At 55.8% G+C, this 57671-nt stretch carries 48 protein-coding genes (1 of these 48 running past the window's edge); 11 read left to right on the forward strand and 37 right to left on the reverse strand.

Features of this window, described 5'->3' with window-relative positions:
* From HOJ95_06630 to mdh, 7 genes are all read right to left on the reverse strand, one after another.
* On the reverse strand, positions 1-1535 hold a 1535-nt coding region (locus HOJ95_06630), incomplete at its 3' end, for an excinuclease ABC subunit A (GenBank protein MBT6394361.1).
* Between the two features lie 95 nt (positions 1536-1630).
* Positions 1631-2410: an SDR family oxidoreductase gene (locus HOJ95_06635; GenBank protein ID MBT6394362.1), complete on the reverse strand. Its 780-nt coding sequence runs from the start codon at positions 2408-2410 to the stop codon at positions 1631-1633.
* A gap of 57 nt (positions 2411-2467) precedes the next feature.
* The gene (locus tag HOJ95_06640; protein MBT6394363.1) at positions 2468-3241 is read right to left on the reverse strand and encodes an SDR family oxidoreductase; all 774 of its coding nucleotides are present in this window, start codon (positions 3239-3241) and stop codon (positions 2468-2470) included.
* A gap of 23 nt (positions 3242-3264) precedes the next feature.
* Positions 3265-3681: a nucleoside-diphosphate kinase gene (gene ndk / locus HOJ95_06645; protein ID MBT6394364.1), complete on the reverse strand. Its 417-nt coding sequence runs from the start codon at positions 3679-3681 to the stop codon at positions 3265-3267.
* Positions 3682-3733: 52 nt separating this feature from the next.
* A complete protein-coding gene (gene sucD, locus HOJ95_06650) occupies positions 3734-4630 on the reverse strand; it encodes a succinate--CoA ligase subunit alpha (protein ID MBT6394365.1) in 897 nt (298 codons plus the stop codon).
* Between the two features lie 12 nt (positions 4631-4642).
* The gene (gene sucC, locus HOJ95_06655) at positions 4643-5803 is read right to left on the reverse strand and encodes an ADP-forming succinate--CoA ligase subunit beta (protein MBT6394366.1); all 1161 of its coding nucleotides are present in this window, start codon (positions 5801-5803) and stop codon (positions 4643-4645) included.
* Between the two features lie 228 nt (positions 5804-6031).
* Positions 6032-6958, reverse strand: a complete 927-nt coding sequence (gene mdh, locus HOJ95_06660) for a malate dehydrogenase (GenBank protein MBT6394367.1) — start codon at positions 6956-6958, stop codon at positions 6032-6034.
* A gap of 549 nt (positions 6959-7507) precedes the next feature.
* On the opposite strand from mdh, the gene rsmA reads away from it, so the two are divergent.
* Positions 7508-8302, forward strand: coding sequence for a ribosomal RNA small subunit methyltransferase A (rsmA, locus tag HOJ95_06665; protein MBT6394368.1), 795 nt, complete (start codon positions 7508-7510; stop codon positions 8300-8302).
* Between the two features lie 4 nt (positions 8303-8306).
* A complete protein-coding gene (locus tag HOJ95_06670; protein MBT6394369.1) occupies positions 8307-9392 on the forward strand; it encodes a hypothetical protein in 1086 nt (361 codons plus the stop codon).
* Positions 9393-9526: 134 nt separating this feature from the next.
* Here the strand turns inward: HOJ95_06670 and HOJ95_06675 are convergent, their stop codons facing one another.
* Positions 9527-12895 (reverse strand): AAA family ATPase, encoded by a 3369-nt coding sequence (locus tag HOJ95_06675; GenBank protein ID MBT6394370.1) that lies wholly within the window; start codon positions 12893-12895, stop codon positions 9527-9529.
* 326 nt (positions 12896-13221) lie between these two features.
* Between HOJ95_06675 and HOJ95_06680 the strand changes: the two genes are divergently transcribed.
* Positions 13222-14592, forward strand: coding sequence for a hypothetical protein (locus HOJ95_06680; protein ID MBT6394371.1), 1371 nt, complete (start codon positions 13222-13224; stop codon positions 14590-14592).
* 495 nt (positions 14593-15087) lie between these two features.
* Complete coding sequence (locus tag HOJ95_06685; GenBank protein ID MBT6394372.1) at positions 15088-15576, forward strand: cyclic nucleotide-binding domain-containing protein; 489 nt, start codon at positions 15088-15090, stop codon at positions 15574-15576.
* Positions 15577-16026: 450 nt separating this feature from the next.
* Here HOJ95_06685 and HOJ95_06690 read toward each other — a convergent pair whose 3' ends face one another.
* The 3 genes from HOJ95_06690 to HOJ95_06700 are packed head-to-tail and all read right to left on the reverse strand — an operon-like array spanning position 16027 to position 20231.
* Positions 16027-17241: a M48 family metalloprotease gene (locus tag HOJ95_06690; GenBank protein ID MBT6394373.1), complete on the reverse strand. Its 1215-nt coding sequence runs from the start codon at positions 17239-17241 to the stop codon at positions 16027-16029.
* Positions 17234-18511 (reverse strand): hypothetical protein, encoded by a 1278-nt coding sequence (locus tag HOJ95_06695; protein MBT6394374.1) that lies wholly within the window; start codon positions 18509-18511, stop codon positions 17234-17236. Before HOJ95_06695 ends, HOJ95_06690 begins: the two co-directional genes overlap by 8 nt.
* Before the next feature lie 52 nt (positions 18512-18563).
* Positions 18564-20231: a PDZ domain-containing protein gene (locus HOJ95_06700; protein MBT6394375.1), complete on the reverse strand. Its 1668-nt coding sequence runs from the start codon at positions 20229-20231 to the stop codon at positions 18564-18566.
* Positions 20232-20790: 559 nt separating this feature from the next.
* Between HOJ95_06700 and HOJ95_06705 the strand changes: the two genes are divergently transcribed.
* The gene (locus HOJ95_06705; GenBank protein MBT6394376.1) at positions 20791-21849 is read left to right on the forward strand and encodes a 2-dehydropantoate 2-reductase; all 1059 of its coding nucleotides are present in this window, start codon (positions 20791-20793) and stop codon (positions 21847-21849) included.
* Between the two features lie 237 nt (positions 21850-22086).
* Positions 22087-23250, forward strand: a complete 1164-nt coding sequence (locus tag HOJ95_06710) for an aminopeptidase P family protein (protein MBT6394377.1) — start codon at positions 22087-22089, stop codon at positions 23248-23250.
* A 117-nt stretch (positions 23251-23367) separates the two neighbouring features.
* Here the strand turns inward: HOJ95_06710 and HOJ95_06715 are convergent, their stop codons facing one another.
* Positions 23368-23928: an MFS transporter gene (locus tag HOJ95_06715; GenBank protein MBT6394378.1), complete on the reverse strand. Its 561-nt coding sequence runs from the start codon at positions 23926-23928 to the stop codon at positions 23368-23370.
* Positions 23929-24049: 121 nt separating this feature from the next.
* Here HOJ95_06715 and HOJ95_06720 point away from each other — a divergent pair, with 121 nt between their 5' ends.
* Positions 24050-24877 (forward strand): maleylpyruvate isomerase family mycothiol-dependent enzyme, encoded by an 828-nt coding sequence (locus HOJ95_06720; GenBank protein MBT6394379.1) that lies wholly within the window; start codon positions 24050-24052, stop codon positions 24875-24877.
* Positions 24878-24959: 82 nt separating this feature from the next.
* Positions 24960-26612 carry a thiamine pyrophosphate-requiring protein gene (locus HOJ95_06725; GenBank protein ID MBT6394380.1) on the forward strand — a complete coding sequence of 551 codons (1653 nt, stop codon included), beginning with the start codon at positions 24960-24962 and terminating at the stop codon, positions 26610-26612.
* Positions 26613-26651: 39 nt separating this feature from the next.
* Here the strand turns inward: HOJ95_06725 and HOJ95_06730 are convergent, their stop codons facing one another.
* From HOJ95_06730 to lepA, 3 genes are all read right to left on the reverse strand, one after another.
* Complete coding sequence (locus tag HOJ95_06730) at positions 26652-27614, reverse strand: D-2-hydroxyacid dehydrogenase family protein (GenBank protein MBT6394381.1); 963 nt, start codon at positions 27612-27614, stop codon at positions 26652-26654.
* 98 nt (positions 27615-27712) lie between these two features.
* The gene (gene lepB, locus HOJ95_06735; GenBank protein MBT6394382.1) at positions 27713-28444 is read right to left on the reverse strand and encodes a signal peptidase I; all 732 of its coding nucleotides are present in this window, start codon (positions 28442-28444) and stop codon (positions 27713-27715) included.
* Complete coding sequence (lepA, locus tag HOJ95_06740) at positions 28441-30249, reverse strand: elongation factor 4 (protein MBT6394383.1); 1809 nt, start codon at positions 30247-30249, stop codon at positions 28441-28443. The genes lepB and lepA overlap by 4 nt, the downstream gene beginning before the upstream one ends.
* 287 nt (positions 30250-30536) lie before the next feature.
* Between lepA and HOJ95_06745 the strand changes: the two genes are divergently transcribed.
* Together HOJ95_06745 and HOJ95_06750 are read left to right on the forward strand one after the other, a co-directional pair.
* On the forward strand, positions 30537-31955 hold the full coding sequence (locus HOJ95_06745; protein ID MBT6394384.1) for a Do family serine endopeptidase: 1419 nt from the start codon (positions 30537-30539) through the stop codon (positions 31953-31955).
* Complete coding sequence (locus tag HOJ95_06750) at positions 31955-33382, forward strand: PDZ domain-containing protein (protein MBT6394385.1); 1428 nt, start codon at positions 31955-31957, stop codon at positions 33380-33382. The genes HOJ95_06745 and HOJ95_06750 overlap by 1 nt, the downstream gene beginning before the upstream one ends.
* Before the next feature lie 5 nt (positions 33383-33387).
* Here HOJ95_06750 and HOJ95_06755 read toward each other — a convergent pair whose 3' ends face one another.
* The 8 genes from HOJ95_06755 to HOJ95_06790 form a co-directional block, all read right to left on the reverse strand.
* Positions 33388-34530 carry a deoxyguanosinetriphosphate triphosphohydrolase gene (locus tag HOJ95_06755; GenBank protein ID MBT6394386.1) on the reverse strand — a complete coding sequence of 381 codons (1143 nt, stop codon included), beginning with the start codon at positions 34528-34530 and terminating at the stop codon, positions 33388-33390.
* Between the two features lie 41 nt (positions 34531-34571).
* Positions 34572-35522, reverse strand: a complete 951-nt coding sequence (locus HOJ95_06760; GenBank protein ID MBT6394387.1) for a DNA-3-methyladenine glycosylase 2 family protein — start codon at positions 35520-35522, stop codon at positions 34572-34574.
* Positions 35523-35526: 4 nt separating this feature from the next.
* Positions 35527-36303, reverse strand: coding sequence for an ABC transporter permease (locus tag HOJ95_06765; protein ID MBT6394388.1), 777 nt, complete (start codon positions 36301-36303; stop codon positions 35527-35529).
* A complete protein-coding gene (locus HOJ95_06770; GenBank protein ID MBT6394389.1) occupies positions 36300-37214 on the reverse strand; it encodes an ATP-binding cassette domain-containing protein in 915 nt (304 codons plus the stop codon). Before HOJ95_06770 ends, HOJ95_06765 begins: the two co-directional genes overlap by 4 nt.
* Positions 37215-37249: 35 nt before the next feature.
* On the reverse strand, positions 37250-38503 hold the full coding sequence (locus tag HOJ95_06775; protein MBT6394390.1) for a glutamate dehydrogenase: 1254 nt from the start codon (positions 38501-38503) through the stop codon (positions 37250-37252).
* Positions 38504-38593: 90 nt separating this feature from the next.
* Positions 38594-38830: a zinc ribbon domain-containing protein gene (locus HOJ95_06780; protein MBT6394391.1), complete on the reverse strand. Its 237-nt coding sequence runs from the start codon at positions 38828-38830 to the stop codon at positions 38594-38596.
* A gap of 59 nt (positions 38831-38889) precedes the next feature.
* Positions 38890-39540: a fructose-6-phosphate aldolase gene (gene fsa / locus HOJ95_06785; protein ID MBT6394392.1), complete on the reverse strand. Its 651-nt coding sequence runs from the start codon at positions 39538-39540 to the stop codon at positions 38890-38892.
* Between the two features lie 131 nt (positions 39541-39671).
* The gene (locus HOJ95_06790) at positions 39672-39947 is read right to left on the reverse strand and encodes a hypothetical protein (GenBank protein MBT6394393.1); all 276 of its coding nucleotides are present in this window, start codon (positions 39945-39947) and stop codon (positions 39672-39674) included.
* Between the two features lie 69 nt (positions 39948-40016).
* Between HOJ95_06790 and HOJ95_06795 the strand changes: the two genes are divergently transcribed.
* Positions 40017-40772 carry a class I SAM-dependent methyltransferase gene (locus tag HOJ95_06795; GenBank protein ID MBT6394394.1) on the forward strand — a complete coding sequence of 252 codons (756 nt, stop codon included), beginning with the start codon at positions 40017-40019 and terminating at the stop codon, positions 40770-40772.
* Here HOJ95_06795 and HOJ95_06800 read toward each other — a convergent pair.
* The 14 genes from HOJ95_06800 to mfd form a co-directional block, all read right to left on the reverse strand.
* On the reverse strand, positions 40769-41236 hold the full coding sequence (locus HOJ95_06800) for a DUF3465 domain-containing protein (GenBank protein MBT6394395.1): 468 nt from the start codon (positions 41234-41236) through the stop codon (positions 40769-40771). The two genes, HOJ95_06795 and HOJ95_06800, sit on opposite strands and share 4 nt — an antisense overlap.
* Positions 41217-44531: a carbamoyl-phosphate synthase large subunit gene (gene carB, locus HOJ95_06805; protein ID MBT6394396.1), complete on the reverse strand. Its 3315-nt coding sequence runs from the start codon at positions 44529-44531 to the stop codon at positions 41217-41219. The genes HOJ95_06800 and carB overlap by 20 nt, the downstream gene beginning before the upstream one ends.
* A gap of 82 nt (positions 44532-44613) precedes the next feature.
* A complete protein-coding gene (locus HOJ95_06810) occupies positions 44614-45879 on the reverse strand; it encodes an MFS transporter (GenBank protein MBT6394397.1) in 1266 nt (421 codons plus the stop codon).
* 72 nt (positions 45880-45951) lie between these two features.
* A complete protein-coding gene (locus HOJ95_06815) occupies positions 45952-46305 on the reverse strand; it encodes an endonuclease domain-containing protein (GenBank protein MBT6394398.1) in 354 nt (117 codons plus the stop codon).
* Positions 46306-46595: 290 nt separating this feature from the next.
* Positions 46596-46802 (reverse strand): hypothetical protein, encoded by a 207-nt coding sequence (locus HOJ95_06820; protein ID MBT6394399.1) that lies wholly within the window; start codon positions 46800-46802, stop codon positions 46596-46598.
* Positions 46803-46962: 160 nt separating this feature from the next.
* A complete protein-coding gene (locus HOJ95_06825) occupies positions 46963-47580 on the reverse strand; it encodes a hypothetical protein (protein ID MBT6394400.1) in 618 nt (205 codons plus the stop codon).
* 3 nt (positions 47581-47583) lie between these two features.
* Positions 47584-48741 carry a glutamine-hydrolyzing carbamoyl-phosphate synthase small subunit gene (carA, locus tag HOJ95_06830; protein ID MBT6394401.1) on the reverse strand — a complete coding sequence of 386 codons (1158 nt, stop codon included), beginning with the start codon at positions 48739-48741 and terminating at the stop codon, positions 47584-47586.
* 7 nt (positions 48742-48748) lie between these two features.
* The gene (locus HOJ95_06835) at positions 48749-50077 is read right to left on the reverse strand and encodes a dihydroorotase (GenBank protein ID MBT6394402.1); all 1329 of its coding nucleotides are present in this window, start codon (positions 50075-50077) and stop codon (positions 48749-48751) included.
* The gene (locus tag HOJ95_06840; protein ID MBT6394403.1) at positions 50061-51086 is read right to left on the reverse strand and encodes an aspartate carbamoyltransferase catalytic subunit; all 1026 of its coding nucleotides are present in this window, start codon (positions 51084-51086) and stop codon (positions 50061-50063) included. Before HOJ95_06840 ends, HOJ95_06835 begins: the two co-directional genes overlap by 17 nt.
* Entirely contained in the window at positions 51083-51682 is a 600-nt protein-coding gene (pyrR, locus tag HOJ95_06845) for a bifunctional pyr operon transcriptional regulator/uracil phosphoribosyltransferase PyrR (GenBank protein ID MBT6394404.1), read from the reverse strand. The genes HOJ95_06840 and pyrR overlap by 4 nt, the downstream gene beginning before the upstream one ends.
* A 258-nt stretch (positions 51683-51940) precedes the next feature.
* On the reverse strand, positions 51941-52264 hold the full coding sequence (locus tag HOJ95_06850; protein MBT6394405.1) for an RNA-binding S4 domain-containing protein: 324 nt from the start codon (positions 52262-52264) through the stop codon (positions 51941-51943).
* Between the two features lie 15 nt (positions 52265-52279).
* The gene (locus tag HOJ95_06855) at positions 52280-53749 is read right to left on the reverse strand and encodes a hypothetical protein (protein ID MBT6394406.1); all 1470 of its coding nucleotides are present in this window, start codon (positions 53747-53749) and stop codon (positions 52280-52282) included.
* A complete protein-coding gene (locus tag HOJ95_06860) occupies positions 53730-54695 on the reverse strand; it encodes a hypothetical protein (protein ID MBT6394407.1) in 966 nt (321 codons plus the stop codon). The genes HOJ95_06855 and HOJ95_06860 overlap by 20 nt, the downstream gene beginning before the upstream one ends.
* A protein-coding gene (gene mfd, locus HOJ95_06865) for a transcription-repair coupling factor (protein MBT6394408.1) crosses the window boundary here: on the reverse strand, positions 54692-57671 show its 3' portion. It continues 539 nt past the right edge of the window; only the last 2980 of its 3519 coding nucleotides appear in the window; the start codon falls outside the window, past its right edge; the stop codon is at positions 54692-54694. Before mfd ends, HOJ95_06860 begins: the two co-directional genes overlap by 4 nt.

The following is a 57671-nucleotide window of genomic DNA, read 5'->3' on the forward strand; positions in this document are numbered from 1 at the left end:
ACAAGCGCAGCACCAATCTGGCTGGCCAGACGAACCCGCTGGCCTTCTCCGCCACTCAGTGTGGCTGTCGGTCTATCCAACGACAAATAATCGAGCCCAACGCGGGAGAGAAATTCGAGCCGCTCGGTAATCTCCTTGAGCACACGCTCCGCTACCGGATCATTGGCATATCGTATCGTCATTTCAATAAAAAAAATGAGGCTCTTCCCGATGGACATAGCGCAAACTTCACCGATATTCTTGTCACCAAAAATAACGGCGAGACTCTCGGGCTTTAGACGGGCACCATCGCAACTACTGCAAGGCATGGCATTCATATATTGCTCCACCCCCGCCCGAACGTTATCGCTTGAGGAGCCCTCATATCGCTCGGCGAGAACTCCTAAAATCCCCTCGAAGGCACGCTCCCGGCGCAGGGTTCGTTTTGCTGTTTTGTGGCGAATTTTGAGTTTTTTCCCGTTTGTGCCTTCAAATAAAATACCCCGGTGCTTCTGGGAAAGCTTACGGAAAGGCTTGTCCCGCGGGATGCCATATTCTTCGATGACCGAATTTACTGCCGAGGAAAGAAAACTTTTCTTACCCGCAATCGGAGCTATCGCACCCTCATCGATGGAAAGAGTGGAATCGGGAACAACCCGGGCCGGATCTATTCGCCGAACAACCCCCAGCCCGCCACAATCCTCGCAGGCACCGTACGGGCTGTTAAATGAAAACATGCGGGGCGCAGATTCAGAGAGTGTGACATCGCATTTTACACAGGTGAAATCCCGACTAAAGAGGTACTCCGGCCCTGCTTCGTCCTGGAAGATGATCAAACCAGTGGAAAGCGATACGGCCGTCTCTATTGAATCGATGAGGCGCCGCTCAATGCCCGGCTTTACAACCAGGCGGTCCACCTGGACTTCGATATTGTGCTTCATGTGGCGCTTCAGAACGATCTCGGCATTGAGGTCCAAATAATGACCGTCGATTCGGACCCTGGTATATCCCTTTCGCTCAAGGCCTTCGAGCTCCTTGCGGTAAATTCCCTTTCGACCGCGAACGATAGGAGCGAGTATTTGAACACAGGTGCCCGGCATCATTTCCATGACCCGGGAAACCATTTGCTCCATCTTGAGGGCGTTCATCGGCTCCCCACAAGAGGGACAATGTGGAGAGCCCACTCGCGCATAGAGCAAGCGAATGTGATCATAAATTTCTGTGACAGTACCTACTGTTGAGCGTGGATTCTTACTTACGGTTTTCTGCTCAATCGCAATGGTGGGCGAGAGACCCTCAATAGAATCAATATCGGGTTTGTCGACTTGGTCCATGAACTGCCTGGCATAGGCCGAAAGAGATTCGACGTAACGACGCTGCCCCTCGGCGTAGAGCGTGTCGAAGGCAAGGCTACTCTTTCCCGAGCCGCTAAGACCTGTGACGACGACGAGTTTGTCCCTCGGAATTTCGAGGTTCAAATCTTTGAGATTATGCTCTCGGGCGCCACGCACAATGATTTTTCGCTCTCGGCGAGGGCGGCGATTCGAGGGGGACATCTAACTCTCCGGATATAACAAATGGGCGTAAACAAGAGCGCTCGATTAAACAGCCAAGCATCATAACACGGGCAGTGTATTTTCGCAGGAAATGGCTAATACCAGACAAGACCGCCTGAGACGTTGATATCCTGTCCAGTGACATTCGCCCCATCGTCCGAGGCGAGAAAAACACAGATGCCAGCATGATCCTCAGGAAGGACAAATCGTTTAAGAGCAGCAGGCGCCGTAAACGTGGTGGCGGCGTCCTCGATTGATATTTTCTCGGCGATAGCCATTTCCCGGCAGACACGATCAATGCGCGGACCCTCGGTCGAGCCGGGGCAAATCACGTTGGCCGTAATCCCGAAATCACCCACCTCGAAGGCAAGTGTTCGGGTAAATCCGACAAGGGCCATTTTTGCCGCTGCGTAGGGCATCCTACCGGGTAGCGGGCGCTTTCCCGTAACGGAGCCCACGTTAATAATTGTGCCAGAGCGATTCTTTTTCATGGCGGGAAGAGCCGCCTGGGTCAACAAAAAAACGCCGGTCATGTTGACAGACATACACTCATCCCACTCTTGGCGAGAAATCTCCTCGCACCGCTTTGTGGGGCCGATGATGCCAGAATTATTGACAAGAATGTCTATCGCGCCCCATTCGGCAAGCGTTTTTTCTATCAGATTCACCAAAGATTTTTTGTCAGCGAGGTCCGCAGGGATGACGAGGCTACTTCCGCCCGCCGCTGCAATTAATTTCGAGGTTTTCTGGAGGTTGGGTTCGTTTCGAGCGGTGAGAACCACCCGCGCTCCCTCGGCGGCCATGCGGCAGGCAATCACCCGACCGATTCCCTGGCTCGCCCCGGTGACGAGGGCGATCTTATCTTTCAGGCGCAATGGCAACTCCCCGCCCTATTCGAACTGGCGGCAAATCACGCCCCGCCCCAGAAAATACTAATACCAGCAAAGCCCCGCCGTTACGTTGATGTCCTGGCCGGTCATGTGGCGCCCCTCCTCGGAGCACAGGAAAACACACATATTGGCCGTATCCTCGGGAAGAACCAGCGTGTTGAGGGCGCCCGTGAAATTACTCTCGGCTTGTTCAAGGGAGATCCCCAGCGCCTTCGACTCATTAGCAATAACGCGGCGAATTCTTTCTCCCTCAGTGGCGCCCGGACATACCGTGTTCACGGTGACGCCGAACTCGCCCACCTCGAAGGCAAGGGTGCGCGTCAAGCCGATGACAGCCATCTTCGAGGCCGCGTAGGGAGAACGGTGGACCAGGGGCCGCTTCCCGGTCATCGAGCTGATGTTAACAATGCGCCCCGAGCGTTTTTCCTTCATGACAGGAATGGCGTGTTTGCAACAAAGAAACATTCCCGTCACATTCACCTCAAAGCACTCCTCCCACTCCTTGACGGAAATATCCTCAACCGCCTTCATAGGTCCGGCGACACCCGAATTATTGATCAGGATGTCGACCCCCCCGAAATGAGAGATGGTTTCTTTTATTAATTTTTCAACGGAAGCTTCATCCGTGATGTCGGTGGGAATCATATGAGAGATACCGCCTTCATCGGCAATCAGCTTCGCGGTTTCCTCAAGGTTGCTCTCGGAGCGGGCGGCGAGAACTGTCCTCGCCCCCTCGCGGGCCATTACCTGAGCAATGACCTGCCCAATACCCTGACTGGCGCCGGTGACAATAGCCACCTTACCTTTAAGTCGCATGACACCCTCTCCCATCGGGAAAACTATCCGCCCAGATCCACACCCGGAAACCAGTATCCAAGCTCGAAGGCCGCCGTATCCGGGGCATCAGAGCCATGCGTGGAGTTGCGCTCAATACTCTCGCCCAACTCTTTGCGTATAGTTCCCTCGGCGGCCTCCTCGGGGTTGGTCGCTCCCATCACATCGCGCCAATGTTTGATAGCGTTGTCCCGCTCAAGCGCCAGAACAACAGTCTGCCCTGAGGACATAAAACCTGTCAGGTCGCCAAAAAACGGGCGCTCCCGGTGAACATTGTAGAAACCCTCAGCCTGCGACTTCGTCATCGAGACCAGACGCATACCCAAAATACGAAATCCTTCCGCCTCAATCCGGGAGACAATTTTTCCGGCAATTCCACGCTCAGTGGCATCAGGCTTGATCATCGCGAATGTACGTTCCATTTTAAAAACTACCCCTCAAAAGATGTAAAAAAATTATAAACTTAAAAGCGCATTACGCCTTACCAAGCGCCCTGGCCATGGTGATGCCCATATCTCCAGGGCTCTTGGAAACGTGGATTCCGCACTCATCCATTACGCGCATTTTCTCGGCGGCCGTTCCCTCTCCACCAGAGATAATTGCGCCCGCATGTCCCATACGGCGGCCAGGAGGAGCCGTCTGCCCCGCGATAAAACCTACCATTGGCTTCGTAACATTCTCCTTGGCCCAACGCGCCGCATCCGATTCAGCAGACCCGCCTATCTCGCCGATCATGATAATAGCCTCGGTCTCTGGGTCCGCCTCAAAACGCTCAAGGAGTTCTATGTACATGGTCCCGATAATTGGATCCCCGCCAATACCCACGCAAGTAGTTTGCCCGAGTCCCTGCTCGGTCAACTGCGCCACAACTTCGTAGGTAAGCGTGCCACTTTTCGAAATAACGCCGATGGTTCCTTTTTTATGGATGTGCCCCGGCATAATTCCCATCTTGCACTCATCGGGAGAAATAATTCCCGGACAATTTGGGCCAATCAAAACATTGTCCTTACCCTGACGGTGCCGATGAACATTGACCATATCACGCACCGGAATCCCCTCAGTGACACAGACAACGATGGGAACGTCCGCATCCAGAGACTCTACAATCGCATCAGCAGCAAATGGCGGCGGCACAAAAATCAACGACGCATTCGCGCCCGTTTCCGCCACAGCCTCCACCACTGTATTAAATACCGGAATGCCGTCAGCCATTTGACCACCCTTACCGGGCGTCACACCAGCGACTACCGCCCCACCACCACCAGCAAATTCTTGGCTGTAATTTTGACATTGCCCTGCATGAAATCCGCCCTCTCGTCCGGTGATACCCTGAACGAGAACACGCGTGTCTTTGTTAATGAGAATGGTCAACGAATCTCTCCCTTACCGTTTAAGGGCCGCCACCACTTTTTCAGCGGAGTCGGCCATTCCATTACCTACAGTAAAGTCCAGACCAGAATTTTCAAGAATCTCCCGGCCCTTCTCGACGTTCGTTCCCTCCATCCGAATTACAATGGGAACATTGACATTCACCGTTTTCACTGCCTCGACCACGCCTTCGGCAAGCACATCACAGCGAAGAATACCGCCGAAGATGTTAATAAAAACGGCTTTCACATCATCGTCGTCCATCAAGATGCGAAAAGCATTCTCTACCATCTCCTTATTTGCACCACCGCCGACATCGAGGAAATTCGCGGGGGAAGAACCGCTCAGCTTGATAATGTCCATGGTCGCCATCGCGAGCCCCGCGCCATTAACCATGCATGCAACTTCCCCGTCGAGTTTGATGTAGTTGAGATTATATTTTGACGCCTCGACCTCAAGAGGGTCTTCCTCATCGGTGTCGCGCATTTCACCAACATCTTTGTGTCGATAAATGGCGTTGTCATCAAAGTTTACTTTTGCATCGAGAGCGAATACTCGACCGTCCTTCGTCTGAACAAGGGGATTAATCTCGACAAGAGAGCAGTCCATCTCATCGTAGAACTTATAAAGATTCGTCACGAATTTCGCGCCGTCTTTTGCCTGATCACCCTCAAGGCCAAGGCCGTAGGCAACGCGGCGAGCTGTCGAAGGCCATACTCCGATGGCCGGATCGATCTGAACCTTGAGAAGTTTATCGGGGGTATTGGCGGCTACCTCTTCGATATCCATGCCGCCCTCGGTGCTCGCCATTATCGTTGGTCGCCCCGTAGCGCGATCCAGAACAATGCTCACATAAAGCTCGTTGGCTATTTCGCTGGCCTCCTCGACAAGCACCTTTTTAACAAAGCGGCCCTCTGGCCCTGTTTGGTGCGTCACCAACGTCATCCCAAGTATTTCGGAAGCAACTTTTTTCGCCTCGGCCGGGTCTTTGGCAAGCTTGACGCCACCGCCCTTTCCACGCCCACCGGCATGAATTTGCGCCTTAACGATCACTGTTCCACCCAATTCCTTAGCAATGGCTTCGGCTTCCTCAGGCGTACTCGCCACCTTCCCGCCAGGAACCGTCACACCGTACTTTTTAAAAAGCTCTTTACCTTGATACTCGTGGATATTCATCCAGAATCTCCAATTCAGAGAATAGACTCAAAGATTCGACCCATTTTCACCGGTCATCACTCTTGGGGCCTGCCTCGAGAATACGAGGCGCTAAAATGTCCATTCGGCAGTTCGTAATCGGCCCAGCCCACCTCACAATTTATCGTTGCGGTGGTCTTGATACCGATTGACCGCGTCTACTAACCTCATTCAGAGGGGAAGGGATAAAATTCTGCCCCGCCATACTGGTTAGGACAGCGTTTTTATCAACTCACGTACATGGTCTGCTGAATTGTCAAATGCCGATTTTTCCTCGTCGGTCAGATCAAGCTCGATGACCTCTTCTACACCGCCTGAACCGAGTTTCACCGGTACACCCATGAAAATACCGTCCTGGCCATATTCGCCCTGAAGCAGAGCGGCGCAAGGAAGAATTCGTTTTTTGTCCTTCAAAATCGACTCAACCATTTGAACAACCGAGGCGCCAGGTGCATAAAAGGCGCTCCCCGTTTTAAGGAAATTTACTATCTCAGCACCACCGTCCCGGGTGCGCTGAACGAGCGCCTCGATTCGGTCGGGCTTCATCAATGCCGTGATTGGAATGCCTGAAACAGTACTGTACCGAGGCAGAGGAACCATGCTGTCCCCGTGCCCACCAAGAACCGTAGCACTAATATCCTCAACCGAGACGTTCAATTCCATCGAGATGAACGCACGGAAGCGCGCACTGTCCAGGACACCGGCCATCCCCACAATTCGCTCGCGCGGGAAATTGCACTGCATGTGCGCCTTCGTGACCATGACATCCAATGGATTTGAAACGATAACCAAGATGCAGTTCGGAGAGCGCTTGACGATTTCGTCAGTAACTGAACCAACGATTCCCGCGTTGGTGGAGATGAGATCATCCCGGCTCATCCCCGGCTTTCTGGCGATACCGGCTGTGACAACTACGATGTCGGAATCTTTCGTGTCATCGTAGTCGTTTGAACCAGTTACGCGGCAGTCAAATCCCTCGACAGGGGCCGCCTCGTAGAGGTCAAGCGCTTTGCCCTGAGGAACTCCCTCGACGATATCGAGAAGGATAATATCTCCAAGTTCACGCGCTGCAGCCCAATGGGCGGCGGTGGCACCTACGTTTCCGGCTCCGACTATAGTGATTTTTGGTCGGCCCATGATGCTCCTCCTTAAGGGAAATTCCCTTACATGTTTTTAATGATGGCCTTCCCAAAGTCCGAGCAGGAAACTATCTTCGTGCCCTTTATTTGGCGATGCAGGTCATAAGTAACTGAAATCGCACCCTCGACCCCATTGACGATGAGATCACTTGCCATCATAAATAGAAAGAAATGCTTTCGAAGTGCTAATAAAAAAACGCAATTTAAAAAAAAATTTGCGCTCCAACTCAATCCAATATAGGAGATAATTACAAAAGATCACAACTCGCAAAGGCAAATAAAATCACGCCTTTCTGGGCTCAATCGTCTCTCGCGCCGGTGATACTAAAGACGCTGCCAGGAAAAATCAACACAGCTAGGCAATTGTTCCCTGTAGAACATTCAAAAATAGACGAGTCTCATTCATACTCCGAATTACATAATGCCCTCAAATCGACTTGCGTGGAGGTCAGACCTCAGGCAAAAGTTATTTTATCAAGATATTCTTTCTCGGCGCTTTTTTCTTATACCTACCATGTGACTAGAAAAACTTGAGAATAAGTAGACTATGGCACATCAACCTAAAAAACGGTTTGGGCAGCATTTTTTAAGAGACGAGGCAGCGCTCTCTCAAATCATTGAACTAGGTAGACTTACGGACACGGACCGTGTCCTTGAGATAGGCGCAGGAGATGGGACCCTGACTAGGAGACTCCTTGGGGCGGGTGCCCGGGTCACCGCAATCGAGATAGATCGAGATATCCTCCCTATCCTCGAAAAACTCTCCCATGAACGCGAACACCTCGAAATCATAGCGGGTGATGCCATGAAAATTGATCATTTCACCCTTCCCACGCCGATGAAAGTCATTGCAAACCTGCCTTATCAGATAGCCTCGGGGATCATCGCTGACTTGAGTTCGCGGCCCGATTGGTTTCCCACGATGGTGGTGATGGTCCAGCGCGAAGTCGGCAAGCGGCTGGCTGCAGATCCGGGAGGAAAGGACTACGGCACACTCACTCTCTGGGTCGGGCATCGCTATGAGGTCAAAATCAAGCGTATCGTGCCTCCGGAGTCCTTCAATCCCCCTCCCAAGGTCGATTCGGCTATTATTTTATTGACAGCAAGAAAGGCGCCTCGGGTCCAAGTGGAGGATGAGGAAATCTATTTTTCCTTGATTCGCAAAGCGTTTTCAATGCGCCGAAAAACTATCCTCAACAACTTGCGCTCGTGGACCCTGCAGGGAGGAGAGCGGCTAGACTGGCTCAACATCCTTGAATCTGCGGAAATCGAGACTCGCCGCCGCGCCGAAACCCTCTCGGCAGAGGATTTTGCCCGCATAGCCCAGGCCATCCGGCTCTAAAATAGTGACCACCCGAGCACTCCTTTATCGCTCAGGGGCGCTGGGCGACACCCTGCTCTGCCTCCCAACGCTCGATGCCTTAAGATGCGCATATCCCGATGCTCACATCACATTCGCGGCCCATCCGGCCTATGCTGCGCCCCTTATGGGCGATGGCCGCATTGAAGCCCTTCTCGATGCGGGCGCACCGCCATTTCACCTCCTTCATACCGCTCCAGCCATCTCTCTCGCCGGGGAAGATGACGAGCTAACAAGCCTCCTAAAGAGCTTTAACCCCATCATCCTGTTCACCAGGGACCCGGATGGCGCCGCCTCCAAAAGGCTCGCCGCCCTTGAGGAAGCCGAGACCTTCATCGCCCAGCCCTTTCCGCCCGAGGGTAGCCGGCAGCACGTCGCCGAGTGGGCATTGAGCGCACATGTCGCACATGCCGGGCACGGCGCTCCTAAGGCGAATATCTCGATCAGCGGCACCAACGAATCAAATCAATCTATTAGAATACAGACAGTTAGACATACACACTTAAAGCGCCCCAAAGACACCCGCGCCCCCCTCTCGGGCAGCCAGGTCACGGCACCTGCCCCATTAAAACAATCGCCTAAAATACAACAAGATGCCGCAAACTACCTAAAGCGAATCGGAGCCCCAGCCGCGCCCCTCCTCGCCATCCATCCAGGCGGAGGAGGCCGCCCCAAATGGCCCCCAACAACCACCCTCCTGGCCCTGGCTCTCCACTATTGCGAGAAGCTCGAAGCCACCCCACTTCTAATAACAGGCCCCGCCGACGAGGAGCCCACCCGGGCATTTGCCCGCGCATTCGAGAAAGCCTGGGGCGTTGAAATACTCCGCCTCGTGTCCCCCCCGCTAGATATCCTCTCGGCCGTTCTCGCCCGCGCCGCTGCCTACATCGGCGGTGATTCCGGCATCGCTCACCTCGCCGCCCTCTCGGGCGCGCCAAGCCTCGCCCTCTTCGGCCCTGCCTCAGACCCGGCCAGATGGGCCCCGATAGGCCCCCGCGCTGCCTTTATTTTTTGGGATAATCCAGATGAAGGGATCAAGAAACTAGATGAGCTTACAGACTTAAACGTATGATTAAAATAAGATTATAGGCGTGCAAAACTTTCTGTTTGCCCCTCCGTCACAGATCCAGCTTAAAGCACACCCCCTGCACATTTCAGAAAAGTAAAGGGGCCCCAAGATAAGGGTTAGTAATCTGGGTTCTTACCTCACCCCGCCTCCGCCATCGCCGCCTCAGCCTTTTCAAGCCAAAAGGCCATCTCCATATCGCGGTACATATCCATCGCGGTGGTGAGCTCATTACGTCCCTCATCTTCCCGGCCCGTCTTGCCGTACAGCGCACCGAGTCCCTTGCGGCAGTGGGCTGTTAATGGCCGCATGCCGAGCTCCCCGGCCAGCGCGAGGGCCTGCCGGTAGTTCTCTTCCGCCTTTTCGGGTTCAAAGGCATCAGGGTGGGAGTGGATATCGCCGTAGAGGCATAGAGTCCAGGCCTCGGAACCACGCTCCTTGCACTCGCGCGAATCGCGAAGAGCGCGAGCGGCGAGGTCCACCGCTACTTCCACTCTTCCGGCTAGCAAGTAGAATTTGCCTCTCAAAGCATAGTGGATGTTGAGGTCGAAGCCCTTGTTTTTTATCGATGTTTCCATCACATCCGATTTTTCAAACAAGGCATCAGCCTCCGAATGTCGCCCTTCCATGCCATGCGCGTATCCTAATGCGGAATAAAGGCGATGCAGGAATATTTGGATATTCCATTCATTTGAAATTTCAATTCCTCGCTCGCTCAATGAGATGGCACTGCTGAAGTCGCCTTGAAAGATATACGCCATTCCACCGGTTCTGCAGCATTGGGCAATGGCGACAGGTTCATTGCATGTTTCCGCGATACGAATCGACTCTTCATGTAAGGCGATGGCCGTGTCGAATTCTCCATATTCGGCCATGCACCTGCTGAGAAAGCTTCGAGACAACATCGAAGGATAGTTTAGGCCGAGGCCCATGGGCTTCTCCCAATCCTTCAAATCCGCAGCAACGACTTCGTCCAAAGCATTCTTCACCGAATGAAGGTCGCCCCCCACGCAATGCGCCATTCCAATCATGGTTTTTCCCATAAATTGTGTATACACATCTCCAGATTTTGTCGCGGCATCTATGGTCCGTAGAGCAGAATCGAGCGCCCGGTCCCAATCACCTGTAGTAAAATAAAATTGGGTTTGCATTTGAAGGCACCGCCCGAGCCGGAGATCATCGTTAATCTGTTGCGCCAGCGTCTCCGCCTTTCTGAGATGGTTGAGGAGATTCTCCACTTTCCCGAGAGGGATTATGGCGCCATGCAAGGCTAGGAAGACATCGATTACCTGCTCATTCTTTTCGCGATTCTCGGGAATATGAGGCACGGTGATTAAGGCCCGCTCGAAATGATTTAGAGCATCATGGTACGCGGAACGCATCAAGGCCTTCTCACCCGCCTGCTGTGAATAGGTCAGCGCTTTTTCCCATTCCTCACCCTCATAAGCATGGTGCGCGAGGCGTTCGATTTGCTCATCGAGACGATAACCCGCTGATTCCTCTATAGCGCCTACGATGGCGGCATGAAGCGCGCGCTTTCTATCCTGAACGAGCCCGCCGTATGTCACCTCGTGCGTGAGGGCGTGCTTGAAGGTAAACTCCCGTTCCGGAAAGAGGTTCGTCTCGTAGAGGAATTCAGACGCCTGAAGGGTGGCGAGACCCCGCTGCAATTCCTCCTCGCTCATCCCGGCAATTGCCGAGAGAAGAGAACAGGGAACGTGTGTTCCGATGACGGATGCGGTTTGCAGAAGCCGTTTGTCCTCGGGCGGCAGGCGGTCTATCCGGGCGGCGAGGATGGCCTGAACCGTCGGCGGAACCTCGATTTTGGCAACGTCCTCGGTCAGTTTGTATGCGCCGGGGTCGCCCGCGAGCGCCTCGCTCTCAATCAAGGTTTGTACGCTCTCTTCGAGATAAAAGGGATTGCCCTGCGTGCGCTCGATTAAGAGCGTCTTGAGCGGGCCGAGTGCGGCGTTCCCGCCGAGAATTGCGGCAAGAAGCTCCTCCGCGCCCTCGGAGGACAGTGGGTCGAGCCTGAGCCTTGTGTAGTAGCTCTTGTTCGCCCAGCCGTGCTCGTACTCGGGCCGGTAGTTGACTAAAAGGAGCACCCGCGTACTCGGCAGGCTCTCGACCATCGAGTCCAAAAGCGCCTGCGTCTCGGTGTCAATCCAGTGAAGATCCTCGAACACGAGGCAAAGCGGCTGGACCTTGGCTTCCCGGAGCATCAGCCCCTTTACACCGTCGAGGGTACGCCGCCGCCGCTGGGCCGGGTCAAGGTTGTTCCAACCCTCATCTTCAATCGGGACTTCGAGAAGGGAGAGGACGGGGGGAATCACGGTTGTGAGCGATTCATCGAGGGTGAGAATTTTGCCCGTTACTTTTTCGCGTATTCGGCGGTGGCCGTCGGTGTCTTCAATCGAAAAATAGGCTTTCAGAAGATCGATAACGGGCTTGTAGGCCGTCGCTTTGCCGTAGGAGACAGAGCCGCTCTCGACGACGAGCCATTCCTTCGTGCGCGGGGAGCGGATGAACTCCCAGTAGAGGCGCGACTTGCCCACCCCCGCCTCGGCGACCGTGGCGAAAACCTGCCCCTGCCCCTCGCCTGACTTACCCAGTGCCTCTTCTAGGTCCTCAAGTTCGTTACGCCTGCCGACGAATTTCGTGAGCCCGCCCGAGGCTGTTGCCTGAAAGCGGGTGCGCCCCGAGGCCGCGCCAAGGAGCTCAAATATCTCAACAGCCTCAGGCAAGCCCTTGATAGGCACCGGGCCGAGAGATTCAACTTGAACAAAACCCTCTGCGAACCGAAGCGTCTCCGCCGTCATGCGAATTCCCCCCGGAGGAGCTATCTGCTCCATTCGGGCGGCGAGGTTCACCGTCTGCCCCACGGCGGTGTAATCCATTTTGAGGTCTGAGCCGATGCTCCTGACCACGACCTCGCCCGAGTTGAGCCCAACCCGGACGTTCACCTCAACGCCCATCTCCCGCCGGGCTTCATCGGCATAGCTGTTGATGGCGCTTTGAATGGCGAGGGCGGCATAGCAGGCACGTAGGGCATGGTCCTCAAGGGCCAGCGGCGCGCCAAAAAGGGCCATGATGCCGTCGCCCATGACCTGATTGACCGTACCCTCGTAGCGGTGCACGGCCTCCATCATGCGGGTGAGCACAGCGTCTAATAGTGCACGAGCTTCCTCCGGGTCCCTGTCGCCCAGTAGCTCCATCGAGCCCTTGAGGTCGGCGAAAAGGACGGTGACTTGTTTGCGCTCGCCCTCTAAAGAGGTTTTGGAGGTGAGAATCCGCTCGGCCAAATGGCCGGGGGTGTAGCTCTCGGGGGAGGCGTACGGGGATTTCAGTGTTGAGGGAGATTCCAGCGATTCTCCGCATTGATTGCAAAACCTATTGCCGGGAGGAGAAGCAGAACCACAGCTAGCGCACAGAAGTTCAAGCTTTGCGCCGCAACCGCCGCAAAATCTTGATTCAACTGGGTTCTCGTGCTGGCATTGAGGACACTGCACGGGAGGGGCCTCCGGGCTCGCAATCATGTAAATTTCTAGTGTACGTTAAATGAGTCTATCTACTGTGGATTGAGGGGTCAAAGTCCGCGAAAGGTGTTTTATTTAACTACTAAAGAGCTATTCTGATAGAGTCCTACTTGGGAAATCACCATATTCGGCCCAGGCTCGGCCGCCCGCTCGTTTGATAAACGCGCCCCCATCCCCCTTTACATATTGCCGTGTTACAGGTACATATTATCGTCTTTCAGGCGCTCTAGTACGATTTTCGTAGTGCCATTTTACGCCCCTTTAATTCTCTCGATAACACCAAGACAAATGAGGTAAAAATGATTGATTTGATGTCCATTGCACGCACCGAAGCAGACGGCGGCGACTTGCTAGCAAAAGTAGCTGAGCTGTATGAACCCTCCGATGTCAGACCAGAGGGATATCCCGATGCGATCGTCTGGCAGGGCGGCAATCATGACGGCAAGGTAAATCCGGTCGCCCATTCGATGACCGATGCGTACGCTCTTATCGGCACCATTGCAGCGCTTGACGTACTCGGTTTGCCGTTCTACGCGGTGCCGATGTGGTCGCAAATACGGCATGACAGGAATCTTGAGCCGCTGAACTGGTTTGGCAACATGCCCTGTATTTCGATCAAGTGGTCGACCGCCGGCGATGCCATGGTCAATGACGGAAAAGGCGGCAAGGTCGTAGTCATGGGCAAATCGGGCAACGCGCCTCTGCGGACCCAGGCCGGGGTATATTGCAACGTGCGCCCCTACGGGCCGATTACCTGCGTGCGCTGCATGCCGTGCCTGCCCTATTCGCAGGACAAGAACGTCTTTAACGTCAATGCCAAGACCGGTATCGTGCACACCCAGCTGAACACGCCCGGCATTCAGATGGCCTACGCCAACCGCCTGTTCCTCAAGATGGTGCACGAGACGGGCTATCTCGGACGGGTAGCCACAAAGCCGACCCAGGCACAAGAGGACGGCATCAATGCCGGGCTGCATAACTGGCTGCTCCAGGGCACCAAGTTCGAGGTGGGGCGCAAATATGCTGTTGACCCCTATGTAGAATTCAAAGATGAGATCGACAAGATCATTGCCCTGCTGCCAGCCGACTTTAAGGACGGCATGGAGAACTGGGGGGGGCGCATCGAGCAGCACATCTCCGACACCAATTTTGGGCTTATGGTCTGGGACCTGATCGAGAAGCGCGACTGCATCATCCTGGCGACCGATCTCGACGGCGACCGATTGACAGATCTTATGGCCGATATTTCCGACCCCCTGCGCGCCTTTGGCGGCATGGTGGCCAAACATCTTGGTCATGATGTCGATGTGCAAAAAATGTGGACCGAAATGGGCCACACCACCGGTAATGGCCGCGACATGACCTCAGTCATGCACCGCATGTCGGGCCCCGCGATCCACGAACAAACCCTTGGCTCGGCCGATGCGATGTTGCTGCGCCTGCTAGATGGCGATGAATCGATGGGCGGCACAAAACGGCCCTACGACCCGCGCATCCATTTCGTGCTAATTCGCGATGCCTATCTCGACGCCAACCCGGGGAACACCGAACTCGCCGCCTGGCTCGACGATGCCGTCGCCAAGTTCGACACCGTCTATGGCAGCAAACGCCCCCGTTTCCTCGACGGCTACAAAGAATTGACAGAGGCGATCACACCCTGGGGTAAATAACCAGAGAACTCGACAAACCGAATCTACCGCCGCCGCTTCGATACGAACATTCGTATTCGGAGCGGTGGCGGTTGTCTTTTCCCTCTCGCCGCAACACTGCCTCACCCCATTACACGCTAAAAGTCAGCGCTTCAAAAAAAACAAAAAAAATAATTGGGAAATAAATACTTGATTGCGGGGGCCCGATTCAAGACTTATTTAATATCCTTTCCGCTGCTGGAAAAAGCCGCTTAAAAAATCCCACTCTTAAACCAAAACCCTAAAATTTCTCAATTCAACGACTTTGTTAAGTCATTCATTTTATGGGGGATTTACTTTTTGCAGAGCACACCCCTTTCTTTTTTGGGAAAGATAGATGGGGCTTTAAGACACGAGAGAGGTGAAGCGTTCTATAATCAAAAAAAATTCCGTTGGCAACAAGTGCTTGCAGACATTACAATGAGGACTTAACGACTTAAGGAATTTCAATCCCGACCGAGGAGCATTTTCCGACTCATGAGCAATGAAGATAAAATCTCCGAATCGTCCCGAAAAAGAAACTTGAGCCTCGATGTTCTTTCTTCAAAGCTCAGGAAAAACTACGAGTTTTTCGCCAGCCTGAATGACGATGAACTTCTCGGTTTTCTCGGGATGTGCGAGAGCTCCCCCTTTCAGGCGGGAGAGATTATTTTCGAGGAGGGAGAGCATGAGGCCATCTGGTTCATCATCCTCAGCGGGCAGGTGCGCATCTACCGCGCGGACAAGACTCTAGGCTATCTCGGGGAGGGGCAAAGTTTTGGCGAGGTCGGCCTGCTGAAAAATGCCCCCCATTCCGCTTCGGCGAAAGCCGAAATCGATACAATTCTTCTATCGGTTCAGCGTACTATCCTGAGCAACACCCTGCCAGCGCTCGGCTACAAGATTCTCGAATACATTGCCAGCCAGCTCGCCGACAAGCTCGCCCACGCCAATCTTCAGATCGAAAACCTGGAGATCAAGGAATAATTTACCGCATTACTTAGAGCTTCCAAGCAAAATAGCTCGCCTAAAATTTGGTTACACTTTCAATACAGAACGGACCCGGCATGGGGGCACATCCACAGCACCAAAAAGCCTCTCTTTCAGCATTGACCGACGTAAGGGGGGATGACCTGTCCCAAAAAGTTGTACCACTAGCCACGAGATTTCTGGAACCTTTAGCCCCCCCCCGAACCCGCTACCAATATCACCATAAGCCCGAAAACCCTTACCAGGTAATATTTACAACCCGATAATTCAGGTTCTTGTACCCGGCCCGATTCGTGACTTATTTAATAACCGTTCCGCTAGTCGAAAAAGCCGCTTAAAACTACTTTCCTGTGCAGAACTCCTAAATATTATCAATCCAACATACTCGCCAAGGCGTTCATTTTATGGAGAGTCGAGTTTTGCGGAGCACAGAGGAGGTATGAGCTTCTATCTCTCCCAAAAGCGGCGGCCCAAGGCCCGCTCGAGGTCCCTCAGCCTCCCGAGTGGCTGAGGATGAGATGATTTGAGAATGGACTGCTTCTCTCTCGTCAGATCCCTGCCGCCCTTCTTCATGGATGGGCCATGCAGCTTCACCATTCGGTCGATGAATTCCTTGATACCTCGGGGGGAAATTCCCGCAGCCAATGCGGTCCGCGCGCCGAGCAAATCAGCTTCGCGCTCGCGGTCCTGGGAATACTGACCTACCTCGATATCGTGAAGTGTTCTCTCAATGGCCTTTTTCACGCGAGGGTCCTTGGCACTGATTCGGGCCGGGAAATAGGCCTCCTCAAACGACAAACCTGCATAATGCGACAATTTTAAAAGCAAGTGATCGAGATCCGCGTGCCCCATCTCGTGGCTCAGCACAAACATCAGCTCATCTTGAGACGGCTTCATGTCCAAATACGCTTTGTCGATGTAGATGGTCTCTCCGTCTGTCGCTGCGATGTGCGTCAGCTTCTTTGTGTTCAAAATTTTGAACGCAATCTGATTGCCCGGTCGAAGGGAATTTTTTCTGAGAAGTGCGAGCATCCCTGAAATTTGTTTTTCAAGAAGGGGGTTGCGGTAGAAACCGTATTTCGTTTCTTGTGTTTCCTTCATGAAATGCCCGAGGATACCCGAGAAGCCTTTTCGAAGGTTCTTCATCGACTCCGAGACAAGGCGTGCAGCCGATTTTTTCGAAAACATCGCCTTCAAAGCAGCCTCAGCAGCGGCAATCTTTCGGAGAGCAGCTCTTTCAAATGTCCGACTACGATCTCTCCGTGCCTTAGCAAGGGCTATACGGGCATCAATCAGGTCCTGCCGGATCTTTTTTTCATTGCTTTTAAGTTCACTAACTTCCTTGGCGAGGGAAAGTGGGTTTAACTTTCCAATCAGGGTGTTCCTACGAATGGTGGAAAGCGCAGAGCGCAAGGAGCTCTTCGTGCGAGCGCGCGTAGTTTGCCTTGGATTCATGCACTTTAAGACACAGCGTGAGTCCTTGCGCCTGCTGCCAAAAGAACCCCGGACGCTCGGACAGCTTGCTATACAGGCGTCCTGTACGGATGCCCCTTGGGCGACATCACCACCAAAGGAAATAAAAGGGAGCGGCAACAGAACCATCGACAGGCAAGCCGTCATAAGGAATTGTTCTGCAACTCGCACGGCAACAACGCTAGCCACCCAGATTCACCTGCTTAATGAGCCTTCCCCACTCCTCTGGACCCTTGGCAGCGCTCTCAAACATCTTTCCCGTCTTCTTCATCTTCTCTCCTAGATTCGAGAGGTTTCGTCGGGCAACCAAGAGGGTCCCCTGTCTCTCGTCCAGAATTTTTTTAGTCTTCATAATCTTCGCTCTGGCTCGCATCATGGCGCCAGGGGGGAAGGTCCCGGGCCGGGCCTTTGTATTTAGTTCCTCAAGTCTGGCAAGTTCTACCTTAGCTTCCTCGTGAGATACTTCGGCTTCCTTTACCCCAGACAGTTGGCGATCAATATCGTCTGATTTTTCAATCCAGGCATCGCGCTCTTTATCCGCACGGTGATAGAGCTTTCCGTAAAGCTTCGAGTGGCGCTGGAGAATCTCTTTCGTTGAGAGCTTTACGATGGCGTTGTCTTCCGGTTTCACTGCATTCGTAATAACCGGGTCAATCGGCCCCGCCCCCCCCGCTCTGGCGATTGCCTTCTTGGAGCACTGAACATCGGCGGCGCCACTTTTAAGCATCTCTCCTGCCTGTTTGCTGAGAAAAGACGCTTCACTGAAATTCCCCTGCCCGCCTGCCTCTTCTGCAAGTTGAATAAAGTATGCGGTACAGTCTTCTCGCTCTTTGTCACTAGAGGGGCCGATAGGAAGGTTTTCCTCTTTGATCTTAAAAACAGCAGTCCCATCATTCGTTTTGAGCCTGAACGCCTCGGATCCCTCAATCCCGCCTTTAAGAACTCCAAAGATACGCTTCCGGGCGCTTTCCATCTTTCGGCGCCTCTCATTTTCTTCCCTGCGCACCTCTTTTTGCTCCCTTTCAAATTCCTGCCGCAGATGTTCAGCCTGGAGTCGTGCCTGCTTCCGCTCTAGTAGCTTTCTACTCTCAATCTTTTTTCGCATCTGGCGGCGCCTTTTGTTCGAGCCATTACAATTGGGATCCATGGCACAACTCATGGCCTTTCCGAGGGCGTTACCCATGATGCCGAACATCTGTTGATAGGGGTTGTAGCCGCCGAAATTGTAGCCCCCGTAATTCATCCGGCTGGTTCCTGCGCCCGGGATACAGCGTATATTTCCACCGTTATAGTCATAATGTCCTCCCGCCCCTGCGCACCAACTCTTGTAGCCCCCCAAGTTCCTCCGGGGGTCCACATATCGTGCGGCTGAGGCGGGCAAGACATGGAATACAACCAGGGCAAAACTGAAGAGAAAAAGACAGAGGATGGTGAACTGGGCTCTTCCACTCAACTTCATTTTGAGGCCCCCCCCCACTCGAACACTCGGCACTTGCGCCGCGCTTATTCTTTTACCGCAGCGTCGCAAAGACATTTACTTCTTTACCTTCGCGGAAAACGCGTAATTTCACCTTTGTTCCGCGAGGGTGAGTCATTTCCGCTATCAATTCGAAAATGTCATAAACCCTGACACCGTTATATGCGAGGAGGACATCCCTTTCCTGCAGGCCCGCTTTTTGGGCAGTTCCTCCCTTAGTCAAATTCGTCAGAAGGACTCCCTTTCCACCGAGCCCAAGCGAGCGCATCTTTTTGTCTGTAATATTCCCGATGGTTGAACCCATCCTCCCTATGTTTTGCCTCGCAATTTTAAACTGAAATGATTTCTTTCTTTTTACCTTGCATGATTTCTTATCGATAGTGGCATTAAAGAGCGTAAGCGTAAGCAGGCGCCCTTTTTTTGAAAAATCGCCCTTGACCTTGTACTTTCGGCCCTGGGGAAAACATTTGACCTTCGTTGTGTAGCGCCCTACATGCTGCCCTTCAAAACGATTTCCGCTTATCTCGCCAGACAAAAACAGACTTCCCTTCCTCAGGCCATATACCTTCCTGTCTTTTGAAGCAGGCAGCCTGTAAACAAATCGAATTTTGTTTCCATCCACACTGGCGTCCATAAAACCTTCCCTTGAATACCAGCCTCCGGCCATTCTCAACACGAAATCGAGTTTCTCAGACTGAACCTCAAGTGCATAAATCTTGTTCTGAACCGCACGAGCCTCTTTAGCGCCAGGGACTCCCTCAAGGTAGAGCTTGTAGTTGGCAATGGCGCCCCAGGGAATTTTGGCGTTTTCCTGTACGACAGCCAAATTAAAATAAGCGTCTTTCCACCAAGGGGCCAGCTGGAGAGCCAGTTCAAACTCATTGGCAGCTCGCTTAAATGCCTCCTCGTCCTTTGCGTCTTTCATCATCGCCTGTGCCCTAACCGAATGACGACGAGCCGCTTCAGGAACTGCAGGGGAAGGATTGATTTTGCGCGTAAGGCGAATGATTCTTTGTCTAATGTTATTGGTTATCATGGAGCGAGGAAACAATTTTCGGACAACTTTCAAATCGCGGGGCCTTTGCGCGACACCGGGGCCCCGAGCAGTCAGGGTTAATGAAGAGCCATCTTGCCCGCTAACATTCTCCGAGAGTCCTTTCGATTTGAGCTTCAAGGCGGACACCCCATTCACGGCAATTATTTCATCGCCCGGTAGTATCCCTGCTACCTCGGCAGGGGAGTCGTTCCAAACCCAGCCGACATGAAACGCGCCGTCCCACTTTATCCAGTTGATTCCAACCAAAAGGGGCTTCTGTTTTCCTTTTAAAAATCCACCGATAAGGACTTTGCCTTCGGGCGATTTCATCTGAACGGCCCTGTGATAATGGCGAATGGCTTCCCGGTGTTTCCCTCTCTTCTCGGCGACTCGGCCCTCTCTGAGCGATTTTGACACTCCCTTCCTGTAATCTTCCCATCTCTTTCGATTAGCTTGCTCTTGAGCTTCCTTGCGCGCTTTCTGGGCTTCTTTAAGTGCCTTCTGGTTGGCTTTTCTCACCTGCCCATTATTAGGGGGCGCCAAAGTGGATGATGTCTCTGCACAGCCGGCAAGCGGCAAAAGCACAAGCAAAAGGCCGGCAAATGTTAGGCGTAGGGTACGAAACCTGTTGGGGTGAGGAGGAGAACCTTCGGAACAGAATATCATTAACGGCCTCCGGCTGAGATTAATCGGATAAAATAAAAGGGCCTTCCAATAATATAGGACATACGCATCCCATAATTCAAATGATAAAGTAAGGATGTGGTGAGAGTAAAAAAGGGCATCCAAAGAGGCTGTGCATGGCGAATGGCTTTGTTACACAATTCAAGTTGCGAGCGGATCCATGCCTTCTTGACTCACGCATTACCGAATCCGGACGGATTTAGGCATCCCAATGCCTGTGCATGGCGAATTACTAATAAAGCGGTCTATTCTGAATGAGAGGATTTTCGGTGCTTGGAATTGACCCCCGAACCCGCTACCAATATCACCATAAGCCCGAAAACCCTTACCAGGTAATATTTACAACCCGATAATTCAGGTTCTTGTACCCGGCCCGATTCGCACCTAAAGTATTTCAAGTTTTTCGTCTGGCAATCAAGTTGAGCAGGCCGCGTCCATAGGGCACAGAGAGTTTATGCCGCCTCCGAAATCGCGTAGAATGAACGTACCTAAAATTTTAAAGCCATGATGATTTTCAAAAAAACTCTTGGGAGATAGAGCCATGTTTGAGAAGATCGCCGTATTCGGAACCGGAGCCATTGGAAGCAGCGCCGCCGCCGACCTCACCGATGCTGGCTATGACGTCACCATCGTCGATCAGTGGCCGGCCCACGTCGAGGCCATGAAGGAAAATGGCCTCCACATCCAAATGACTGATTTGGACCTCAAAATACCCGTAAAAGCGCTTCACGTGTGCGAGCTGGCCTCGGCCAAGCTCGAGTTTGACCTCATCTTTCTGGCGGTGAAATCCTTCGACACCAAATGGATGGCCGAGCTCATGGCACCCTACCTTAAAGACGATGGTGTGCTCGTGGGCCTCCAGAACAGCATGAACGAGATGGAGATTACCTGCGACATCATTGGCCGCGAGCGGGTCGTTGGCTGCTGCATCGAGCTCTCGGGCGAGCTTTTCACCCCCGGCTTCGTCCAGCGAAACACCCCGCGTGGCGGCACCTGGTTTGCCGTCGGCGAACTCGACGGCTCGATCACCCCGCGCGTTGAGGAAATTCAAAAAATCCTGAGCAACGTCGCCACAGTCGAGATATCCACCAACATCCTCGGCACAAAGTGGACCAAATTGATTGTGAACTCGATGGTCATGGGCCCCTGGGGCCTATTGGGCCTCCTGAACCGCGAGGCGATGAAGCTACCCGGTATTTTCGATCTCGCAGTGGAGATCGGCAAGGAAACCGTAGCCGTGGGCACGGCAATCGGCCTCAACGTCGAGCCCGTTTTTGGCCTCAAAGAGGACGATTTTTCAGGCGATGAGGCCAAGATGCTCCTCAACGCACTAACGACAATGACGGGCCACACCGGCCCCCGGGCCCGCACCGCCCCCATCCACGACCACCTCAAGGGCCGCAAAAACGAGATCGAATTCATCAACGGCCTCGTCTCGCGCAAAGGCCAGGAGGCGGGAGTTCCCACCCCCTACAACGACGTCTTGCGAGAGCTTGCGAGCGAGATCAACCGGGGCACCCTTGAGATGGACCCCTCGAACTACGAACTGCTCAAGACCAGGCTCAAGGAAAACGGACTCGAAATAGAATCAATGAGCTAGGTTTTTCGGGGAATGTCCGAAGAATTTTATATGCAAGTTTTAGTTGAAGTAGTTTTTGTAAATAATTGTTTTTATTTGGATTAAAATCTACGCTCTCACCCGCGAGATTACCGCAACGCTGATGAGGCGAGCAACATCCAATCAATAAGCCCATAATGGAACAATGATTCCGAATATCGATTATACGCATCAAAATATCGGTCTTTTTATCATTCAATTCAAAAGGGGGGCCGCCAGATGAATATCTTTGGAACAAAATTCGACTATGAATCCCGCGTGGAGAGGCTTCGCAAGGAGATGGACAAGCGGGATCTCGATTGCATGCTGGTCCACCTTTGGCCCAACCAATATTATGTATCCGGGTTTTATCACCATCTTCCGTGGTATCCGCTCAGCCTGGACTCCTCGACCGAATCGCCCCTGATCATCTTCCGGGACCCGGCGGAGCCGCCCATCTTTCTTTGCGGATTTCTCGTTTACAACGCCATTCTCGAGGGAAGCTGGCTCGAGGATGTGCGGGCGTTCGACAAGGAATCGAATCTCGGCGCCATGGAATATCTGGCCGAAGTCCTCGCCGAGAAAAAAGTGGCAAGTGGAAACATCGGGCTCGAAGACGAAATCTGCACGATCAGCACCTTCCGAAAACTCGAGAAAGCGCTTCCCAAGGCGCGCTTTCACCACGCCTCCGATGTATTCAACATTACACGCTCCATCAAGGAGCCCGAGGAGGTTGAGCTTATCCGCAAGGCGGTCAAAATCGCCGAGTCGGCGATGCGGGTGGCCATGGATATGGCCAAGCCGGGCGTTCCCGAAATGGATGTGCAACGGGAGATCGAGATAGAGATGCGGCGCCAGGGCGCGGTCCGTGAGGTCGAGACCATGTGCCAGTCGGGAATCCGAACCGCCAACTACCGCGCGTTCGCGGCGGAGTGGAAAAAAATCGGGGAAAACGAACTCGTCATGGTGGATCTGGGCGCGATTTACAAAGGCTACAGCTCCGACATCACCAGGACATGGCCGGTGGGCGAGGCCACGGACGAGCAGAAGAAGATCGCCTCGGATCTGTACAAAGTGCACGCGATGATGATGGATTTCATCAAGCCCGGGGTGATACACCGCGACGTTGCCCAGTTCGCCATCGATGAAATGGAGGCCATGGGATACGGGAGCAACTGTCACACTTTCCCGCATTGGCGGTTTTCGTTCCATGGGCTTGGCCTGGGCCCGTTCCACGATCCGCCCGACAATCACCACCCCGACACCGTTCTCGAGGCCGGGATGGTGGTCTCGATTCAGCCCGGCGCGCGGCACGAGAAATACACCATCCGCTTCGAGGACGATATACTCGTCACGCCGGATGGGGCGGAAACCTTGATGACGATTCCGATTGATTTGATATGAGATTTCAATCATTCATCGGTTAGGGCGGGTGGATCGCGTGGGTTGATGCCGATGAAGGATCAGAGAAATTAGATGAATTTACGAATCTAAGTGAATGATTTTTAATTCATTACAACTTCACGCCCTCACCCGCGAGATTGCCGCAACGCTGAGGAAACGCGCAAGCGCCATGGCGCCGAAGATAAGGACCCAGCCGCCATCTACCATCGAGAGAAGCCCGAAGAGCCAGGCCTGCATCGCCCCGTAAATGTAGCCGTGAACGCTCAGCAAGCCGGTTCCGGTGCCCGCCAGTTGACGACCCACCAGGTCAATGGCCAGCGCCCAGGCGAGGAGCAGCTCATTCACCGAACCTGAGTGGCTCGCAAGAAAATTGAATACACCGATTCCGATGGCCCCGTAGAGAATCACAATCCGATAGCCGATTCGCTCGGCGATGCGCCCATGGAAAATCCCGCCAAAGGCAAAGCCCCAGAACATCCACGAATTGATCCACCCCGTATCGGCGCGGGTAATCCCCAAATCCTCGATGATGGCGGTCTGGATGAGGCTAAAATTAAAGCGCCCCAGATAGCTCAGCGAGTAGAACGCGCAGAACGAGAGCAGCACCCGCCATTTCCACCTGCGGTAAAGAGCGGGCTGAGCCTCGGCGTGCTGATCATCAAAATTGACTGGGTTCATGGGACTAGGATTATGGGGGATAGACCCAGAGTCATCAAATTCAGAGCAACCACTGGCGCTATCGGGTCTGAAATCTTATAAAGACACATCAACTCATATATATATATATGGAGAATGAACAGTGGCTTCCACCCCAGAGATGATCCCGGCAATTCCCTGGGTCGAGCGCGAAAACCATCGCTTCATCGCAATTCTTCGTGCCCTCTCAGAGGACAAGTGGCGGGCCCCCACCTGGTGCACCGGCTGGTCGGCGGCAGATGTGGTGGCCCATATGACGCTGGGCGCACGATTCTATGCCCACGTTATTCCGGCCGGGCGCGCGGGGCTCATAGAAATGCCCTTTGGCGCGGCGGATCAAAAATCATTCTGGGCCCACCGCGATAAGGTTGGGGCCGAGCTTGCCGCCCTTCCCGGCAGCGAGCGCGTGGACGCTTTTGAGGAGGCCATCTGGGCGCTTCAAAAACAATTCGATGCGATTCGCACAGAGGACATGAACAATAAAGCCTGGCACTGGATGTGTCTCTGCCCGGTACACTCCTACCCCGGCCAGCGGCTCTATGAGCTTGTGCTTCACGACTGGGACATCAGAAACGATACTGACCAGGAACTTCACCCCGACGCTCTTGGGATGTCGGTGGATATTCTCGACTTCAGGCTGCCCTTTTTCTTTAACAACAAGCCCGATCCTGCGCTTTCGGGCACATTCCGCTTTGAGACCGAGCGCCCTGCCCGCGCCTGGGCGATGCAGTGTGAGGGCGGCAAGGCCGCGCCCATGTCGCCCGATGAGAGCAAGTACGATGCCCGCATATATTCATCGGCAAGCGACATCGTCCTCCTGACGACGGGCCGGGCCGATTATGCGGAGAAAAAGCAGGCGGGCAAGCTCCGCATCGAGGGCGACGAGGGTAAAGCGGATGCTCTGATGCGCGCACTCTGCAAACCGTTCTAGTTTTGATGCAAATAAGAAAAAAAGGATTACACATAAAAACCACAACCCAATTTTTTTACTCGTTTTCCTAGGAGAACATCATATGCGCGTTGTCGATCTCATCGCCAATATCCTGAAGCGCGAGGGCGTTGAATACCTGAACTGCTACCCCTCGACCCCGCTGATTGAAGCCTCGGCGAAGCTGGGCATCCGGCCCGTCATCTGCCGCCAGGAGCGCGTTGGTGTCGGCATCGCCGATGGCTATGCCCGCGTCACGAACGGGCGATCACCCTCGGTCTTCGCCATGCAGCACGGCCCCGGCGCCGAGAACGCTTTTCCGGGCATCTCGACCGCCTACTCGGACTCAAGCCCGATCCTCTTCATGCCCATGGGCCACCCCATGAACCGCGACCGCGTGTTCCCGCTCTTTAACTCGGTTCGCACATATGAGTCCGTCACCAAGATGGCCGAGCAAATCACCACCCCCGAGCGGGCCCTGGCCACCATGCGACGCGCCTTCTCGGCCCTTCGAAACGGAAGGCCCGGCCCGGTGCTGGTCGAGATTCCGCAGGACATCGCGGTTCAAGAGGTTGATGATTCCATGCTGGACGAATATGCCCCGGTGCGCGCCGTGCGCTCCCAGGCCGACCCGGCGGATGTTGAGACGGCCTGCCGGGCGCTACTTGAAGCAAAGAGACCAATTATCTTTGCGGGCGCAGGGGTTCTTTACGCCGAGGGTTGGGATGAGTTAGCGCAGCTCGCCGAGCTCATTGGCGTCCCGGTGATGACCACGATGGAGGGAAAGAGCGCCATATCCGAAAAACGCCACCCCCTCGCGCTGGGAATCGGCTCGAACGTCATGACGGGACCTGCCCATTATTTTATCAAAGACGCCGACCTTGTTTTCGCAGTGGGAACAAGCCTGACCAACCATGGGCTAATGACACCAATCCCCAAAGGCATGACAATTATCCACGCGACAAACGACACGCGAGACCTGAACAAATCCTACAACGCAGACCATGCGATCCTGGGCGATGCCAAGCTTGTCCTCGGCCAGTTCATCGAGTGTTGTCGGGATATTGTCGGGGATGGCGGGCGACCCGGGCGCGAGGCCGTCGAGGCGGAGATTGCTAGCCGAAAAAAGGATTGGCTCGACGAGTGGGCCCCAAAACTCAACTCTCCCGAGGCGCCAATTAACCCCTACCGCGTTGTGTGGGAGTTGACCAAGGCGGCAGATCCGGCCCAAACCGTCGTCACCCACGACTCGGGCAACCCGCGCTACGAGGTCATGCCCTTCTATCAGACGGACGGGCCGCGAACCTACCTCGGCTGGGGAAAATCCCACCAGCTAGGCACCGGGCTCGGCCTCGCTATGGGGGCCAAGCTCGCTGCCCCCGAGAAGTTTTGCGTTAATTTTATGGGAGACGCCGCCTTCGGCATGACGGGGCTCGACTTTGAAACTTCCGTAAGAGCGGGGCTTCCCATCTGCACCGTGGTGCTCAAGAACTCGACCATGGCGGTCGAAACAAATCACATGGTGGACTCACACACGAAATTTCGCACGCGTGACGTCGGGGGCGACTACGCCGACATCGCCCGCTCGCTAGGCGGGTGGAGCGAGCGAATTGAGGACCCCAATGATGTGGGGGCCGCCTTCGGGCGCGCGCAAGAGGCGAACAAGGAAGGCAAGTCCGCACTCTTAGAATTCATCACGAACGAGGAAATGGCTTATTCACATTTTGGGGCACGCTAGTTTCGGTAAAACACTAAGTCTGAATCGAAAATCTTTTGATTAAGCGTCCTCGGTGACAATATTCGTGGGCTTGCCATTCAAAAAAGCCTCAATATTGTCCACCGAAATGCGCAGCTGCGTGGCCCTGGCATCGAGCGTGTTCGCTGCCGAGTGGGCGCTTATTATCGCGTTGTCGAGCGAGCGGAAAGGAGAATCTGCCGGAAGCGGCTCCTCGGGCTCGAACACATCGAGGCCCGCCCCCGCGATGCGCCCCTCGCGCAAGGTGTCGAGCAAAGCATCCATATCAACCAGCGCCGCGCGCGAGGTGTTGACCAAAAAGGCGCCGGGCCGCATTTGCGCAAGACGCTCTTTTGAAATAAGACCCCGTGTTCCATCGTTCACATGAAGATGCAGCGATACAAAATCCGCCGCCATGCACTCATCGAGACTCGCCGCCTCGGCGCCAGCTGTAGCGGCGCGCTCGGGCGTCATGTTTTTTGACCAGACGATCACCCGCATCCCAAAGCCCTGGGCCATCTTCACCATTTTCTCGCCGATATAGCCAAATCCCAAGAGTGATAGCGTCTTGCCCTCAACCTGAATCCCCGTCCGACGCTTCCACTCCCCTGCCCGCATCTCGGGCCCCACAATGTGCATCTGCTTTGCGAGCGCAAGGATGAACATCATCGTGTGCTCGGCAACCGAGGTGCTGCTTGAGCCCGGGGTAATCGAAACCACAGCGTTTTTTGCATTTGCCCGCTTCATATCCACCATCCGAGGGCGGGTCCCCATGATCGAGATCATCTTGAGACGGGGCATACGGTCGAGAAGATCAGTGCCCTTGAAATCAGTAGAAAACCGGGTCGTTAAAATAATTTCGGCATCCGCGAGTCGCTCGGCCATCTCATCCCCGCTCGCAGGCCTATCGGTATGATGCGCCACCTTGCCCAACGTATTAAGCCGCTCCAAATCGCCCGTGCCGCTGAAAAGCTCTGAATAATCGTCGGGAAGAACTATTTTCATTCAAATATCTCTCAAAACATGAAACCCAGTATTAATGATTGATGAACGTAAATTCAGAACTTCGGGAAAGCCAACACGGGGGGGGGGGCGTTCCGCGTTTATTTAATCCAGCTACCGAGGCGGCTCCAGCGAACACTGCCCGCCGGACTATTCCAGGACCAGTAAATCAAAAACGCGTTGCCTCGAATTTTCGAATCCCAGCAAGCGGCTTTCCATAGCCCACAGGGGAAGGGAATATCCCAGGAATAATCCGAAAAGCGCAGGCGCATGTGGTCGAGCTGCACGCCCGACTTCAAAAAACCCCAGTAGCGGCTGTCCTGGCTGTTATTGCGGTTATCACCCATAACGAGGTAACTCCCGGCAGGCACCCGGTAGGGCAATTTTTCACTCGGAGGCCCAGCCGCCACCCCGTCCGGGTTCTTGAATACGGCATAGGGCTCTTTGAGCGACTGGCAGCGCCCTATCAGCTCGGGCGTCTTGCAGTTTACATAAACCCGTTTTCCCCGAACCAGCACCACATCGCCCGGAAGGCCTATCACCCGCTTGATGAAATCGCGACGCTCATCTCTTGGAAAGCGAAAAACGACAACATCCCCGCGCGCCACATCGCGAAACCAGTAGGAAAACTTACTCACCAAAATGTGATCGCCGACGAGGAGCGTCTCCTCCATCGAGCCTGATGGAATTTTAAAGGCCTGAACAACGAAGGAGCGCACGAACAGCGCAAGGGCAAGCGCAACGAGAATCGCCTCGGCGTATTCGCGGAACGTGGATTTTTCTTTTCTTTTGTAATTGGTTTGGTCGTCCGATGCGGCCGTGCTATCGCTCATGAGCCCTCCTTACTCACTTCGAGGACGGCCATGAACGCCTCCTGTGGTACCTCGACGGTGCCAATATTTTTCATTCTCTTCTTACCCTCTTTTTGCTTTTCTAACAATTTTCTTTTTCGAGTAATGTCGCCGCCGTAGCACTTGGCCGTCACGTCCTTGCGCAATGCCTTGATCGTTTCGCGGGCAATGACCCGGTTGCCGATCGCCGCCTGTATAATGACCTCAAACATTTGGCGAGGTATCAGGCGCCTCATCCGGTCGGTGAGGGCTCGCCCCTGATAGTAGGCTTTATCTTTGTGAATAATCGAGGAGAAGGCGTCCACGGGCTGCTCGTTTAATAAAATGTCGAGTTTCACCACATCCGAGGGCCTAAATTCGAGATGCTCATAGTCGAAACTCGCATAGCCCCGGGTAATAGATTTAAGCTTGTCATAGAAGTCAAAGAGAATTTCGCTAAACGGCAACTCGTAGATGAACTCAGCCGTCTGGGTATCGAGATACTTCATCGTCCGCTGGGTGCCCCGCTTCTCCTGGCAAAGCTTCATCACCGCACCGATGTACTCAGAGGGGACGAGCACCGTGCCCAGGATATAAGGCTCCTCGATATGATCAACACGGGAAAGATCCGGCAGCTTGGCCGGGCTTTCGATATCGAGCGTGTTCCCGTCGCTCAAAATTACGCGATAGACAACCGTGGGCGCGGTGAAGATCAGCGTTAGGCCATACTCGCGCTCAAGCCGCTCCCGAATGATGTCCATGTGGAGTAGTCCGAGAAAACCGCAACGGAACCCGAAGCCCAACGCACCTGAGGTCTCGGGCTCGAAGGTGAAAGCCGAATCGTTCATCTGGAGCTTGTCGAGCGCGGCGCGCAGATTCTCAAAATCCCCGCTGTCCGAAGCATAGAGACCGCTGTAGACCATCGCCTGGGGCTCCTTGAAGCCCGGTATCGGCTCAAGAGCTGGCTGGGTGAGGGAAGTCACCGTATCGCCCACTTTCGTATCCGTCACCTCGCGGATGGCACCCGTCAAAATCCCCACCTCGCCCGGCCCCAGAGTTTTTACCTCTGCGGAATGGGGCAAGAACACACCAATACTGAGTACCGGGCATTCCGCGCCTGAGGACATGAACCGGATGCGATCCCCCTTGTTGATGGTCCCCTCGAACACGCGCACCAAGGGAACCGCCCCTTGAAACGAGTCGAACCACGAATCGATAATGAGCGCCCTTGGCGGGGCCGCCGGGTCGCCAGTCGGAGGCGGAATTCGCTCGACGATAGCCTCAAGGAGCTCCGGCACACCTACTCCCTCTTTGGCGCTCACGGCCAAGCATTCTGAGCCGTCAATGCCAAGCACTTCTTCAATCTGGGAAATTACGCGGTCGGCATCGGCCGAGGGTAGATCGATCTTGTTGATGACGGGAATGATGGCCAGATCCTGCTCAAGCGCCAGATAGGCGTTCGCCAGCGTCTGGGCCTGGATGCCCTGGGTGGCGTCCACCACCAAAAGGGCGCCCTCGCAGGCCTTGAGGCTCCGGGACACTTCATAGTGAAAATCGACGTGTCCCGGTGTATCGATAAGGTTGAAGACGAAGTCATCGCCCGAGGCTGCGCGGTAGTTGAGGCGCACACTTGCCGCCTTAATGGTGATCCCGCGCTCTTGTTCAAGATCCATCGAATCGAGCACCTGGGCGGACATCTCTCGATCTGAAAGTGCACCGGTGATCTCTAAAATCCGGTCGGCAAGCGTGGATTTGCCGTGATCGATATGCGCGATGATAGAAAAATTACGGATATTCTCAGAATTCACGGCTGGTTCGTATTCCTCGTTATAATGGCAACAGATCCTTTGGCGGAAAACGTTTCAATGGGCCGGAGAGCGGTTTCACCCCACCGCGCTAGCGCCTACCCTATAGCAAGGGAGCCATGCAGGGTCAAGAATCCGAACCCATCTCGCACGGCCCCCGAAACGACGCTACTTGCAACTCATTAATTTGAGCCAACCACCCGCCAATGGTAGCATTAAATCGAAGGTGGCACATGAAGCTCCTTTCGATAAACCTTTCAATTTTGGGCTTAACAGGACATCCGGCGAATATGAGAAAAATCAGGGCCTCACGCGAATGGAAATCCATGGTTAATCGTTTGGCGCTAGCCCTATCCGCCGCCCTCCTCGCTGCACAGGCCACTACCGTCCTCGCCGCGCCTGGCGCAGTATTTGGGGACAGAACGTTCATTGAGGCCGTAAAGCGCATTCGCCCGTCGGTCGTCCACATTAGGGTGACCCTCCGCCAGTCCTCATCCAAAGGGCTGATGGATATTTTCGACCGCGGAAAATCGCCGTCTTTCGATTTCGGCTCCCCCTCTGCCAGCGCGCAAACAAGCGTCGGGGCCGGCGTAATTATATCCAAGGACGGCTACATCCTCACGAATCAGCATATTGTTAAAAATGCTGAAGAAATTCGCGTCAAGCTTCACAGCGGCGAGGAGTTTACTGCCAAGCTCAATGGCGTGGACAAGAAAACCGATCTCGCCCTTCTCAAGATACCGGCAAAAGCAAAACTCACCCCCGCCAAACTCGGCAACTCGGACGCTGTCGAGGTTGGCGAATGGGTATTGGCCGTAGGCAGCCCCTTTGGCCTTTCGCACTCTGCCTCGGTCGGCATTATCAGCGCCAAGGGCCGCGATCTTCGCCAGGGCCCCTATGACAGCTACATTCAAACCGACGCCGCGATTAACCCGGGCAATTCGGGTGGCCCACTGGCCAACAGCCGAGGCGAGGTGATCGGCATCAACACAATAATTTACACGCGCGGCCTTGCAAGCAAAAATCAAGGTGTGGGCTTCGCCGTTCCCATCAATCAGGCCAAGCCCGTGATTGATGACTTGCGCCACAAGGGCTACCCGATACGCGGAAGGCTCGGCATTTCGATCAATGCGGTGCCCTCGAAGATGGGCAAAAAGCTTGGCCTTGCAAGACTTGAGGGGGCCAGACTCGCCACAGTCATCCGGGGCGGCCCGGCCGACAAGGCGGGCCTTGAGCGCGGGGACGTCGTCATCGAATTCGACGGCAAGCGGGTCATCACCTGGCAGACCCTTCCCCGCGTCGTGGCGCGAGCGCGGCCCGGGGCCGAGGCAGAAGTGAAATTCTACCGAGGCGAGGCACTCCAATCCGTACGCGTTCGAATCGGCAGCCGCTCGGAGCGCCCCGAGAAAACGCGCGCACAGATCAGCAATATTCTGGGCCTCGAAATCAAAGAAATCACCCCACGCCTCGCCAGCCGGTTCGCCCTCAAGTTGGAAAGCGGTCTGATCGTCGTGGCCGTGAAATCCAGAGGACCAGCAGAGCGCGGCGGCATCCGTGCGGGCGATGAGGTCGTTGAAATTAATCACACCACCGTTAAAACGGTTTCTGAATTCAGAAAAATCTTGCGCAGCCTTGAGGGAGAAGATTCGGCGCTTTTACTCCTCCGCCGCCGAGGTTCTAATCTTTACGCCGCCATCAGGTTCCGCTAATGAAAATCGCCTTCCAAACATCTCACAAAAAACCCTGGCGCCTTGGCGTGGCGGTTTTGCTCCTTGCCGCTTTCATCCCCGCCTCCGCGCTGGCGGCACCCTCGCTCGCCCGGCGCGACAGAAAAGGGCGCCGCACCCCCGTCGTCGTCGCTTTCCAGCGCGCCGCCCCTGCCGTCGTCAACATCTCGACCCTTCAGGTGCGCCGCCGGTCAAATCCATTTTCCCAGATGCAAAACCCGTTGGCGGACCAGTTCTTCCGAAATTTTTTCCAGGGCGGCATCCGGCGCAGACGCGAGCAGAGCCTGGGCTCGGGCGTTATCATCCGGGCCGACGGCTATATCCTCACCAATGAGCATGTTATCTCTCAGGCAACCCAAATCAGGGTGCAGCTCGCGGGCGACAAGATTTACTCGGCACGCACCATCGGCTCGGACCCAGTCAATGATCTGGCCATCATCAAAATCGAGGCCGACGCGCCCCTGCCCCACCTACCAATGGGCAATTCCGAGGATTTAATGATTGGCGAGTCGGTTATCGCCATCGGCAATCCCTTCGGGCTCCAACATACCGTTACAACCGGAGTGGTGAGTGCCCTGGGCCGCTCGCTCCTCGAAGGGGGAAAGGCCCAGGGGCGCAATCCTTCTGACTTCATCCAGACCGACGCCTCGATCAATCCTGGCAACTCGGGGGGCCCGCTGCTCAACATTTTCGGCGAGCTAATCGGCATCAACACCGCGATTTTCTCAAAAGCCCAGGGCATAGGCTTTGCCATTCCGATCAACCGCGCCCGCCGAATCGTGAACGACCTGATTCATTTCGGAAAAGTCAGAAAAGCATGGGTGGGTATCGTGCTCCAAAACCTCACCCCCCGCCTCGCAACCCGGCTCGGCTATAAATCCGGCAGCGGCACCGTCGCCGCCCAGGTGCTCGGCAAGAGTCCAGCGGCCAGGGCCGGTATTCAACGGGGCGACATCCTGGTTGAATTTGGCGGCAAGCGAATCGCCTCACGCGAGGACTACCTCAACGAGCTTGCCGGCTATACGGTTGATTCCAACGTAGGGGTTCGCATCTGGCGGAAAGGAAAAATCCTCAAGAAAAAAGTTCGCCTCTCCTCGATTCCCATTGCGCTGGCAGACGCCATTGCCCAGAACTGGCTCGGCATCCGCGCTGCCTCGATTGACGAGAGAAGCATTCGCCACTACAACCTGCGCACCCGCAAAGGAGTCGTAGTCACTTCCGTGGTGAACGGCGGGGCATCCGATTCAATAGGCATTCGAACAGGCGATGTCATTCGTCAGGTGAACGGACGGGAAATAAACAATGTCGAAACTTTCAGGGAAATGGTGGTGCGCGCAAGAGAGTTTCCGCGCGTTCAACTTATCGTCCAGCGAAAAAACGAGGGCTACAACGTCACGATAGAACCCTGAGCCTCCTACCCCGCAATGAGCCGATCGCGCTGCTCGACGATGAAACGATCCGTCATCCCTGAAATGTAATCGCACACCATGCGGGGGCGCCCGTCTATTTTCTCTCGGCGCGCAACGTGCTCTGGCAGGAGGTCGGGGTTTTCGATATAGGCCTCGAACAGGGCGGTGATCGTTCTGCGCGCCTCCTCTCCAAGATGCACGACACGCTCGTTGCGATACATGCGGCGCATCAAAAAAGCCTTAAGCTCAAGATTTCGCCTCGACATCTCCTCGCTAAAGGACGCCACGCCGTGTCCCCGCAAGCGCACATCGGCAAGATCTCGAAGACTCAGCGCCTTGATGCGCTCCCTGGCGGACTCGATCAAATCATTCACCTGAGCGTTGACGATTCGGCGTATGGTCTCATGGCGTATGGCGTCCGCCTCGGCAGTGGGATACGCAGAGCGTGCCGCCTCGTAGTGCTCGGCCCATAGCGAGGCTTCCATTGCATCCTCCTCGCTAAAAAGCTCCGAGCGCATCGCATCATCGAGATCGTGATTGTTGTAGGCGATCTCGTCGGCCACATCGACAGCCTGGGCCTCAAGGCTGAGTGCAATCTCGTTGCTCAACCCCTCGGGCATCGGCCCGGTGTAGGCCGGCATGTGCTTGATGATTCCCTCGCGCGTCTCCCAGGTAAGGTTGAGCCCCGGAAAACCGGGGTAGCGCCTCTCCATAACCTCGACGATGCGTAGCGCCTGCAGGTTATGCTCGAAGCCGCCACTGTCCACCATGAGATCGTCGAGAACTTTTTCTCCGGCGTGGCCAAACGGCGGGTGTCCCAGATCGTGCGCCAACGCAACGGCCTCGGCCAGCTCCTCGTTGAGAGAAAGGGCCCGGGCTATCGAGCGCGCAATTTGGCCAACCTCTATGGTGTGCGTCAGGCGGGTGCGGTAGTGATCGCCCTCGTGGTTGACGAAAACTTGTGTCTTGTATTCCAGGCGCCGAAAGGCGGTGGTGTGGATGATTCGATCGCGGTCGCGCTGGAAGGCGGGGCGAAGCGAGTGCTCAGGTTCGGGGTGTGCGCGGCCCAGCGAGGCGGCGCTGTGGGCCGCATAGGGGGCAAGAAGCGCGAGCTCTCTATTCTCCAAATCGCTTCTTATGGCATCCATCTGCCCGGCACTCCCTTTGAAAAAATTACTGGGGCGGCCCGCTAGCGCCCCTTAGCCCCCGAAGGTATACCCGCCCGCCAGGCGGCAAACAAGTAGGCACTCGCCAGCGCCCCCCAGGGCGCCCAGTGTTTCGTGGCCTCCCTGGCCCGTGTTTCGTCCACACGCTCAAGATCAAAGCAGTAGCGCGCCACCACTTTTTGAACTCCCAGATCGCCCGCCGCAAGCGCCTCGATGCGCCCAAGCGAGCGGTAGAGCGCCTGCTCTGCGGTCCAGCGACCCACCCCGCGAAGCCGCGTGAGCCGCTCAACGGCCTCCTCAAGCGGCAACGATCTGTAATCATCACCCTCAAGGCCTCCCTCCGCCGCTGCCTGCGCCACGCAAATAACGTACTCGGCCTTTCGACCCGAGAACTGCATCCCTCTGAGGGTCGCGAGTCGCGCCCGGGCCAGCCGCTCGGGATGCGGGAATGCATAGTGCACCTTACCGCCCAGAGTGAGTTTCTCGCCCCAGCGCTTCACCATCCGCGCCCGGGTGCGCCCGCCGAAGGTGAGATTCACCTGCTGAGTCGTAATCGCGGTGACGAGGCCCTCGAGAAGTGTCAGATAGCGAACCGGCCGCAGCCCCCGAAACTCGTTGACAATAGGGGCAAGCACACTATCCCGGCGAGCCATGGCATAGAAGGGCTCAAGATCCAGATCAAGGGCAAACAGGTGGCGCAGCGCTGCCTCGCCTGCCGTCGCCGTTTTCTTTGTAATCCTACCAAGCGTGCAAAGCGTCATCTCGACTTCGCCGCCCTCGCCCACCTCCCTTGCCTCGATAAGCGCAAGACCCCCACCGACTTTACCTTCCGCACCACCTGTTTCAATAACCCGGCGAAAGACCTCGCCGTCATAGCGATTCACCAACTCCTCATCGGAGTGTTGGTAGCGGATGAGGCTTTCGTGAAAGAGAAACCCGCCCTCGGGCTTGATGATGGCTTTGAGGACTCCCACCGCGTCAGTCCACCATCCGGCGGCTTACCGAAATCAAGGCGAGCATCATGAAAACCAGCGTGCATGCGACCAGGACGAAAGAATGCCAGACGAATGATTCCACCTCGCCAAAGATGATCAGCCCACGCACGATCTTGACGGCGTGGGTAAGGGGAAGCATCTGAGAGAAGGTGCGCATCCAAACGGGCAAGCCTTTGAGCGGGAAAAAAGTTTCGGCGAAAAAGAACATCGGCATGACGATGAGCGAGAAATGGAAACTAAAAAACGAAAAACTCGGCGCCAGGCCCGCCGTGATGAGACCCAGCGAGCCGAACATAAGCCCTACGATGAAAATAACGGGCGGCACCGCCAGCGCCCAAGGCGAGCCGATGAGCCCGAATAGGCCGAGCACAATCATCATTAGCGTTGCGCCGATGATCGCACGCGTCCCGCACCAGAGCAGATCCCCCAGGACGATATCGCCCAGCGAGAGCGGGGACGACATCATCGCTTCATAGGTTTTTTGGATGCGCATACGATTATAAGCCCCATAGGTCGACTCAAACGTCGAGGTCCACATCGCAATCGAGACGACGAGGCCGGGGCCGATGAACTGGGCATAGCTCACCCCGCTTATGGAGGGCACAAGCCGCCCGAGCCCGTAACCAAAGGCAAGAAGATAAAGCACATGTTCGCCAAAGTTTCCCGCCCACTCGGCCAAAAAAAACGAGCGGTACTGGATCAGATGGCGCAGCCAAACCCTGAGCGCCCTTTGGCTAGGAAGATTGTCGCGGCCAATCATTCGTGCAGGTCCCTCCCCGTCAGGCGGAGGAAAAGATCCTCAAGCGAGGCCGGTCGCCTCAAAAAATCCTCCTCGCCTGCCGCAAGCAGACGCCGCGCAGCCTCGGCCCCGTCCCGGCAATAAACATAATGAGTATCCCCGGCGCTCTCGATATCAAGGCTCATCTCGCCCAGAGCTTTCACCGCCCGCTCGCGCCCAGCGCCCCTGAGTTCAATGACCTCCTCTCCCACCCGCTCATTCACCAGCGCCGCAGGCGAGCCCTCGACAAGAATATGCCCCTGGTCCATGACCCCGATGCGGTCGCAGAGCTGCGCCGCCTCTTCCATGTAGTGGGTGGTGAGGAGAATCGTCAGCCCCCCGCTCTTCAACTCGCGGAGGCGCTGCCAGACGAGATGCCGCGCCTGGGGATCAAGGCCCGTCGTGGGCTCATCGAGAATGAGAAGCCGGGGCCGGTGGATGAGCGCGCGCGCTATGAGCAGCCGGCGCTTCATCCCGCCAGAGAGGGTTTTGATCTGCTCGCCCCATTTTTCTCTGAGCTGAACGAAGTCTAGAAGCTCCTCGATTCGCTCCCGGGAGCGACGGCGCGGGATGCCGAAATAATTGGCGAATACCCACATGTTGTCGTAGACGGTGAGTTCGCTGTCGAGGGTGTCTTCCTGGGAGACGATCCCCATCCCCTCACGCGCCCGGCGGCTCTCAAAGGTGCCGTCGAACCCGAGGACGCGAAGCTCGCCTCCTCCACGACGGGTGGCGCCGTGAATCATGCGGATAGCCGTCGTTTTGCCCGCGCCATTCGGACCCAGCAGTCCGTAGCACTCCCCCCGGCTGATTTCAAGAGTGATGCCGTCAACGGCCTTGAGGTCGCCAAATGATTTTGAAAGGCCGCGCGCGTCGATGTCTAGTTCGGCCAAAAAAACACCTTCACAAGATCAAAAAATAGTTCGCTCTAAACGCCTCGAAGACTTTCGGCCTCAGCCACGCGCTCAATTGCGATAATGAATGCAGCAGTGCGAAGTGAAACATTTCTTTGTTTGGCCGAGGCATGCACAGCTCGGGTCGAGGCCGCCATGATTTTTCCGAGCTCGCGGTTTACATGATCCTCGTCCCATTTGAATTGTTGAATGTTTTGCACCCACTCAAAGTAGGAAACCGTTACACCGCCCGCGTTCGCCAAAATGTCGGGGATAATGTACACACCCTTTTCCTCAAGATGAATCTGCCCTATCGAGGTGCAAGGCGCGTTGGCCGCCTCAAGGACGATGCGCGCTTTAATCTGATCGGAATTGTCCCGGTTGATGACACCACCCATCGCCGCCGGCACGAGCATATCCACATCGAGGGTCAAAAGCTCGTCGTTCGAAATTTTCTCTCCGCCAGGAAACCCATCAAGAGAGCCGACCTCTGACCTGTGGGCGAGCGCGGCCTTGATATCGAGGCCCTTTTCATTGAAGTAGGCGCCAGTGATATCCGAGATGGCCTGGACCCGGACATCGAGCTCACCCAAAAACCTTGCCGCAAAGGTGCCAACGTTGCCAAACCCCTGGACGGCAGCTGTCATATCGGCAGGCACCCAACCCTCAAGTTTCGCTATCTCCTCGAACACCATGACGACGCCTCGGCCAGTGGCCGCCTCTCTGCCCTGGGAGCCGCCCAGCGCGATGGGCTTTCCTGTCACGCAGGCAGGGCTATAGCCTTGCCTGCTGCTGATCTCATCGAAGATCCAGCCCATGGTCTGTGCACTCGTGTACATATCGGGGGCCGGTATGTCGCGGTAGGGTCCGAGGATGCGACTTATCCGGGATATGAATTTTCGGGTAAGACGCTCAAGCTCATAAACATTAAGGTCCTTAACATCGACGTTGATGCCGCCCTTTCCGCCTCCAAAGGGGATATCCACAAGGGCCGTTTTCCAGGTCATCAGGGCGGCAAGGCCACGCACTTCATCCGTGTCCACATCGGTCGCGTAGCGGAGCCCTCCTTTGAAGGGCCCTCGTGCGCCGTTGAACTGAACGCGGTAGCCGGTATAGACACTAAGAGTGCCGTCGTCTTTTCTTATGGGTACTTCGACCTGAATTTCGCGAAATGGCGTAGAAAGAAGGGTGCGAACCTCATCGTCGAGGTTCATCGCCTCGGCGGCTGTGTTGAATTGCGTCTGAGCTGTTTGACCGATACTGACGTGTTCTTCTGCTCCCGCCGGCATAGACATACCCTTTCTTTGACACGATTAACTTTGGGGCGGAGTATTATCTAGCGGCGGCAACACCGGGCAGATTTCACCCGCCGGAAAGCACTAATGGCCCGAGCACATACCGCCACAACATCCCCCGCCGCCAGCAAATCCGCTAGTGTAGGACGAGCTGGGGTTGTAGGCCCCCTTGTTTGCGCCCACACCAAAGAGCGAGAGTTTCTTGTGAACTTTCCCCGAATCACACTTGGGGCAATCGACGGATGATACGGCATCCACCGAGGCCACGATCTTTTCAAACTCGGATTCACATTCGGCGCAAATGAATTCATACATAGGCATTTCGACTCTCCTTCATCAACATTCTTGAATCAGACTTTTTTCAGTCACTATAAACCGACTTACGCCTGCTGGGAGGCCTTGTGCCAATCCGCCATAAATTTCTCCAGCCCAATGTCGGTCAACGGATGCTTCAAAAGCTGGGGGATGAGCTGAGGCGGAATAGTTGCGACATCCGCGCCCATCTTGCACGCCTCAAGAAAATGAATCGGATGACGAACGCTCGCCACGAGCACCTGGGTGGCAAAATCGTAGTTGTGAAAAACCTGAACAATGTCGCGGACCATCTCCATTCCCGGCTGGGCAAGATCGTCGAGCCGCCCCACGAAGGGACTAACGAACGAGGCCCCCGCCTTGGCGGCAAGAATCGCCTGGGTTGGGCTGAAGATCAGCGTAACGTTCGTGCGAATACTCTCCTCGCTGAGCTTTTTGACGGCGCGTAGGCCCTCGGGGCCGATGGGAACCTTGACCACAACGTTCTCATGTATCGCGGCAAGCTCGCGCCCTTCCTCAACCATGGGCTCCCAGGCCGTAGCAATGACCTCGGCGCTCACGGGCCCGTCAATGATTTCACATATCTGGCGAATCCGGGTGTGAATGTCGGCCCCCTCTTTCGCAATGAGCGAGGGGTTCGTCGTCACCCCATCGACAACCCCGAAAGAGGCCACCTCTTCCAAATCCTCAAGATTAGCGCTATCGGCAAAAATCTTCATATTTCCCCTGCCTCCTGGTTAACTTCGACCGGACATCGTGCGCCATCTGCGAGACGCCGATGCGGGCAGTCGGCCTTAACGTATAAAAAAGATTACTCGACACTCCCCAAAAATACAAATAGTACTATTTCTTATTCACTTTCCTCTTGAGGCCCGCCACGGTCTCCGTAAATTTTGGCACACTCCTCACCACAAAAAAGAAGCCGCTCACGCCTTACGCGCTTTGGCACACTTATCGATGTCGGAAAATAGCTCCCGCACTCGGGGCAAATAAGCATTTCATCGTCCGCAACATCATCCCCTGCGCCAGAGCCCTCCATCTGCCTCGACATGCTGCCAAAAAGGCCTTTTAAGGCATAAAAAATTGCATAAAAAATCAGAGCGTAAATAATTATTCGAATAATCATCTACAATGCCCCTTGGTGGCGATGGCAACACATCTGCTCGGCGCGCCCCACTTTAAACGGGAGACACCCATGACAGATGAGCGGCCCTGGTTTGAAACGGGCTTCGATGAAGACTACCCAATCATGCAGACCTACGAGGAGTCGGTGACCGAGATCCAGGCCACCTCTGCTGAATTGCTGCTCAATCTGGACCCACATTCGAAAATCCTCGATCTTTGCTGCGGCTACGGTCGACACAGTTTCTCTTGGCGCGAGGGCGGACACAACCCCGTGGGCCTTGATTTCAGCCCCAGCCTTCTTGCCCTCGCCCGCCAAAGGCAACCCACAGGAACTTGGGTCCGAGGCGATGTGCGACGGCTACCCTTTGCAGAGGGCGCCTTCGACGCCGCCACCTTCATGTTCGTCTCGTTCGGCTACTTCGACAGCTCGGCCGAGGATCTTGACGCGCTCCGCGAGGCCCGCCGCGTCATCAGGCCCGGCGGGGGCCTTTATCTCGACATCAAGCTGCCGGCCACCCTGCGGGCCAACCAGCCACCAGACGCCACATTCAATATTAAAGGCGCCGAAATTACCGAGGCCAGCCGCATTGTACAGACTCCCGAGGGCGAACGGTACGAGATTCGCCGAACACTGCGCCACCCCGGAAAACCCGAGCGCAAGTTCTTCTACTCAGTTCGCCTCTATGAGCCCGATGCCCTCAAGAATCTTCTTGAGGAGGCGGGCTTCAGCCGTATCCGGCTCTACGGTGACTACAATGCGTCGGCCCTTGAGGAAGGCAGGCCCCGCCTCATCGCCCTCGGCGAGAGGCCTCATCTTCAACCCTAGCGGTAGACATTCCCCTCCAAGCGAATCCAGCCGCCCGGTCGCTTTCCCTCCGGATCATGGTGGGTCCAGTGCAGAAGCCCACCCTTGGCGTTCCACTCGTAGCGCCCCCTGACCTCCACTTCATCTCCCGTCGCTAGCGGCACCCTCGGCGCGAGATCGATGTTGTGGCTGATGAGCAGGGTCTGGCCACCTTTGAGCCTGATGATGAAACGCTGATGCCGGCTGCCCTTCAAATCGTCCTTTAGCAAACGAACAACCTCACCCCCGGAGCTGAGCCATACACCAGATCGCCGCTCCACAGACGCCTGCCGGGCATCGATTCCGGCAGGGTCGGTGGCGACCGCCGCAGTTAGCAAGCCTGTCGAAAGCAATCCTGCTGCCAGCAGCCCTACGACCAGAAATTTGGCGACGAGAACCGCCGCAAGGGCGAGCGCGGCGCGCAATTTAGCGGTCGAGGGCGTCATCAGCTCCCGTCGGCGGCACCGCCCCGTTTGTGGCCATCCCGGTTGGGACTGTCCCGGTTGGGGCCGCCCCGGAGTTGTAGTCCTGAAGCGAGCGAACCCCTACCCTGCCGCCATGCAGGGAGCGAATTGCACCCACTGCGGCCTGTGCGGCCTGGATAGTCGTGCAGTAGAAAATATTTCGGAGCAACGATGTGCGCCTGAGGGAAAAACTATCCTGGCGGGACTGCTTGCCGAACGTGGTGTTGAGGACAAAATCGATTTCGTCCGCCTCCATACGATCCACGATATGTGGCCGCTCACCCTCGGTAACTTTATAAACGTGCGTCGCAGAGACGCCCCTAGCCTCAAGCATCGCTCGGGTCCCTGAGGTCGCCACAATCTCGAAGCCCAGCGAGGCGAGATCGCGCGCAATGGCAAGGGCCGCCTCCTTGTGCTCATCTCGAACCGACACAAACGCCCGCCCGCTCGAGGGCACGACAGCACCGGCCCCCTGCTGGGCCTTGAGAAACGCGGTCGGGAAATCTACCGCCATCCCCATTACCTCGCCCGTTGATTTCATCTCGGGGCCCAACAGGACATCAACACCCGGGAATTTTTTGAAGGGAAAGACCGCCTCCTTGACCCCGAAGTGGGGAGGCGTAGTGTTCTCGACAATACCCAACTCGCTCAATCGCTCTCCAGCCATCACCCTCGCCGCCACCTTGGCGAAGGGTGTGCCCACCACCTTGCTCACAAAAGGCACCGTCCGGCTCGCTCGCGGGTTTACTTCGATGACAAATACGCCCCCCTCGAAAATGGCAAATTGAACATTCACAAGTCCTTTAACATCAACAGCTTTAGCCAATATCCTCGTCTGTCGCTTTAATTCTTCGACCACATCATCTGACAGTGAATAAGGGGGCAAGGAGCAGGCTGAATCCCCGCTGTGCACCCCAGCCTCCTCGATGTGTTCCATGACGCCCGCGATGATCACCTGCTCGCCATCCGAGACGGCATCCACATCCACCTCGATGGCGCCGTCCAGAAATCGGTCTATCAAAACGGGCCGCTCGGCCGAGGCGCGCACCGCTTCTCTCATGTAGGTCTCAAGCTCTCCAGCATCATGGACGATTTGCATCGCCCGACCGCCAAGCACATAGCTTGGGCGCACGAGAACCGGATAGCCCACCTTTTCGGCAATTTCGAGAGCCGAGGGCGTATTGGTCGCCGTGCCCGAGGGTGGCTGGGTGAGCCCCAGGCGGTCGATAAGCTGGCTGAATAGCTCCCGGTCCTCGGTCATGTCGATGTTCTGGGGCGAGGTACCCAAGATCGGAACACCTGCCTCCTCAAGCGCAAGGGCGAGCTTGAGGGGGGTCTGCCCGCCGAATTGAACGATTACCCCCTTGGGCCGCTCGCGGTCGATGATCTCAAGCGTGTCCTCAAGCGTCAGCGGCTCGAAGTAGAGCCTGTCGCTCGTGTCGTAGTCGGTGCTCACCGTCTCGGGGTTGCAGTTCACCATGATCGACTCATATCCCGCAGTGGATAGCGCCATTACCCCGTGGACACAGCAATAGTCAAACTCGATGCCCTGGCCGATGCGGTTAGGGCCCCCTCCGAGGATAATGATCTTTTCTTTGTCCGTGCGCGGGGCCTCGTCTTCCTGCTCATAGGTAGAATAGAGGTAGGGGGTTTGCGCCTCGAACTCTGCGGCGCAGGTATCCACCTGTTTGTAGACGGGCCTGACGGACATGCGCCAGCGCGCCTCCCGGACCTCGCCCTCGCTCACCCCTTGCCCGGCGGCAATTTCTCTGTCGGAGAATCCGTTTTCCTTCAATAGGCGCATGCGGTGCATGTTCTTGAGCAGGTCGGGTGCCTTTGTTTCGACCTCAAGAGCCACAAGCTCCTCTAGGTGTGCCAAGAACCAAGGATCAATCTTCGAGTCCGCATGGATACGCTCCCGGCTCCAGCCCTCTCGTATCGCCCGCGCCGCCTGCCATATGCGATCCGGGCCCGGCGTTCGGAGAGACTCCACCAAGACCGCCTCTTTTTCCCCCGAATCCATGACCGCCCATTTTTCGGGCTCTGGATCCGCCAGCCCATAGCGGTCAATTTCAAGTGAGCGCAGGGCCTTCATGAGCGATTCGCGGAACGTGCGCCCGATGCTCATCACCTCGCCCACCGAGCGCATCTGGGTGTCGAGGACGGCCGGTGTCTCGGGGAATTTCTCGAATGTGAAGCGCGGGAATTTCGTCACCACATAATCGATGGCGGGCTCAAACGATGCCGGTGTCTTTTTCGTGATGTCGTTGGGTATCTCATCCAGGGTGAGCCCGATGGCGAGCTTGGCCGCAATCTTCGCAATGGGAAAACCTGTGGCCTTGGAGGCCAGCGCCGAGCTTCTCGAAACTCTGGGGTTCATCTCAATAACGATCATCCGCCCATCTTTCGGGTCAAGGGCAAATTGAATGTTCGAGCCCCCGCACTCGACCCCTATCTTGCGAATAATCGCCACCGCCGCATCTCGCATCATCTGAAACTCGGTGTCGGACAGCGTCTGCGCCGGCGCCACGGTAATCGAGTCGCCCGTGTGCACCCCCATCGGGTCGAAATTCTCTATCGAGCAGATTATCGAGACGTTGTCGGCCAGATCGCGCATGACTTCGAGTTCATACTCCTTCCAGCCCAGCGCGCTCTCCTCTAAAAGCACCTGCTGCGTCGGGCTCTCGGAGAGCGCCCACTCCAATAGGCCCTCAAACTCCTCTGCCCGCCAGGCGACCGCCCCCCCGCTTCCGCCCAGCGTGAAAGCAGGCCGCAATATCATGGGAAACCCGATGAGCCCCGCCGCGATGCGGCCCTCCTCTATCGTGTTAACCGTCTGGCTGTTGGGGACATTGAGCCCAATCTCCTCCATCGCCTTTTTAAACAGTTCGCGATCCTCGGCCCGTTGAATCGCCGGGAGCTTGGCCCCGACAAGCTCGACGCCATAGCGCTCAAGCACCCCCGCCTCGGCCAACTCGACGGCGACGTTGAGCGCCGTCTGCCCTCCCATCGTGGGAAGCAGCGCATCGGGCCGCTCTTTTTCAATAATCTGCTCGGCCACCTCAGCCGACACCGGCTCGACATAGGTCGCCGCCGCCACCTCGGGGTCGGTCATGATCGTCGCCGGGTTCGAGTTGACCAAAACAACCTCGTAGCCCTCCTCTTGCAGCGCCTTGCACGCCTGGGTGCCCGAGTAGTCGAACTCACACGCCTGGCCAATGACAATGGGGCCCGCCCCGATGACCATGATTTTCTTAATGTCTAATCTTTTTGGCATCTCGTGAAAAAACCCTTCCCTTAACTCATAGTCGAAAAATTATACCGCCCGCTTCTGCCACGACCTGTTAGGTCACGACCTATTAGGCTGGGGCCTCAGCGTTTATAAGTTGAAACTCTTGCCGTTCAAAGTAGCGTTTTAATGAATAAAGAATCGATAGGTTAATTACCCCGGCCAGCGCCGCCACCCCAAACGAAACCGTGTAGGCACCCGTCAGGTCGAAAAAAAATCCCCCCTGCCAGCCGCCAATCCCCATACCAAGCCATCCGCAGAAAAAAACAGTCCCCGTCGAAACACCCCGCCGGCGAAGGGGAACAAACTCCCGCACACAAATAACCAGACAAATCATCACGCCGCTATAGAAAAAGCCGTAGACAAGGGCGAGGGTGTAGAATCCCGTCAGCGAGGTCATTTGCGTAAACCAGAACACCAGAATGGTTTGAGATATCGAGGCCAGCATATAAGTGCGCAGCCCCCCGATTGAATCGGTGATTCTCCCGTAGGTGATCCGCCCGAAAAAACTGCCCACTGCGATGATTAAAAGAATACCAGCCGCCTTTTGGGGCGCAATCCCTCTGTCCTGTGCCAACACCACCAGATGGAGCATGGGGGTGGCCATAGAAATGCAACAAAAAATCGCCGCCGAGCCGAGCCAGGCGCTAACAGCCATAGGCGAGAGCAAAAAAGTTTCCTCTTGAGCGACCGCCGCAGGTGGGCTCTCCCTTTCCGCTGAGTGTCCTCTGGCCTCAGGTTGTTCTCCAGCCGCAGGCGCTCGCCGAATCAACAGAGCCAGCGGCACCAACACCACCAGCGCAAAAACGCCCAATGCGCTATACGCCCCGCGCCAGCCCGAGAGTGAAATCAGGTAGGCAACAGTGAAGGGCACAACCCCGTTGCCGAGCCCCCCCCAGGCCGAGGCGATGCCGAGGGCAAGACCCTTATTTTTTGTGAACCAGTTGCCAACGCTCGAAATGAGCGGTGCCTGGAACGATGACACCCCCAGGCCCATCAGGGTTGAGAAAATATAAAACTGGGTGAGCGAGCCCTGGCGGGCCAAGAGCAGATAGGCGGCCCCTAAAATCACAGCGCCAGCCAAAACTACCGGGCGAGCCGAATAGCGGTCCGACATATGGCCCATTAAAATGCCACCTGCCCCGAGAATCAGCGCAGCAGACAAATAGGCAAAAGAGGTCTCCCCCCGATACCACCCCATCTCGGCGGTGAGCGGCTTCATGAACACCGAGAGCGCCGACATCGAACCCACCGCCATCATCATAAAAGTTCCGGCCACCGCCACCATCACCCAGCCGTAGCGCGGCTCGGGCGCATGTTCACTAGAAATGCTCAATCTCTCTCCTGTCTTTCAACATCTTCCCTCACCCCAACCCTCTCCCGGAGGGAGAGGGAGAAAATATTTCATTCACTTCTCGCCAAGGGCATCTCGTATCCGATCCAAAACACCCTCGATATTTTTCATTACATCAGCATTCCAAAAACGAATTACCCGAATACCCTCGACCGCAAGCGCCTTTGTTCTTTCTGCATCGTATTCGGCCTGCTCTATGTGACCGCCGCCGTCCAGTTCTACTGCCAGCCGCGCCTCATGACAGCAAAAATCTAAGATGAACGGCCCAACTGGGTGCTGGCGGCGAAATTTCGCACCTAATCCACTGTCTCTCAAATGTCGCCAGAGTTTTCGCTCCGCCTCGGTCGATTCTCGTCTAAGCTCGCGAGAGCGGTCCTTCATTTTTTCATCGAGCGGCGTCTTGGGCATAAATACTCTCCAGCTTCGCTGCTATTCACTCACCCCAACTATGCAGAATTCATGAACAAGAACAATGATTTGATTATTCCATTCATTCCCTCACCCCAACCCTCTCCCGAAGGGAGAGGGAGCAAAATCCCTTTCATCAATTCCGCTACTCATTCCGGGATAAAATAATTTCCTACAAATCCAGATTCGAATAAATCCACTACCAACCTCAACCCATCAATCCCAAAGCCTTTGCCCTTCGTCCCCTCTCCCCCCGGGAGAGGGTTAGGGTGAGGGAGGTTTTGATGTTCCTACCCCATCAAAATCCGCTTCGTGCTCGGAATCGAAACCACCAGCGAGGCCGCGAGGGTCCACCAGCCGGCCCTGGTCCAGTCGCCTCCCGCGTAGCCCGCTATCAAAAACCCTAATGCCACCCCGCCCAGAAATTTCGACGTAACGTGCCCGTACAAAAGCGGCACCGGCAGCACTCTGAACCGTCTGATCCATGTGGAGAACATTGGCGAATCTCCTTTGGCGGCGGGGGTTATAATTTCCTTCCTTCTCTCTTTTAAATCTTTGATCCTTGGTTGTCATTCTGAGCGCCAGCGAAGAATCTGCCTTTTCATTTTCACAACAGCCGATTCTTCACTTCGCTCCGTTTCGTTCAGAATGACAGGCTCACAGTCTACTTTTTACGCTCTCTTTAATTTGAATTTCACCAAGATTCTTCAAGCAACTCACAAAGTTAATTACCAATTTCTGATCGGCCAGAAGGCGCGTTTTATATTCACTGATTGCCCGGACAAACAAATTTTTTAGATGCCAAATATTTATATAAATTTCTTGTTTTCCATTACCTAGATTGCTGGTCGACATTTCTCTATGGGCAGAAGTTATTTCGTCATCCACTGTCAGAATTTGATTTTCTCCAATGTCGAGGCCATATGAATGCACAAGTGAATGACGAAAATTAATTAGTGCACTTGCCTCTTGTCCTCCCAAATCCAGAATATCCTTCATGAATATTTTTACTTCTTTCGTTCCTTCTCCTGGCTCATTAAATTTACCCTTGCCAGAGTACATTTTTGTGAGCAATTCAAATCCAATCATGATGCCTAAACAAATTAGCAAAGGAGATTTCAACTTTACGGTTCCTGCCGGGTCATTTTCTTCGCCATACTGATCCCTCAGGTCTCTACGAAGCAAATAAAGCACAGGTCTTCTTTCATCAGATTGGGAGTCTGATGGGTCCATGAAAACTCTTTCAATATCGAGACAATCATCAGAAATAAGCATCCCCTACCCCACACAAAACCCATAAAACTCATCAAAAAGCTCCCGCGCGTCGTGCGGGCCGGGGCAGGCCTCGGGGTGGTACTGAACACTAAACACCCGGCGGGTGTCCGAGCGCAGGCCCTCGCAGGTCTGATCGTTGAGGGAAGCGTGGGTGACGGCGACATCAGAGGGCAGCGATGATGGCTCTAAGGCGAAGCTGTGGTTTTGAGAAGTGATAGCAACTTTTTTTGTGGCCTTATCCTGTACCGGGTGGTTCGCACCGTGGTGGCCAAATTTTAGTTTAAAGGTGCTCCCGCCAAGGGCTTGGCCTAAGATCTGGTGGCCAAGACATATGCCGGTGACGGGGACCCGGCCAAGAAGTTTCCTGACATTCTCGACGATGTAGCCGAGCGCCGAGGGATCCCCTGGGCCGTTCGAGAGAAATACGGCCTTGGGGTTCCGCGCCAGAACGCTCTCGGCGCTCTCCCTGGCAGGCACAATTTCAAGATCAAAGCGCTCTGCTAGCTGCTCAAAAATATTTCGCTTCGCCCCAAGATCATAAGCAACGCAAAGGGGCCGCCCTTTTCGCTCGCCGAAAGAATGCGCCGCCTCGCAAGTGACGTCCTTCACCAGGTCTTTGCCATCGAGCCCCGCGCTCGCCTGGGCGCGGGCAACGAGGGCGCTCTCATCGAGAACTCCTTCTCGGAGTTCACCCTCATCGAGCGTGCCGTCATCAAGCGCAGCCCAGCCGGGCTCACCCGAGGAGAGAACAGCTTTAAGCGCCCCCTTCTCCCGGATGTGGCGCGTCAGGGCGCGGGTGTCGATTCCCTCAATGCCGGGGGTGCCCCGCTCTTTTAGGTAGCCGCCCAAATCGCCCCCGGCGCGGTGGTTCGAGTAGTCGCGGCACAGCTCTTTGACGATAAAGGCCTCGGCCCATGCACCGCGCGACTCATCATCCAGGGGCGTTGTGCCGTAGTTGCCGATGTGGGGGTAGGTCATGATCACCATCTGCCCCCGGTAGGAGGGATCGGTGACAATTTCCTGATAGCCCGTCATCGCGGTGTTGAAGACAAGCTCGCCCTCGGCGTCCACGGGAGCGCCAAAGGCGCGGCCCCGAAAAGTGCGCCCGTCCTCAAGCGCCAGCACCGCCGGGCGAATATTTCTAAATCCGTTTTCACTCATTTTGCGTTTAAACCTTTCCTGCGGAAATTTCCACATCCGTGTTGATAACCATATCGCCTGCAATCTGGTTCATGACGATTTTTCCTGCGACTACGGTGGCGGCGGCGCAGCCCCTTAGTTTTCGTCCGGCGAAGGGGGTGTTGCGCCCCCGGCTCTCGAAGCGCTCAGGCGTAACTTCGTAGACTCGCTCGGGGTCGAGAAGGGTTACGTCTCCCGGCGCGCCCTCTTTAAGCGTGCCGCCCGGAAGATTAAGGATTTGCGCCGGGCCCGAGGTGAATTTCGCTATCATCTCAGGCAGCGTCAGCACGCCTCCGTGGACCAGAATTTCCATGGCTAGCGGCACCGCCGTTTCGAGCCCGACAATCCCAAAGGGCACGGCGTCGAATTCAACCTGAAGCTCGGCCTCATAGTGGGGTGCGTGGTCCGAGGCGATGGCGTCGATGGTGCCGTCCTTTAAACCCTCAAGAAGCGCCTGCCGATCAGCCTCCGAGCGGAGCGGCGGGGCCATCTTGGCCGTAGAGTTAAAGCCCGCTATCGCCTCATCGGTCAGGGTGAAGTGATGGGGGGTGGCCTCGCAGGTGATGGGCACGCCCTCGCGTTTTGCCTGGCGGACAAGCTCGACCGCCCCGGCCGAGGAGATGTGGAGTATATGTAGCGGCGAGCCGGTGAGTTTTGCGAGGCGGATGTCCCGAAAGACGCAAATGTCCTCGCTGGCGGTGGGGTTCGCACCCAGGCCCAGCGCCGTCGAAATTGTCCCCTCGTTCATCACCTGGCCTTGGGACATCGACATGTCCTCGGCATGATCGAGGATGGGCATCCCGAGCATACCGGCGTATTCAAGCGCCGAGCGCAGGAGCTGGGCCGTCTTGACGGGTAGGCCATCGTCAGAAAAAGCGACGCAGCCCGCCGCCTTTTGGTCGGCCATCTCGGTGATGTGCTCGCCACCAAGCCCCTCGGAGACCGCGCCGATGGGGTGAATCCGGCAGGCAGCGGCCTCCCTCGTGCGCTTCATGATGCGCTCGGTGATAGAACTCGTATCGTTTATCGGGTCGGTGTTCGCCATGCAGGCGATGGCGGTAAAGCCCCCCGCCGCCGCCGCGCGCGACCCGCTCTCGATGTCTTCTTTATATTCCTCGCCCGGCTCGCGGAGGTGGACGTGCATGTCGATAAAGCCGGGGCCGGCGATGAGTCCCGAGGCATCGAGAACTTCAGCCCCATCTGATGAGATTTCATTTGCCACCCGTGCGATGCGACCCTCTTCAATCAAGATGTCTAGAACATCGTCAAGATCTACAGCCGGATCGATGACGCGGGCGCCCTTAATGAGCAACGGCATCGCGCACCTCCGAGCTCTGGGGCTGGGTCTCGGCCGGTCCGCCCTCCTCGGGTCCGCCCGGCTCGGAGCTGCCTTTCTCCTCGTACTGCCCGGCGAGAAGGTAGAGAATCCCCATCCGGCAGGCAACGCCGTACTCAACCTGCTCAAGGATTACTGAAAACGGCCCGTCAGCCACGTCAGGGGATAGCTCGACGCCCCGGTTGATGGGCCCAGGGTGCATGATGAGCAAATCGGGTTTTGCGCCCTGGAGGCGCTTTCGGTTGATACCGTAGGTGGCGGCGTACTCCCTCGCGCTCGGGAAGGCGGCGCCTGCCCCGCGCTCAAGCTGGATGCGCAGCGTCATGAGCACATCCGACCACTCGATGGCCTCCTCGATTCGCGTTGTCACTCGCGCGCCCAGGCTCTCGGCCTCGGCAGGAAGCATCGTCCTTGGGCCGCATATCATCACCTCGGCCCCGAGTTTTGAGAGCGCGATGATGTTCGAGCGGGCCACCCGGCTACGGGCGATGTCGCCGACAATCGACACACGGAGGCCGCCGAATTCTTTTTTGTGCTCCCGAATGGTGTAGAGGTCGAGCAGCGCTTGGGTGGGGTGCTCGTGACAGCCATCCCCTGCGTTGACGACCCCGCAGTTAAGCTCGCCAGCGAGATAAGCTGGCGCCCCTGAGGCCGAATGCCGCACGACAACCACATCGGTGGCCATGGCCTCGATGTTGCGCGCCGTGTCGCGGAGGGTTTCTCCTTTTTTTGCGGCACTCACCGAGGCGGCGATGTTGATGACATCGGCCGAAAGGCGCTTTCCGGCAATCTCGAAACTCGTGCGCGTGCGCGTTGAGGGCTCAAAGAACAGGTTTACGACGGTCTTGCCCCTCAAGGAGGGCACTTTTTTAATCTCGCGCTCATTCACCTCGCGAAACGAGTCGGTCATGTCGAGCAGAAACATTATCTCGCCCGGCGAGAGATCGCGGATGGAGAGTAAATCTTTTCGGCGATATGGTTCCGGCATCATGGCTTATCCTCCGGGGCTGCTGTCGGCATCTTGAATCCCTTGGGTTTGTGTTTTTTCGCGAATCCGGGTGAATCTTGGACAACGATGGCGTCGCGCCCGTCGCTCTCCTCAAGGAGGACCAGCACCTCCTCATCCGGCATAGTGGCGATGTTGCGCCCGATAAAATCTGCCCGGACAGGAAGCTCGCGCCCCCCTCTGTCCACGGCAACTGCCAGCTGAACACACCTCGGGCGGCCAAAATTCACCAGCGCGGCCAGCGCCGCCCGAACAGTCCGGCCTGTGAACAACACGTCGTCCACCAAGACAATATCTTTTCCCGCGCAAGAAAACGGCAGGTCCGTCCTCTGGAGCTTTCGGCGGGCGTCCCCCTCAAGATCCAGGTCATCTCGATAAAGGGTCACGTCGAGCGCCCCCACCGGCGGGCGCAAACCGGCAAGCTCCTCGATGACCCCGGCCAGACGCTCGGCCAGTCCAACCCCCCGGGTGCGAATCCCGACGAGGGCGATCATTGTCATGTCGCCCGACTGCTCGATAATTTCGTGAGAGAGGCGCTTGAGGGTCCGGCTAAGCTGCTCGGCGCCTAGTTCTTCACGCATCGACCCGCCTCCCCCTGGATAGAGAAGCGAGATGAGCGAAAAAAAGCCCCCATCCCATCCGGAACGGAGGCGCGCTTGCAGATAAAATTCTCGGGCACTGGGCCCAGTGTCGGGTTCTCATCCCGGCATCCTCCTTGGCCGTCTCTCGGGACAGCATTAAAGTTGGAAGCCTTACAATTTTCTTCGGGCGGCGGGCCACTCAATTCGCCCGACCGATCAGGAATCTACCAGTCCTGCTCCCGCCGATCAAGGGAGAAACTAGCGCCCCGCCAAAAAATCGATGGGACCATCAGCCCCCTCGCCCTCCTCGGCAGGAGGCGGGGCCTCGCTCCAGTGCTCCTCGATCACCTCATAAAGCTCTTGGGCCTGGGCTTTCGACTGGCGCCGCCCCTCTACGCTCATGACGCGCACCTTTAGTTCCCGGGCGCCAAGGGTGAGTTCGATTTCATCGCCCTCAGAGAGCTTCCGGCCCGCCTTGGCAGGCACACCGCCCACTCGCACCCCACCGGCCTCGATGAGAGCCTGGGCCAAACCTCTTCTTTTCACCAACCGGCTGTGGGTGAGAAAGAGATCGAGTCGCAACACAGGAGCGCTCAGTTATTTAAATTCCTTGGGATCGGCGACGATGCTCCGGGTTTTCTCCACCTTGACCTCGAACTCAAGCCTCACCTTGTTTTCGTCGGTTGCCACTTTGATATTTTTTTTGTCGGGAGAAAGAGAAAATGCCTTGATGAGGTCGGCAAAACTAATTTTACCGAGATAGGAGTTCGGCAGGAGATAATTATACTCGTAAATATAGAGATTCGTCCCCGGATCGGGATTAATAAAATCGCGTTCAATGCTCTCAAGAGTACCTATCTCATCGCGTCCTAGCCCGAGCTTTTCATCTACCTTGAGTGCATCAGACTCCCAGCGCTCATCGCGGCGGCTCGATCCGTAGGTCCAGAACAGTTTTTCGCGCCCGAGCAAATCCGATGCACCGAGGAGCTTGACAGCGACGAGGCGAAACGAAATTTGCTCTCGGATATCACGGAATATAGATTCTATAGCCCCGGTTTCCAGTTTTGCTTTCACGGCATGAGGGTTGAAATTTATTTCAAGGAACGCGGCACGCTTGAGTTCGGCTAGCCATTCGCGCCGGCGTTTCGCCCTCTTCTCAACATACAGGCGGTTTCTAATCTTGCCCGATACCTGATCGATTGGGGTGAGTTTTCCCGGTCGTTTCTCTTGAATCAGGATAATATGGTAGCCCACACGGGTGCGAACCACATCACTTATCTTGCCCACCTGCAGCAAAAAAACGATTTTCTCGAATTCGGGAAAAATTTCGCCCTTCTTGATAAATCCCAGGTCGCCGCTTCTTACGGCTGCGGGGCCTCCCGAGAATTTTTTGGCGATATCCGCGAATGGCTGGCCACTATTGACGGCCGCCTGATGCGCCGCATCTGCTTTTTTTCGCTGCGCCTCGTCCTCGCTCTTAGGCGCATTATCGGCGACCGGCAAGAAAATCTGCCGAACATGCCTCGCCTCGCCAATGCGAAACTGATCAGCATTCGCTTTATAGTAGCTAACGATTTCTTCATCATTCACGGAAAGACCGAAATTCACTTCTCGGCCTTCTATTTTTCGGACAAGAAGCGACTTGCTCATTTTCTTCTTGAAGGCATCGATAGAACTTCCCCGAAAGCGGAGAGAGCGCGTAAGTTTCTCTATGGTGATTCCGTTTTTGTCGAGCACCGACTGCACGGCAGACTCAAGTTCCTTATCGCTCACGCCGACGTTGGCATCCTTGGCTCTTTGCAAAACAAGCTTTTGCTCAACAAGCAAATCGAGGGCTGTCAGCTCAAGCTCCCGGCGGTGATTTTCGAGGTTCTCACCCTTGAAACGTTTCTTGAGTTCCGACATTTCTCCCTTGATAAAATCTTGAAGCTCGCTAAGGGTGACAATCTCCTCGTTAATTTTCGCAACAATCCTCTCGATAGTAATGGACTTGGCATCTGCCGGAGGAGCCACTGCAGGCAAATTAAAAGCCAAAAGGACGATTAAGCTAACCAGCCGCACGATCATTGAGATTTCTCCAGTAATACCGAATTTTGGCTTTGCCTCTGAGCCCGGCGATTAGTTTTTTCAAACTCTCGCGACCCTTTTCGGCCTGAAGCCGGGCGTAAATTTTTTTCCGCACAGCACCGAAAGGGGGCACTCCGCCCGAGCGCCTTTCCGTCACCTGAAAAATATGGAACCCAGAGGATGTTTGTATCACCCTGCTGAGTTCGCCTTCCTTGAGGATCCGCACCACGTCCTCAACATTATTGGGAAGCTGTCCCAGGGAGAACAATCCCATATCCCCGCCTCTATGGCTTTCAAGGCCAATCGAGGATTTGCGCGCCTCTTGGACAAAAGGCACACCGGATGTGATGCGAGATCGAAGCCGTTTAGCTTCCTCCTCCGTGGCAACGACGATCTGGCGTACGCGCCAACGCTTCCCAAGGCGGAACCCTCCCTTATTTTGCTCATAATACTGTCGCGCTTCATTTTCTAAAACCTTTACCTTGGAAGACATCTCTGTTTCAAGCACCTGCTCCATTTCAAGCGTCTCTCGAATGGATTTTATCCATTTCTCTTTATCAATCCCCTCATCGATGAGAACCCTATCCAGCTCCTCGGTGGAACCATACTGCCTGGCAATTATTTGGACCAATGCCTTGACCCTGGCCTCCTCGATAAAGCTGCCAGCCAGACGGGCGTACTGGAGGATAAGTTGGCGCTCGACGAGTTCCTCGACCAGCGCCCGGACAACTCCGCCCTCTTTTGTCGAAAGCCGCCCGGCACCACTTTTGGATAACATCACCGCCCGGACATCCTCTCGCGTAATCGGCGAGCCATTCACAGTAACGACCACGTTTTGGTTCTCGCTGGCGGGGCGAGAGTCACAGCCGACCAGAAAAATCACCGTAGCGAGAGACGATGCCACGACGATAAGAGAGCGCCTTATTTTATTTCCGCCCCATCTCATTTCGCCACTTTACCTCCCTCGGGGGATGCCGCCAACAGGGCACCATCCTGCTCACCCCCATTATCCGAAAGCTCGTCCTCATCCTCCACCGCACAGGAACCAAAGGTTTCGAGCAGTTCGATTAAGGGCCCAAAATCATCATCCCAACTACCCTTAATCGAGAACTGGAAGCTGTGGGTGCCGGTGAACACCATGCCGTCAGTGGCCATAAATTCGGCCGAGAGTTCATAATCGCCCGGAAAGGTTTCAATGAAAACCTGCTTGCCTTTCATATGGAAGGATTTCACCCCACATCGGCGCAGGCGCACCCGAAGCTCGCCAAGCTCGAAGAGGTATTTTGCCCGGGGGGGCAAGGGGCCGAGCCGATCAGATAGTTCCTGCTCAAGCTCACCAAGCTCCTCGGGCGAGGCGGCTGCGGCCACCCGTCGGTATATCTCAAGGCGTTCTGCCTGGGAGGGGACCCACGCCGGGGGCACAGAGCCCGCCACGGGCGCGACAATATCGGGCTCCTTGTACTCGACGGAGCGGCCCCGCGACTCCTGCAGGACCTCCTCAAGCAGTCGGCAGTACATATCAAAACCCACGGCGGCGATGCGGCCCGACTGGCGATGGCCCAGAAGATGCCCCGCCCCCCGGATCTCAAGGTCCCGCGCCGCCAGCTTAAAGCCTGCGCCAAGTTCGCTCAGCTCCTCAAGCGCCTTGAGCCGCTCGCGGGCCTCTCTCGTGAGGGCCTCGGTGCCCGGCACAAGCAAGTAGGCGTGCGACTGAAAACGATCGCGGCCAACGCGCCCCCTGAGCTGGTAGAGCTGGGCCATGCCAAAAGTGTCGGCACGGCTAATCAGAATGGTATTCACGGTGGGTATATCGAGTCCACTCTCGACGATGGCTGTACACAATAGCACGTCTGCCTTCCGGGACACGAATTTCTCCATCACTTCTTCAAGCGCCCCCACCTTCATCTGGCCGTGAGCAACAAGAAGCTGCGCCTCGGGCACAGCTTTCTTGATGAAGTTCTCCATAGCGGGAAGACTCTGAATTCGATTGTGGACAAAGAAGACCTGCCCCCCCCGGTCCATCTCTCGTCGAATCGCCTCGGCAACAACTTTTGGGGAAAACCGTGAGATGTAGGTCCTCGGCGCGAGGCGGTGGCGAGGCGGTGTCTCGATGGTGCTCAAATCGCGTGCCCCCGAGAGGGCAAGCTGAAGGGTGCGGGGGATCGGCGTCGCCGTAAGAGTTAGGACATCAACATTGACCCGTATCTTCTTGAATTTTTCCTTGTGGACCACCCCAAAGCGATGTTCCTCATCCACGATCAAAAGACCAAGGTCCTTGAATGCCACATCTTTTTGAAGTAGACGGTGAGTTCCGATAACGATGTCCACATCGCCCGAGGTCACCCCGGCGACGACCTCGACCTGCTCTTTTCGGCTGAGAAACCGCGAGAGCATCCCCACTCGCACGGGGAGGTTCTTGAATCTCTCGGCGAATGTCTGCCAGTGTTGATGTGCGAGCAGCGTTGTCGGAACAACGAGGGCGACTTGTCTACCCGAGGAAACAGCGCGGGCCGCCGCCCGAAGCGCGACCTCGGTCTTCCCATAGCCAACGTCGCCGCACACGAGGCGGTCCATGGGCCGGGACTTTTCCATATCGGCTAAAACATCACGAATGGCCTGATCCTGATCCCGGGTCTCCTCAAACTCAAAGCCCGAGGCCACCTCGGCGTCCCAAGCGCCCTCCGGGCCAAAGGAGATGCCCTCAACCGAGCTTCGCTCCGAGTAGAGGCGCACCAAATCTCGAGCGATGGACTGTAGCGCTTTTTTGACCCCTACCTTGGCCTTGGTCCAGCGCGTACCCCCAAGCTTATCGAGGACGGGCGCCTGGCCCGTCCCACGATAGATGTGCACCCTGTCGATATCGTCCATCGGGACGTAGAGCTTATCTCCCCCCGCATAGGCGATGTGGAGGAATTCATCTTGCCCCTCGACATGGTCGAGCACCCTGACGCCTAGATACCGCCCGACACCGTGATCAATGTGGACGATGAAATCATCGACCTTGATATCGCTGAGTCCCTCGCCAGAAGGAATCTTGCCAGCCCGACTTTTCTCCCTGGTTCGGGAGCGTTGCAAGAGATCGTCGGCCCGGAAAAAGATCCGCTGCTCGTCCGGAAGACGAACGCTCGCGCTCAATCGCCCCTCGGCAATTACAAGCTTATCGCCCTCCTCGGGGGGACTCTCGCCCTGCGGTAAAATCGAAACGCCAAGGCCTCGATCACGCAAAAGCGATTGCACGCGCAGCGACTGTGTTCTATCTGCGGCAACTATGGAGACGCGCGCGCCGCCGGAGAGCCAGCCCTCAAGCTCGGTCACGAAATTCTCAACTCGCCCGCGCACAGGCATCAGCCGCTCGGCAGCGAGTGTTAGACCACCCGCCTCACCGGGGATATCGTCCAGCCCCAGAGGATCGAGCTCAATTCGGGGCCAAAGGGATATCGCCTCTTCCACCTCATCGAATCCGAGCCACATTCGTGCTGGCTCAAATCCAATCAATCCACGCTCGGCGGCGTGCGTGGCCTCATCGTCAATGTCCGCCCACAAGCGCCCGGCGGACTCGGCCATCCCTTCAGGCTCATGAAGAACCCATAAAGCATCCCCCGGCACGGCATCGAAAAACGTACCCATCTTATCGAGGAAAAATGGCGCCAGGCCCTCCATCCCCGAAAAATGCCCCTGGGCATCGAGCAGTTCAAGAAGTCGCTCCACCCGGCGGTCCTGATCAAACTCCTCGCTGGCCACCACCCTGAGCGCCGCCGCGCCCCGCTCTTTATCCTCGGGAGTCAAGACGAGTTCTCGCGCCGGAAAAACGCGGACCTCGGGGCGGATGCCCAGCGAGCGCTGGGTCTGTGGGTGAAACTCACGAATCGAGTCGATTTCATCGCCCTTGAGATCGATCCGGAGGGGGGATTTTTCTTGAGGC

The organism is Nitrospinaceae bacterium (assembly GCA_018669005.1).
Taxonomy (GTDB): Bacteria; UBA8248; UBA8248; order UBA8248; family UBA8248; genus UBA8248.

Bases quoted from the DNA above. Each gene is read 5' to 3' on its own strand.
- HOJ95_06640 (MBT6394363.1), bottom strand. From the start codon at position 3,241: ATGCGACTTAAAGGTAAGGTGGCTATTGTCACCGGCGCCAGTCAGGGT.
- ndk (MBT6394364.1), bottom strand. From the start codon at position 3,681: ATGGAACGTACATTCGCGATGATCAAGCCTGATGCCACTGAGCGTGGA.
- sucC (MBT6394366.1), bottom strand. From the start codon at position 5,803: ATGAATATCCACGAGTATCAAGGTAAAGAGCTTTTTAAAAAGTACGGT.
- mdh (MBT6394367.1), bottom strand. From the start codon at position 6,958: ATGGGCCGACCAAAAATCACTATAGTCGGAGCCGGAAACGTAGGTGCC.
- rsmA (MBT6394368.1), top strand. From the start codon at position 7,508: ATGGCACATCAACCTAAAAAACGGTTTGGGCAGCATTTTTTAAGAGAC.
- HOJ95_06680 (MBT6394371.1), top strand. From the start codon at position 13,222: ATGATTGATTTGATGTCCATTGCACGCACCGAAGCAGACGGCGGCGAC.
- HOJ95_06685 (MBT6394372.1), top strand. From the start codon at position 15,088: ATGAGCAATGAAGATAAAATCTCCGAATCGTCCCGAAAAAGAAACTTG.
- HOJ95_06695 (MBT6394374.1), bottom strand. From the start codon at position 18,511: ATGAAGTTGAGTGGAAGAGCCCAGTTCACCATCCTCTGTCTTTTTCTC.
- HOJ95_06700 (MBT6394375.1), bottom strand. From the start codon at position 20,231: ATGATATTCTGTTCCGAAGGTTCTCCTCCTCACCCCAACAGGTTTCGT.
- HOJ95_06705 (MBT6394376.1), top strand. From the start codon at position 20,791: ATGTTTGAGAAGATCGCCGTATTCGGAACCGGAGCCATTGGAAGCAGC.
- HOJ95_06710 (MBT6394377.1), top strand. From the start codon at position 22,087: ATGAATATCTTTGGAACAAAATTCGACTATGAATCCCGCGTGGAGAGG.
- HOJ95_06715 (MBT6394378.1), bottom strand. From the start codon at position 23,928: ATGAACCCAGTCAATTTTGATGATCAGCACGCCGAGGCTCAGCCCGCT.
- HOJ95_06725 (MBT6394380.1), top strand. From the start codon at position 24,960: ATGCGCGTTGTCGATCTCATCGCCAATATCCTGAAGCGCGAGGGCGTT.
- HOJ95_06730 (MBT6394381.1), bottom strand. From the start codon at position 27,614: ATGAAAATAGTTCTTCCCGACGATTATTCAGAGCTTTTCAGCGGCACG.
- lepB (MBT6394382.1), bottom strand. From the start codon at position 28,444: ATGAGCGATAGCACGGCCGCATCGGACGACCAAACCAATTACAAAAGA.
- HOJ95_06745 (MBT6394384.1), top strand. From the start codon at position 30,537: ATGAGAAAAATCAGGGCCTCACGCGAATGGAAATCCATGGTTAATCGT.
- HOJ95_06750 (MBT6394385.1), top strand. From the start codon at position 31,955: ATGAAAATCGCCTTCCAAACATCTCACAAAAAACCCTGGCGCCTTGGC.
- HOJ95_06755 (MBT6394386.1), bottom strand. From the start codon at position 34,530: ATGGATGCCATAAGAAGCGATTTGGAGAATAGAGAGCTCGCGCTTCTT.
- HOJ95_06765 (MBT6394388.1), bottom strand. From the start codon at position 36,303: ATGATTGGCCGCGACAATCTTCCTAGCCAAAGGGCGCTCAGGGTTTGG.
- HOJ95_06775 (MBT6394390.1), bottom strand. From the start codon at position 38,503: ATGCCGGCGGGAGCAGAAGAACACGTCAGTATCGGTCAAACAGCTCAG.
- HOJ95_06780 (MBT6394391.1), bottom strand. From the start codon at position 38,830: ATGCCTATGTATGAATTCATTTGCGCCGAATGTGAATCCGAGTTTGAA.
- fsa (MBT6394392.1), bottom strand. From the start codon at position 39,540: ATGAAGATTTTTGCCGATAGCGCTAATCTTGAGGATTTGGAAGAGGTG.
- HOJ95_06790 (MBT6394393.1), bottom strand. From the start codon at position 39,947: ATGATTATTCGAATAATTATTTACGCTCTGATTTTTTATGCAATTTTT.
- HOJ95_06795 (MBT6394394.1), top strand. From the start codon at position 40,017: ATGACAGATGAGCGGCCCTGGTTTGAAACGGGCTTCGATGAAGACTAC.
- HOJ95_06800 (MBT6394395.1), bottom strand. From the start codon at position 41,236: ATGACGCCCTCGACCGCTAAATTGCGCGCCGCGCTCGCCCTTGCGGCG.
- carB (MBT6394396.1), bottom strand. From the start codon at position 44,531: ATGCCAAAAAGATTAGACATTAAGAAAATCATGGTCATCGGGGCGGGC.
- HOJ95_06815 (MBT6394398.1), bottom strand. From the start codon at position 46,305: ATGCCCAAGACGCCGCTCGATGAAAAAATGAAGGACCGCTCTCGCGAG.
- HOJ95_06820 (MBT6394399.1), bottom strand. From the start codon at position 46,802: ATGTTCTCCACATGGATCAGACGGTTCAGAGTGCTGCCGGTGCCGCTT.
- HOJ95_06825 (MBT6394400.1), bottom strand. From the start codon at position 47,580: ATGCTTATTTCTGATGATTGTCTCGATATTGAAAGAGTTTTCATGGAC.
- carA (MBT6394401.1), bottom strand. From the start codon at position 48,741: ATGAGTGAAAACGGATTTAGAAATATTCGCCCGGCGGTGCTGGCGCTT.
- HOJ95_06835 (MBT6394402.1), bottom strand. From the start codon at position 50,077: ATGCCGTTGCTCATTAAGGGCGCCCGCGTCATCGATCCGGCTGTAGAT.
- HOJ95_06840 (MBT6394403.1), bottom strand. From the start codon at position 51,086: ATGATGCCGGAACCATATCGCCGAAAAGATTTACTCTCCATCCGCGAT.
- pyrR (MBT6394404.1), bottom strand. From the start codon at position 51,682: ATGCGTGAAGAACTAGGCGCCGAGCAGCTTAGCCGGACCCTCAAGCGC.
- HOJ95_06855 (MBT6394406.1), bottom strand. From the start codon at position 53,749: ATGATCGTGCGGCTGGTTAGCTTAATCGTCCTTTTGGCTTTTAATTTG.
- HOJ95_06860 (MBT6394407.1), bottom strand. From the start codon at position 54,695: ATGAGATGGGGCGGAAATAAAATAAGGCGCTCTCTTATCGTCGTGGCA.